The following is a 43,892-nucleotide window of genomic DNA, read 5'->3' as shown; positions in this document are numbered from 1 at the left end:
AGGGTGGGGTGGGGGTGGGGGAGGGGGTGACTGTCGGTAGGCTTGCTGCACATGAGCCTGCCGCGTCCTGTCCTCGTGGTCGACTTCGGTGCCCAGTACGCCCAGCTGATCGCGCGCCGGGTGCGTGAGGCCAGGGTCTACTCCGAGATCGTCCCGCACTCCATGCCCGTGGCCGAGATGCTGGCCAAGAACCCGGCCGCGATCATCCTGTCCGGCGGTCCGGCCAGCGTCTACGCGCCCGACGCCCCGCAGGTGGACGGCGGGCTGTTCACGGCGGGGGTGCCGGTCTTCGGCATCTGCTACGGCTTCCAGGCGATGGCGCAGGCCCTGGGCGGCACGGTGGCGCGCACCGGCAACCGGGAGTACGGCGGCACGCCGCTACGCCCCCGCCTGCTCGAACCGGGCGTACTGCTCCGTGACCTGCCGGCCGACCTTCCGGTCTGGATGAGCCACGGCGACTGTGTCACCGAGGCGCCGGAGGGCTTCACGGTGACCGCCGAGTCCGCCGGTGCACCGGTCGCCGCCTTCGAGGACGTGGCCGGTCGGCGGGCCGGTGTGCAGTTCCACCCCGAGGTGGGGCACACCGCGCACGGGCAGGAGATGCTGACCCGCTTCCTGTACGAGATCGCCGGGATCGAGCCCACCTGGACGCCTCAGAACATCATCGACGAGCAGGTGGCCCGCATCCGCGAGCAGGTCGGCGACAAGGAGGTCATCTGCGGCCTCAGCGGCGGGGTGGACTCTGCGGTCGCCGCCGCGCTTGTGCACAAGGCCGTCGGTGACCAGCTCACCTGCGTCTTCGTCGACCACGGTCTGCTGCGCGCCGGTGAGGCCGAGCAGGTGGAGAAGGACTACGTCGCGGCCACCGGCATCAAGCTCAAGGTGGTCGACGCGGCCGACCGGTTCCTCGGTGCGCTCGCCGGGGTGACCGACCCGGAGCAGAAGCGGAAGATCATCGGCCGGGAGTTCATCCGGGTCTTCGAGGCCGCCGCCCGGGAGATCGCCTCACACGGTGACGTGGAGTTCCTGGTGCAGGGCACCCTCTACCCGGACGTGGTCGAGTCCGGTGGCGGCACCGGCACCGCCAACATCAAGAGCCACCACAACGTCGGCGGGCTGCCCGAGGACCTGAAGTTCGCCCTGGTCGAGCCGCTGCGCACGCTGTTCAAGGACGAGGTCCGTACCCTCGGCCTGCAACTCGGCCTGCCCGAGGCGATGGTCTGGCGGCACCCGTTCCCCGGCCCCGGCCTGGCCATCCGGATCATCGGCGCGGTCGACCAGGAGCGTCTGGACGTGCTGCGCCGGGCCGACTTCATCGCCCGGCAGGAGCTGAGCGCCGCCGGTCTGGACCGCGACGTCTGGCAGTTCCCGGTGGTGCTGCTGGCCGACGTACGCAGCGTCGGCGTGCAGGGCGACGGGCGCAGCTACGGTCACCCCGTGGTGCTGCGCCCGGTCTCCAGCGAGGACGCCATGACCGCCGACTGGTCGCGCCTGCCCTACGACGTGATCGCCCGGATCTCCACCCGGATCACCAACGAGGTCGCCGAGGTGAACCGGGTGGTCCTGGACGTGACCAGCAAGCCGCCGGGCACCATCGAGTGGGAGTGACGCCGACTCAGGCCGGCGGCTGAGCAGCCGCCTCGGGCCTGGTCGGCGCGGTGCCCTCGGCGGTGGCGATCCGTACCGTCGGCGCGCTCTCCTGCGTCGCGTCCGGCGCGGTACCGGTCGCCGCCGCGACAGACGGCACGTGCTGCGCCACAGGCGGCACCGGCCCGTGCTGCGTGGCGGGCGGGACCGGGCCGTGCTGTGCGGCGTGCGGGACCGGCCCGTACTGCGTGGTCGGTGTGCCGGGTGGGGCGTAGGGCCACGCCGGGTGCGGGGCGGGTCCTGCCGGTCCGGCGTGCGGCGGACCGCCGGCCGGGCCCTGCGGCGGGACGCCCGTCGGGTGCGGCCAGGCCGGCGCGCTGGCCGGCTCCGCGGGCATCAGGAACCACATGATCGGGTACGCCAGTGCGGCGATCCCGCCGGTGAGCAGGGTGCCGACCGCGAAGACGACCCGGACCAGGGTCGGGTCGACGCCGAGGTAGCGGCCGACGCCGCTGGCCACCCCGGCGACCATCCGGTCGGTGGTCGGGCGGCGCAGTTGCTTGTACGGGGCGTGGGGTGTGGAAGTCATGTCTCCACGGTCCGCGTCTCGGGGCGCATCGACCTCGGTGACCGCCCGGATCAATACCCTGACTCGCGCCTCAGGGGTAAGTAGGAAGTCAGGAATCCGACTCTTTTCCGCGCCGTTAACGGGTCGCGGGGAGAATTTGGCTCCGTGACCACCATGCTGGAGCCGCTCCGCAGGATCGCGGCATACGCAGTCTGTACTGATTCGGTAGACCGAGTGTTGCTGGTTCGCGCATCGGAGCGCTCCGGCACCCCCGGTACGTGGTCTCTGCCCGGTGGGGCGGTCGACCACGGTGAGGACCCTCAGCACACCGTCGTCCGGGAGACCGCCGCCGAGACCGGGCTGTCGGTCTCCGTCGCGAGCCTTCAGGACGTCCTTGCCGACATGCGGGCGCTGCCCGAGCGCGGCATCACCATCCACACCGACCGGCTGGTCTACCAGGTCTCGGTCCGGGGTGGCTCGCTTACCGACCGGGTCGACCGGCCGACCGACCTGGCCCGCTGGTTCACCCGCGAGGAGGCCCGGCAACTGCCCCTGCGCTCGTTCACCGCGCGGGCCCTCGGGCTGCCCACTTCCTCGGCCGACATCGTGCCCGACGAGCCGCCGGAGTTCCCCTCCTTCTACGCGGTACCCGGTCCCGACGGCCTGCACCGGGCGCAGCGTTTCGCCGCGTACGCCGTGGTCACCGATCCGGACGGCCGGGTGCTGCTGACCCGGGTCTCCGACGGTTACCCGGGTGCCGGCTGCTGGCATCTGCCGGGCGGCGGCACCGACTACGGCGAGCAGCCGGGTGCCGCGTTGATCCGGGAACTGGTCGAGGAGACCGGGCAGACCGGGCGGCTGATCGGGCTGCTCGGTGTCGCCAGCCACCGGGACGCGGCCTCCCTGGGCCCGGAGGGTTACCCGATCGACTGGCACGGCGTACGTGCCTTCTACCGGGTGGTGGTCGACAAGCCGGCCCCGCCCACGGTCGCCGACGTCGGCGGCTCCACCTGTGAGGCCCGCTGGTTCGCCCGCGAGGAACTCGGTGCCCTGCCGACCGACCGCCTCACCGAGGTGACCGCCGAGGCCGTCCAGGCCGCCCGCCTCACCTGACCACCGCACACTCCGCGCCCGGCCGCGCGATCATGAAGTTATTGTCGGGGCACGCCCCCGACAGGTGGCGACAACTTCGTGATCGACGGCGGCCGGGCGGCCGGAGACGGTCGTGCAGGCGGGGGTCGGTGTGGAGCAGGTACGGCGGGTGGGGGCGTACGGCGTGCTGCGGGACCCCGACGGGCGGGTGCTGCTCGTGCGGGGGTCCGACCGGGCCGACTTTCCCGGCGTCTGGTCGCTGCCGGGCGGCGGCCTGGAGCATGCCGAGCATCCGGCGCGGGCGGTGCTGCGTGAGGTCGCCGAGGAGACCGGGCTCGCCGTCGAGGTGACCGGGCTGCGGGCGGTGGTCGCCGATGTGACGCCCTACCCCGACCTGGGGGTCGCCCTGCACACCGATCGGGTGCTGTTCGACGTGACGGCCGTGGGTGGCACGCTGCGCGGCGAGCGGGACGGCACCACCGATCTGGCGCGCTGGCTGCCGCCGGACGAGGTGGCCGGGTTGCCGCTGCTGCCGTTCACCGCCGAGGCGCTGGGCCTGCCGGTCGTGCCGCTGCCCTCCGGCGCGCTGCGTCGGCGGGAGCCGTTCGCCGCACCGGTTGCGGCTCGGCGGCAGCGCTTCGGGGCGTACGGGTTGGTGTCCGACCCGGCCGGGCGCGTGCTCCTGGCGTTGATCGCGGACGGTTACCCGGGCGCCGGGCAGTGGCATCTGCCCGGCGGCGGTACGGACCACGGTGAGCAGCCGGTCACCGCACTGCTACGCGAACTGGTCGAGGAATCCGGCCAACTGGGTCGGGTGACCGAACTCATCGGGGTGGACAACCTGCATAATCCGGCCGCGCTCGGGCCGGAGGGCTACCCCATCGACTGGCACGGCATCCGCGTCGTCTACCGGGTGCTGGTCGACCGCCCGACCGAGCCGGCGGTGACCGAGATGGCTGGCGGCTCCACCGCCCGTTCGGCCTGGTTCACCCCGGCCGAGCTGCGCGAACTTCCGTTGACGGAGATCGCCGCCGAGGCTGTCGCGACCGTCGGGTGAGCCGGATGGCCGACCGGGCCTCACCGGTCGCCCGGCGGCCCCGGAAGGCGATCTCCGGTACAGTCGGGAGAAGGGTCGAGGGAGGAAAACGGGCGATGAGGCCCTAGATGGGAATAACCGTGCGGTTCGCGTGGTTAGGGGAGATATAAGTACCGCCGGCAGCTATCGCCAATCCCCACTCGCCTATGCGATGGTGTACTCCGCAAAATGGGCTGCCGGGCCCGAACGGTCCGGCAACGAGACAGCCGGACACCCGCCCCGCACGGGCGGCCAGCTGATCCGGTGATGGAGGAAGCGTGCCGAGAGCCCCCTGGCGCCGGCGTCGTACGACTGACAGCCCGCGTCCCGCAGGGCGAAGCTGGACGGGCCCGCTGCGCCGCAGCGGCAGCCTGGCCCGTCAGGTCCTGCTGGTCCGCGTCGGCCGCCGCGATGGCGAGCTGCACGGCGCGACCGATGCCCTGCCCGAGCCCCGGTATTCGGATCGTCCCCGCCGTCGCTACGGCCTGCAGCGGTTCCACCGGACCCGGATCGAGACGATCGCCCCCGCGGCGATCGGGCCGGCTCCCCGTGTCGAAACCCCGGTGACGGACGACGCCACGGTCAGCGCCGCACCGCTGCTGCCCGGCGAGCGGACAATCGCCCGTCGGGTGAAGTTCGCCCTGGTCAACGCCTGCACCCTGGCCAGCCTGGTGCTCGGCATCAACGCGATCTTTATCGCCATGAACGGCGATGTACGGGTCGCCGCCCTGCTCCTCATCGCCTGCGTCGCCTTCGACGGACTCGACGGCGCGCTGGCCCGCAAGCTCGGCGTCTCCAGCCCGTTCGGCGCCCAGATGGACTCGCTGGCCGACATGTGCTCCTTCGGCCTCGCCGCGCCCGTGGTGGTCTACGCCTCGCTCGCCGGTGAGGTGCCGACGGCTGCCGCCGGAGTGGCCGCCGCGCTCGTCGCCGCCTGCGCCGCGATCCGGCTCGCCCGGTTCAACGTCTCGCCCCAGGACGGCCGCTTCTTCAGTGGCGTACCCACCACGATGGCGGCGGCCGTGCTCGCCCTGATGGTGGTGATCGGTCTGCCGGTGCCGGGCGCGGTGCAGATCGCCGGGGTGGCGCTGCTCGCCTTCACCATGGTCAGCAGCTTCCCGTACGCCAAGCTCGCCCGGTTGGTCAAGCTGCCGCCGTGGCTCTGGCTCGCTCCGGTGATCGGCGCGCTGATCGACGTGCGGCTCACCTTCGGCCTGATCGTGGTGGGCTACCTGATCAGCGGGCCGCTGCTCTGGCTGCACCAGCGTCGCACCATCTGATCTCCGTACCGACGAAAGGGCGCCGCGGTCGACCGCGGCGCCCTTTGTCGTTCGCTTCCGATCAGCGCCAGCGGGCGATGACGGTCGACCCGCCGACCACCTTGTCGCCCGGCCCGACCAGCGGGTCCGCGGCCTCGACGGGCAGGTAGACGTCGGTACGCGAGCCGAACCGGATCAGCCCGAACCGCTCGCCGCGTGCCAGCAGGGTGCCGATCGGCGCCCGCTGCACGATCCGCCGGGCGATCAGGCCGGTCCGCTGCGCCACCACCACCGTGCCGTGCGTGGTGTCCAGCACCGTGTACGCGGCCACGTTGTGCTCCGCGTCCGGCTTCATCGCGTTGACGAAGCCGCCGTCGGCGACGAAGTAGTCGACCACCTTGCCGGCCACCGGGGAACGGTTGACGTGCACGTCGAGCACCGACAGGAAGACCGCGATCCGCAGGAACTCGCCGTCGCCGAAGCGCTCGTCGTGCAGCCGCTGGACCGACAGGACCTTGCCGTCGGCAGCGGCGACCACCGCCGACGGGTCCTCCGGCACATCCCGCTCGGGGTCCCGGAAGAAGGCGGCCACCGGCGCGGCGGCCAGCGCGGGCACCAGCCACAGCTTGGACTTCGGCCGGGCCAGCCGGGTCAGCGCGGCCAACCCGACGGCGATGCCGGCGGCGGCCACGCCGTTGGAGTCGATGTGCATGCCGCGGGTCACCGGCACGCTCGACGGCCGGTAGGCCGGGGCGAGGCGCTCCGCCGCCGCCGCGTCCGTCGGGGTGAAACGGAGCCGGAACACGCGTACCGGCTCCGGGTTTCGCAGCACCAGGTCGACACCGACACCGTGCAGCGCGCCCTGGCGCTCCAACTCGGCGGCGGCACCGGCGGTCCGGCCGACGGCGGTGGCCACACTCAACACCGCGCCGTCGGCCAGGTACTTGGTAAGCGTCTCGACGGTCGCGCGCGCCTCCTCGGCGGTGCCGGCCAGCGCCTCACCGGCCACGACCACCGCGGCCGGCTCGGCTTCGGCGAGGCTGTCCACCACGCGGACCCGATCGGCGACCCAGCGTCCCTGGGCGCTGACGTGCTCACGCAGGGCCGTGGGGCTGACCGACTCGGCCGGCACCACGGTGAGGGTGTCGCCAGGCAGCAGCGCTTCGATGGCCGCGGCCAGCACCGCGGACTCCGGTGCCGCGCCGACCAGCAGCGCGGCCTTGGGGTCGTTGATCCGGGCGAGCTCGGCGACGAGGGTGCGGGCGGCACGCTCGCCGAGGCGGACCGGGCCGGACCGGCCGGCGGCACGCACGCCGGGGAACTGGGTCATCTGCAACGGGCTCCTGACGGGATAGAGGCGACTGACGCGAGATCACCGCCCGGCGGCGAGGTCGGCCCGGCCGCGAGCGGCCCGCGCGGACCGGCTGACCCGCGCGGGATGCCCCGCGACGTGGGCCGGCCGGCGATGGCGGGAGCACACCGGCCAGCATAGGCGGCCCACCGCCGCTGTCGCATGGTCAGGCAGCCGGGCCTCGCCGCCGCGGCAGGTCCGCGTCGTCGGCCAGATCGAGCGTACGGTCGTCATCGGTGCTCCGGTCCACATCGGTGCCCGTACCCGAGCCCTCGTGTCGCTGGGCGTCCGTCGCCTCGTGCCCGTCGGTACCGGCCGTGCCCGAGTCTTCGGTGCCCGGACCGGGCTGCTCCGGTTGGTTGGCCTGCTTGCTGGAACGCAGCGCGCCGACGAGACCGAGGAGACCGATCAGGATCAGCCCGCCGGCGAGGAACCAGCCCACCGGTGGCAGCACGAGGCCGACCACCTGGGCGAGCAGCCACCACGCGGCGAGCGCGACGAAGAGCAGCCCGAAGGCGAACGACACCAGGTCGGTGCGGTGTGCCCTCATCGGGTCACCTCCATCTTTCCGGCGTTCACGTGCAGGTTCAGGCGTAGCTTTCCGCCACCCGGCCCGTCCGGACCGAGATCGACGATCTCCCTGCGGTGGTTGTCCCGGCCCCAGCCGCGCTGCTCACCGAAGATGTCCGCGTCACCGGCGGTGACCTGGGTCACGGTCGTCACGTCCACGTTCGGGGGCACCAGCACGGTGGCTTCACCGAAGTTGATGACGACGGTGACCTCGGTGTCCAGCTGGCTGAAGTCGATCGCGCGCAGGTCGAGCACCGCGTCGTCGAAGCTCTGCTCGTACCGCAGCGCCAGTTCGCGGTGGTTGGTCGGGGCCCAGACGACCGCGCCGTCGATGCCACCGAGCCGGTTGTACGACTCGGCGACGGTCGCCACCGCGAGCGCCGCGGCGGTGACCAGGCCGAGCGCGATCAGCCAGCGGGCCCGACCGAACCAGGTACCCACCAGCAGGCCGAGACCGATCACGGCGAGCGCCGCCGCGAAGTAGGCCGAGGCGCCGATCCGGAAGACGTTCAGCAGGTCGAGCACGACCACCAGACCCAGCGCGACGAAGATCAGCGAGAACGTCACCGCGCCCAGGGCGGACCGCTCGCGTGGCTTCTTCGGCGGTTTGGGCGGCGCCTGCGGCGGTGGCGGTGCCATGGTCCGCCCGGCGTACGGGCCGTGCGGGGCGAACGGGGGACGGTACGTCGGCGGTAGCGGTGCGGGGGGCGGCGGACCCAGCGGTGCGCTCTGCGTGCTCGTCGTCGGCCAGGGCGGCGTGGGGGAGGGAGGCATGTTCGGTTCTCTCGGCGCTGCGGTGGAGGGCGTACCCGGCGGGGGGACCGGGCTGTAGGGCGGGACGTACGGCGGGATGTGGGTCCTGGTCTGGGTGCTGGCGGCGTACGCCGGTGAGTACACGCTGGGGGCGGGATAGCTGACCGGCGGGACCGGTGCACTCGGCGGTGTGGTCATCGGCGTCGGCTCGGGCTGCGGCTGGTGTTGCTGGCGGTTGAGCAGCAACGCCCCGCCGACCAGGATGGCCGCGCCGAGCAGCACCGCGCGGAACGCGTCGGTGACGATGTAGCCGAAGGCCACCGCGACCAGGACGCTGAGCACGATCACGGTGACCGGGGACATGCTGGACCTGCCCCGGCCCAGCATCGACTCGACCGGCGAGGCCGTGTCGCCCTCACCCGGGATGATCAACCAGCCGATGACGTAGATCAGGATGCCGACGCCACCGAAGAAGCCGAGCACCGCGAGCAGCACCCGCCAGAGCACCGGATCGGTGTTGGTGGCCCGGCCGATGGCGGCGCAGACGCCGGCCAGGTAGCGACCGTCGCGAGGACGGACGAGCCCGTACCGCGAGGTGAACCCCGCACCTCCGTGAGGTCCGCCGGCACCTCCGTACGATCCGCCGGCACCTCCATAGGGTCCCCCGGCACCGCCGGGAGGCGGTGGGGCGCTGGGCGAGCCGCCGCCAGGGGGCGGTGGGGTGCCGGGCGAGCCGCCACCGGGGGGTGGTGCGGTCTGGTCGTACCCGGGAGCGCTTGCCGGCCCGGGCCCGGCGGGCGCTGTGGGGGCGCTGGAGGCGGTCTGCGCGCTGGGCATCGGTGGGGTGCCCGGTGCTGCCGCGCCGTCCCCGGTCGCGCCCGCCGGTGCGGCGGCCGCGCCGGGCGACGCGGTCGGCGGTGTCGTGCCCGCGTCCGTCGGCTCCGGTCGGTTCGGCTGCGCAGCGTCGTCGGTCATGTCTTCGATCCTGCGCGGCCCGATGCCCGAACGACCTCAGGATGCGACCCTGACCCCACCCTGAGATCCTGCGGCCCGCAATCTCCGGGGCGTCCCCGTGGTCGACCGTTCGCCCTGCGTGTGACGATCAATCTGGGCCGCAACCCCAGCGTATCCGGCGCAGGTCCTGCCCAGGGAGTCCGTGATCAGTACCGTGAGTCAGCCACCCCGTCTCTACCGAGACCCGAAGGACCGCATGGCCGCCGGGGTGGCCGCTGGCATCGCCGAGCACCTCGGTGTTCCGGTGGTCCGGGTCCGGGTCGCCTTCATGGTGCTGCTCGGCCTGAGCGGTCTCGGTCTGCTGCTGTACGCCGCCTTCTGGGCCGTCGTCCCGCTGCGTCCCGGTGACACCGCGGCGCCACCGCGTCGGGACGTCACCCAGTTGCTGCCGTTCGTGGCGATCGGGCTGGGCGTACTGCTGATCCAGGTGTTGGTCTTCGACTCGGTCGGGGTGGCCGGCACGGCCGGCTGGCTGGTCGCGATCATCGCGGTCGGCGCCGGAGTGATATGGCACCAGTCCGGGCCGGAGCGGCGGCGTCAGTGGAACGAGTCGATGCCGGTGCCGTGGCTCAGCGCGGTGGTCGAGGAGAGCGACCGGCGGGCCTTCGTGCTCCGCTTCGTCGGTGGTGGGGTGCTGGTCGCGGTCGGCATCATCGGGGTCGCCGCCGTGTACTCCCCGGCCCAGAACCTCGATGCCGTGGTCAACGGGGTCATCTTCGCCCTGGTCGGGCTGGCCGGGGTGGGAGTGGTGGCCGCGCCGGTGCTCTGGCGGACCTGGAACCAGCTCCGGTCGGAGCGGGAGGGCCGCATCCGCGAGCAGGAGCGGGCCGAGCTGGCGGCCATGGTGCACGACCAGGTGCTGCACACCCTGGCGTTGATCCAGCGCAACGCTAGTGACGTCAAGATGGTGCAGCGGCTCGCCCGGGGCCAGGAGCGCTCGTTGCGCAACTGGCTCTACAAGCCCACCGCGTCGCCGACGGAACGCTTCGCGGCGGCGTTGGAGCAGGCGGCGGCCGAGGTCGAGGACACCTTCGCGATCACGGTCGAGGCGGTGGTGGTCGGCGACCGGGAGACCGACGAACGGGTGGGCGCGCTGGTCGCCGCCGCCCGCGAGGCGCTGGTGAACGCCGCTCGGCACGCCGGGGTGCAGACCGTCTCGCTGTACGCCGAGGTCGAACCCGAACAGGTCAGTGTCTTCGTACGGGATCGGGGTGCCGGGTTCGACCCGGATACCGTGGAGGATCACCGGCACGGGGTCCGAGGCTCGATCATCGGACGGATGAAGCGGCACGGCGGCCGGGCGGAGATCCGCTCCCGGCCGGGGGAGGGGACCGAGGTCCGGTTGATCTTGCCGATCGCCCGGGACTCGGCCACTGCGGAGAGGGACAGATGATGGCTGAGCAGTCGACGCGACCGGTGGAGCCGAACGACGCCGGAGCACAGCGGTTGCGGGTGTTTCTGGTCGACGACCACGCCATGTTCCGGGCCGGTGTCCGCGCTGAGCTGGGGGCACACGTCGAGGTGGTCGGCGAGGCGAGCACGGTGGCCGAGGCGGTCAGCCGGATCGCCGCCACCGAACCCGACGTCGTCCTGCTCGACGTACACATGCCGGACGGCGGCGGTCGGGCGGTGCTGGAGGCGATGCGGCGCAGCCACCCGCAGGTGCGTTTCCTGGCGCTCAGCGTCTCCGACGCCGCAGAGGACGTGATCGGGCTGATCCGGGCCGGTGCCCGGGGCTACGTGACCAAGACGATCTCCCCGGACGAGCTGGCCGCGGCGATCCGCCGGGTGGCCGACGGGGACGCGGTGTTCAGTCCACGGCTGGCCGGCTTCGTGCTGGACGCCTTCGCCGCCCGCCCGGACGCCCCGGTCGCGGATCCCGAGCTGGACCAGCTGACCAACCGCGAACGCGAGGTGCTGCGGCTGCTGGCCCGTGGGTACGCGTACAAGGAGATCGCCCGGGAGCTGTACATCTCGATCAAGACGGTGGAGACGCACGTCTCGAACGTGTTGCGCAAGCTCCAGATGTCCAACCGGTACGAGCTGTCCCGGTGGGCCGCGGACCGGCGACTCGTCTGACCGATCGGCGGGGTCGACGGGCCGGTCACCCGGCCCGTCTGCGCGCCGTGACGTCTGGTTGCGGCCTCCTACTTTCGGGTAGCCTCCCGCTACAAGTGGCCGGACTCACGTTCTGATTTCCCACCGTCACAGAGATCAATAACGCCCCCCTGCCAATCCCCCATTCGGGCGCGAAAAGCCGTTGACGGGCAGGTCATACCATGCATCTGGGGTGAAACGAATTCGCCTCCAGGCGGATGTCGGCACCGTCCCGGGCGGGTATCGGCTTGATAACACGCCTTCCGGCTTGGGCGCATTTGGTGTCACAGTGGCAGGCACCTCACAACCCCCTCGTGAGCCGAGCGCCCTGAGGAGGCACTCCCATGCGCGGGAAATTCCTGAAGGTGGCGGTCGCGGCGACCGCCACCGCCATGTTGGCCACTGCCTGCGGCGGCAGTAGCGACAACGACAATGACGACGCCGGCTCGACCGGCGGCACGTTGCGCGTCTACAACGCGGAGCCGGCGTTCCTGACGCCCTCCGGTGGTGACGACGAGCCGTCGCTGTACGTGATCCGTTCGCTCTTCCGTGGTCTGGTGAAGTACAACGCCCAGACCTCCGCGGTCGAGATGGACCTGGCCGAGTCGGTCGAGTCGGACGACCAGAAGCTCTGGACCATCAAGATCAAGAGCGGCTACACCTTCGACAACGGCGAGCCCGTCAACGCTGACGCCTTCATCCGTTCCTGGAACTTCGCGGCCTACAGCCCGAACACCCAGAACAACGGTTACTTCATGAAGCGGATCGCCGGCATCAAGGACGTCCAGTCCACCGACCCGGACGGCGACGGCCCGCAGAAGGCCCCGGAGCCGAAGGCCAAGGAGCTCTCCGGCCTCAAGAAGGTCGACGACCTGACCTTCACCGTCGAGCTGGAGGCTCCGTTCTCCGGCTTCCCGACCACCATCGGCTACCCGGGCTTCTTCCCGATGGCCGAGGCGTGCATCGCCGACATCGCGGCCTGCAACGAGAAGCCGATCGGTAACGGCCCGTACAAGATGGACGGCAGCTGGCAGCACAACGTTGCGATCAACGTGGTTCGCAGCGACACCTGGAAGGGTGAGCCCGGCAAGCCGGACCGTATCGAGTACAAGATCTTCGCCGACGTCGACGCCGGTTACGCCGCCTTCCAGGCCGGCGAGCTGGACGTGATGTACACCGTGCCGCCGGCCCGCTACAAGGAGGCCAAGGCCACCTACGGCGACCGCATGTACGAGCAGCCGGGTGACAGCTTCACCTACGTCGGCATGCCGCTGTACCAGGACAACTTCAAGGACAAGCGGATCCGTCAGGCGCTCTCGCTGTCGATCGACCGCCAGTCGATCATCGACGCCGTCTTCGACGGCCGGTTCACCCCGGCCACCGGCTTCGTCGCCCCGACCTTCGAGGGTGCCCGCACCGACGTCTGCAAGTACTGCACCAAGGACGTCGAGAAGGCCAAGCAGCTGCTCGCCGAGGCTGGCGGCTGGCCGGCCGGTGAGAAGCTGGTCCTGTGGGCCAACGCCGGCGCCGGTCACGAGGGGTGGCTGCAGGCCGTCGGTGACCAGATCAAGGACGCCCTGGGTATCGACTACGAGCTGAAGGTCAACCTGCAGTTCGCCGAGTACCTCGAGACCGCGGACCAGAAGAAGTTCACCGGTGGATTCCGGCTCGGCTGGGGCCCGGACTACCCGTTCATGGAGACCTTCCTCTACCCGCTCTACGGCACGGGTTCGGGCAGCAACAACTCGACCTACAGCAACCCCGCGTTCGACGCCGCGATGAAGGAGGGTGACTCGGCCGACTCGATCCAGGCCGCGATCCCGTCCTACCAGAAGGCGGAGGACCTGATCGGTGAGGACCTGCCGGTCATCCCGATGTGGTTCAACAAGGTTGGTGCCATCTACAGCGAGAACGTCGACCAGTTCGTCTGGAACGCCGTTTCCGACGCGGACTACGCAGCGACCTCTCTGAAGTAGAAGTGAGCTTCAGGCTCCTGACCCAGCCGTAATACGACGTGGCGGTAACGGTCACCTCACCAGGGTGATCGTTGCCGCCACGTCAGCGCCGAGAGGAGACCCCGAGATGGGGCGCTACGTCATTCGACGGTTGCTCCAGTTCATCCCCACCGTGCTGGGCACCATGTTCCTGCTTCACTACATCACCTCGCTGGCCATCCAGTTCAGCGGGAACCCGGTCCGGGCCATGTTCGGCGACCGGACCCCCTCCCCCGCCCAGTTGCAGGCGCTCACCGAGCGGCTCGGTTACGGTGACCCATGCCTGAGTCGCAAGGGTGATCCCTGCCTCTGGCGCGTAGCGGCGGACGGCAACGGCTGGCTGGGCACCAGCTTGGAGCCGGGTCTCTTCTTCGACCGCCTGGGCAACATCTTCTTCCGCTTCGACTTCGGCATCAACCTGCGTCAGCGTGAGGTCACGGACCTGGTGGCCGACGCCATCCCGTTCACTCTCAAGCTGCTGGTGATCGCGATCATCTTCGAGGCGGTCGTGGGTATCGCCGCTGGTGTGCTGGCCGGTCTGCGCGGCGGCAGCTTCCTCGACTACATGGTCAAGATCAGCACGGTCTTCATCATCTCGGTGCCGATCTTCGTGCTCGGCGTGGTGGTGCGGGAATTCGTCGGGGTCAAGTTCGGCAACGTCCTACGGGGCCAGGACTGGGTTCCCGATCTGATCTCTGCGGGTATCTTCACGCCCGGCTTCAAGGCCGACTATCCGTTCGCCAGCCTGATCATTCCCGGCATGGTGCTCGGCGCGGTGTCGCTGGCCACCACGGCCCGGCTCACCCGCACCAGCATCATGGAGAACATCCGGGCCGACTACGTCCGGACCGCCAAGGCCAAGGGCCTGACGAACAAGCGGGTCATCGGCGTGCACACGCTGCGCAACTCGCTGATCCCGGTGATCACCTTCCTCGGCGTCGACATCGGTGCGGCGATGGCGGGTGCGGTGGTCACCGAAACGATCTTCAACGTTCCCGGCATCGGTCGACTGGTGACGTTCTCCGCCCGGAGCGGCGAATCATCAGTCGTGGTCGGTGTGGTGACCATGCTGGTGCTTGTCGTTCTGATCGCCAACCTGCTGGTCGACCTGCTGTACGCCGTGCTCGACCCGAGGATCCGCTATGAGTGACCGAACCGTGGTGACGATGCGGAACGCGGGGCATCCGACCGACTCCGGCTGGAGCGAAACGAGGTGTGGACATGAGTGACCTGACGAGTGCGGGTGCGGCCGTCGGTGGCGCGCCGGTCGGGGGTGACGGCCCGACGACGGAGGCCACGACCGGCGGCGATGGCAAGGAGCGCAGCGCAAGCCTGTGGGCGGACGCCCGACGGCAGTTGGTCCGCGACCCGGTCTTCGTGATCGCTGCCCTCTACATTCTCGTGGTCGGCTCGATGGCAGCCTTCCCGAAGCTCTGGACCAGCCAGGACCCGCGTGCATGCAGCACCGACCGGTCCCGCATCGGGCCGAGCTGGGAGCACCCCTTCGGGTTCGACCTCCTCGGTTGCGACTACTACGCGCACGCCATCTACGGCGCCCGGCCGTCGATGGTGATCGCGGTGATGGCGACCTCCGCCATCGTGATCGTCGGCGGCCTGCTCGGTCTACTGGCCGGCTACTACGGTGGCTGGGTCGACACGATCATCTCCCGGGTGATGGACATCTTCTTCTCGCTGCCGTTCCTGCTCGGCGCGATCGTGTTCCTCACCGTGATCAAGCGGCAGAACATCTGGACCATCACGATGGTGCTGTTCCTGCTGGCCTGGCCGACCATCGCCCGGATCATCCGGGGCAGCGTGATCTCCTCGAAGGATCTGGACTACGTGCACGCGGCGAAGGCGGTGGGTGCCCGCAACTCGCGGCTGATGTTCCGGCACGTCCTGCCGAACGCGATCGCCCCGATGCTGGTGTACGCCACCATCGTGCTCGGTTCGTTCGTCGCCGCGGAGGCCACGCTCACCTTCCTCGGTGTCGGGCTCCAGCCGCCGGCCCAGTCGTGGGGCATCATGATCTCGGCCCACCAGGTCTACTTCCTGGAGGATCCGTGGCTGCTGCTCTTCCCCTGCGGCCTGCTGATCGGCACGGTGCTGTCCTTCATCCTCATGGGTGACGCCCTGCGTGACGCCCTCGACCCGAAGTTCCGGTGAGGCATGAGCACTGATGTGAACGTCAAGTTGGACGCGCTGCCGGGCCTGGACCCCAACGCGCTGCCACTGGAGGTCAAGAACCTCCAGGTGGAGTTCCGTACCCGTAACGGCATCGCACACGCGGTCAACGGGGTGAGCTTCGACGTGCGGGCCGGCGAGACCCGGGCGATCCTCGGCGAGTCGGGCTGCGGCAAGAGCGTGACCGCTCAGGCGATCATGGGCATCCTGGACAGCCCGCCCGGGTTCATCACCGGTGGAGAGATCCTCTACCGGGGTGTCGACCTGCTCAAGCTGCCCGAGGCGCAGCGCCGCAAGGTCCGCGCCAACCGGATCGCGATGATCTTCCAGGACGCGCTCTCCGCGCTGAACCCGGTCTTCACCGTCGGGTTCCAGCTCGCCGAGCTGTTCCGCAAGCATCGGGGCATGTCCCGCCAGGACGCCAAGGCCCGCGCCGTCGAGCTGCTCGACCTGGTCAAGATCCCGGCGGCGAAGCAGCGGGTGAACGACTACCCGCACCAGTTCTCCGGCGGCATGCGGCAGCGCGTCATGATCGCGATGGCGCTGGCGCTCGATCCCGAGGTGCTGATCGCCGACGAGCCGACCACCGCGCTGGACGTGACCGTGCAGGCCCAGATCATGGCCCTGCTGGCCGAGCTCCAGCAGGAGCGGAACATGGCCCTGGTGCTGATCACCCACGACATGGGTGTGGTCGCCGACGTGGCGGACCGGATCTCGGTCATGTACGCCGGTCGGGTCATCGAGGAAGCCGGCGTGAACGACGTCTACGCCAGCCCGGCCCACCCGTACACAAAGGGTCTGTTGGAGTCGATCCCGCGTCTGGACCTCAAGGGCCAGGAGCTCAGCGCCATCAAGGGCCTGCCCCCGGCGCTCACCAACATCCCGCCGGGCTGCGCCTTCAACCCCCGCTGCCGGTACGCACAGGACGTCTGCCGCCAGAACCCGGGGCCGCCGCTGTATCAGGTGACGCCGAGCCGTACGTCGGCCTGCCACTTCTGGAAGGAGGTCAAGGGCGATGAGTGACTACGTGCTGGAGACCCGTGACCTGGTGAAGCACTTCCCGCTGACCCAGGGGATCGTCTTCAAGAAGCAGATCGGCGCGGTGCGGGCCGTCGACGGCGTCAACCTGCAACTGCGCCGAGGGGAGACCCTCGGTGTCGTCGGCGAGTCCGGCTGCGGCAAGTCGACCCTGGCCCGGATGCTCGTCGGGTTGGAGACGCCGACCTCCGGTGACCTGTTCGTGCAGGGCCGCAACATGGCCAAGGTCGGTGCCGAGGAGCGGCGCCGGGGCCGGCGCAACATCCAGCTGGTGATGCAGGACCCGTACACCTCGCTGAACCCCCGGATGACCGTCGGTGACATCATCGGCGAGCCGTTCGAGGTGCACCCGGACGTGGTGCCCAAGGGGCAGCGGCGGCGGAAGGTGCAGGAGCTGCTGGAGCTGGTCGGTCTCAACCCCGAGCACATCAACAGGTACCCGCACCAGTTCTCCGGCGGTCAGCGGCAGCGCATCGGCATCGCCCGGGCCCTGGCGCTCAACCCGGAGATCATCCTCTGTGACGAGCCGGTGTCGGCGCTGGACGTCTCCATCCAGGCCCAGGTGATCAACCTGCTGGAGAAGCTCCAGAACGAGCTGGGTCTGTCGTACATCTTCATCGCCCACGACCTGTCGGTGGTCCGGCACATCGCCGACCGGGTCGCGGTGATGTACCTCGGCAAGATCGTCGAGATCGGCACCGAGGACGAGATCTACGAGACGCCCACGCATCCGTACACCCAGGCGCTGCTGTCGGCGGTGCCGGTGCCGGACCCGACGCTGCGTGGGCAGCGCGACCAGATCGTGCTGACCGGCGACGTGCCCTCGCCGGCCAACCCGCCGTCGGGTTGCCGGTTCCGCACCCGCTGCTGGAAGGCTCAGGACATCTGCGCCGAGCAGGAGCCGCTGTTGGAGGTTCGCGACAAGTCCGGCCACCCGAGTGCCTGCCACTTCGCCGAGGTACGCGACGTGGTGCACGCGACGGAGTAGCCGCACAGACGCCGTCGCCCCGACCATCCGTACGGGAGCGGCGGTAAGGGTAAGTGCCTCCTCAGTGATCCGGGGCGTCGGCCATCACCAGCGGCCGGCGTCCCGGATTCCTGTGTCCCGAGGAAGTTGCCCAGCGGGCGGCAGGTCAGAGCGGTCCACGGCCGGCGCGCAGCAGCAGCAGGGCGAGTTGGGTGCCGTCGGCGCCGAGGGCGCTGCGGAACCGCTCCAGGATCTCCTGCTCGCGGGAGAGCACCAGCCGGGTGCCGCCGGAGGCCATCCGGGTCGCGCCCACCTCGCGGGACAGCTCGGCCCGTTCCTGCCACAACTCGATGAGCGTCCGGTCGATCTCGTCGATCCGGGTCCGGATCTCGACGATCCGGGCCGCGGCCATCGGCTCCGTGGTTCCGGTACCCGGCTTCGCCGAGTCGGGTGTGCCGGCCGCCCCGGTGCGGTCGGAGGTCATGCCGGAACCGGCCGGGACGCCACTCTGTTCCATCACGTCTGACATCTTCGGGTACCTCTCAGAGTCTGGTGCCCGCTGCCCGGATCCCGGGACGAAAAAGCCCCGGGCTCCGTGAGCCCGGGGCTTTCGTAGGTCTGATTGATCAGGCGCGACCTACGGCAGCCGGACTCCCGGTGCCGTAGTAAAAGTAGAAGCGCTGATCGAACATGTCGTCGAGTATGCCGCCCGCGTCGGCCGGTGCGCAAGCGAACGGCCGTCACACGCTGCGACAACGCGGCTGTCAGCGGCCCGGTCCGGCGCGTGGGGAGCGCTGAGTCACCGCCAGGGCGGGCGGTGTCGGGCCGGCGGCATAGACTCGCCCTGCGATGCATCCTCTCTTCGACATCCCCGTGTCCTCGCCCGCGCCCGAGCAGCCGCCGCGCCGGGCCGCCGCGCCGGGCCGTCTCGACCCGTTGCAACTGGTGGAGGGCCTCAACGGTCCGCAACGGGACGCGGTCACGCACGCGGGATCGCCGCTGTTGATCGTCGCCGGCGCGGGCTCGGGCAAGACCCGGGTGCTGACCCACCGGATCGCCTACCTGCTCGCCGCCCGGGACGTGCATCCCGGCGAGATCATCGCGATCACCTTCACCAACAAGGCCGCCGGTGAGATGAAGGAGCGGGTGGCCAGACTGGTCGGGCCGCGCGCCCGGCTGATGTGGGTTTCCACCTTCCACTCGGCCTGCGTCCGGATCCTGCGGGCCGAGCACGAGCACGCCGGTCTGAAGTCGACCTTCTCGATCTACGATGCCGACGACTCCCGCCGGCTGATGCAGATGGTCACCCGTGAACTGGATCTCGACCCCAAGCGCTACCCCGCTCGGGGGCTGGCCGCCCAGGTCTCCAACCTGAAGAACGAGCTTGTCGATCCGGAAACCTTCGCCGCCCGCGCCTCCGGGCCCAACGAGCGGGCGCTGGCCGAGGCGTACACGCTCTATCAGCGGCGGCTGCGGGAGGCGCACGCCCTCGACTTCGACGACCTGATCATGACAACGGTGCATCTGCTCCAGTCGCATCCGCACGTCGCCGAGACCTACCGGCGTCGGTTCCGGCACGTCCTGGTCGACGAGTACCAGGACACCAACCACGCGCAGTACGTCCTGATCAAGGAGCTGGTCTCCGGCACCGAAGGGCTCGAACCGGCCGAGCTGTGTGTGGTCGGCGACGCGGACCAGTCGATCTACGCCTTCCGGGGCGCGACGATCCGCAACATCCTGGAGTTCGAGCGCGACTTTGCCGACGCCCGCACCATCCTGCTGGAGCAGAACTACCGCTCCACCCAGACCATCCTGAACGCCGCGAACGCGGTGATCGACCGCAACACCTCCCGCAAGCCGAAGCGGCTGTGGAGCGACGCCGGCACCGGTGAGCCGATCGTCGCGTACGTCGCCGACACCGAGCACGCCGAGGCGGACTGGGTGGCTCGGGAGATCGACCGGCTGGTCGACGACGGCGAGACCCGACCGGGCGACGTGGCGGTCTTCTACCGCACCAACGCCCAGTCCCGGGTCTTCGAGGAGGTGTTCATCCGGGTCGGCCTGCCGTACAAGGTCGTCGGCGGGGTGCGCTTCTACGAGCGCAAGGAGGTCCGGGACGCGCTGGCCTACCTGCGCGCCGTGGTCAACGACGACGACACGGTGAGCCTGCGTCGCATCCTCAACACCCCGCGCCGGGGCATCGGCGAGCGTGCCGAGGCGTGCGTGGAGGCGTTGGCCGGCCGGGACCGGATTTCGTTCGGTGCCGCGTTGCGCCGGGCCAAGGACGCGCCGGGCATCTCCAGTCGGGCGGCCAACGGCATCGCCGACTTCGTGGCGTTGCTCGACTCCGCACGGGAGTTGTCCGTCGACGGCACCCCGGAAGAGGTGCTGGAGGCGGTGCTGACCCGCTCGGGATACCTGACCGAGCTGGAGGAGAGCCTCGACCCGCAGGACGCCGGGCGGGTCGACAACCTCCAGGAACTCGTCAGCGTCGCCCGCGAGTACACCGAACGGATCGAGTCGACAGGCGAGGAGGGGGAGCGGGCCACCCTGGCCGGCTTCCTGGAGCAGGTCGCGTTGGTCGCCGACGCCGACCAGGTGCCGACCGACGACCCGGACCACCAGGGCGTGGTCACCCTGATGACCCTGCACACCGCCAAGGGCCTGGAGTTCCCGGTGGTCTTCCTGACCGGCCTGGAGGACGGCGTCTTCCCGCACCTGCGGTCGCTCGGCGACACCCGGGAGCTGGAGGAGGAGCGCCGGCTGGCGTACGTCGGCATCACCCGCGCCCGGCAGCGGCTCTACCTCTCCCGGGCGGTGACCCGGTCGGCCTGGGGGCAGCCGTCCTACAACCCGCCGTCGCGGTTCGTCGAGGAGCTGCCGCCGGAGCTGGTTCGCTGGGAGCGCACCGAGGGGTCGTACACCTCGTGGGGTGGCGGTGGCGGCGGCGTGGGCGGTCGCGCGGAGCGCACGCCCGGCGGGCGCGGCACCTTCGCCGGGGGTACGCCCCGGGCCGTGCAGTTGGCGCGCAAGCTCGGCGTGGACGGCAGCCGCCTGGCCACCGCGAGCGAGCTGCCGCAGGGGCCGAAGGTCGTCGCCGGGGACCGGGTCAACCACCAGCGGTACGGCCTGGGTCGGGTGGTCACCGTGGAGGGGCACGGCCCGAGCGCCCGGGCGCAGATCGACTTCGGTGACCAGACGCTCTGGCTGGTGCTGCGACACGCTCCCATCGACAAGCTCTGAGCCCGCCGACCGTCGCCGATCATTACCGGGCACCAGAGCCGCCCCGGCTGCGCTATCGTCGGAGCATGCACTCGTGCGCCTTCTCGATGAAGCCCTGGTTCCGCCGCTGACGGCGGCAGGGTTGACCGGCTCTTTCTGAGCGATCTCTGTTCCGCCGTCCTGGTGTTCCCGCCGGGCGGCGTCTTCGTGCTGCCCGGCTCCACGACGAGCCGAAGAGCAGACACATGAGCATGAGCAAGTTGCATCCCGCCGGCCAGCTGCCGGCAGGTCACCGGGCGCACGTACGGGCGGACGGCATCCGGGTGGTACGAGGTGGGCGGGTCGTGCTGTCCGATGTCAGCGTGACCGTTTCGGCCCGTTCCCGCCTGGCCATCGTCGGCGAGAACGGCCGGGGCAAGACGACGCTGCTGCACGTGCTGGCCGGGGTGGCCGCGCCCGATCAGGGCACGGTGGACCAGGCGGGCACGATCGGCCTGGCCGAGCAGGCCCTCCAGGCACGTGACGGCGAGACGGTCGGCACCCTCGTCGCGGCCGCGACCCGCGAGTCCCGCCGCGCGTTGCGGGCGCTCGACGACGCCACGGCGGCGCTGACCGAGGGGCTGGCCGGGGCGGAGGACGCCTACGCCGCCGCGCTCGACGCGGCCACCCGACTCGACGCCTGGGACGCCGAGCGGCGCGTCGACGTGGCACTGGCCGGGCTGGACGCCTGCACCGACCGGCAGCGCCCGCTGGCCACGCTATCGGTCGGTCAGCGTTACCGGGTCCGTCTGGCCTGCCTGTTGGGGGCCCGCTACGACCTGCTGATGCTTGACGAGCCGACCAACCACCTCGACGCCGGCGGGCTGGCGTTTCTCACCGGACGGTTGCGTGAACATCCGGGTGGGGTGGTGGTCGTGACGCACGACCGGGCGTTGCTGCGCGACGTGGCCGTGGAGTTCCTGGACCTCGACCCCAGCGAGGACGGCCGACCACGCCTGTTCGCCGGCGGGTACGCCGGTTGGCAGGAGGGGCGCCGTCGGGAGCGCGAACGCTGGGAACGGGAGTACGAGGCACAGCAGGTCGAGCATCAGCGGCTGGCCGAGGCGGTGAACGAGGCACAGCAACGGCTGAGCACCGGTTGGCGTCCGGAGAAGGGCCACGGCAAACACCAGCGCCAGTCCCGCGCCCCCGGTGTCGTCCAGGCGTTGCGGCGCCGGCAGGAGGACCTGGCGGCCCACCAGCTCACCGTGCCGCAGCCGCCGCTGCGACTGCGCTGGCCCGAACTCGGCACCCGGACGCGGTCACCGATCCTGCGCTGCACCGCCGTCACGGTGACCGGGCGGCTGCGCCGCGCCGTCACCCTCACCATCGACGGCGGGGACCGGCTGCTGGTGACCGGCCCCAACGGGGCGGGCAAGTCGACGCTGCTCGCGGTGCTGGCCGGGCAGCTCGAACCGTCCACCGGCGAAGTCCGTCACCTGCCGCAGGCCCGGGTCGCGCTGCTCGGGCAGGAGGTGCCGGACTGGCCGCCGGGGGTCCTCGCGCACGAGTTGTACGACCGGTACGTGGGTCGACTCCAGTCCGCGGGGCGGCTCGGCGACCGGGACCGGCTGCCGCTGACCGCGACGAACCTGCTCGACCGGGAGGCGCTGCGGACCCCGGTGGGGCGGATGTCCCAGGGGCAGCAACGCCGGTTGAACCTCGCGCTGCGCCTCGCCGAACGGCCGGACCTGCTGATCCTCGACGAGCCCACGAACCACCTGTCGGCACCGCTTGTCGACGAGTTGACCGCCGCCCTGCGGGAGACCTCGGCGGCCGTGGTCGTTGCCACCCATGACCGGCAGATGCTCGTCGACCTCGCCGACTGGCCCGTCCTGTCGCTCGCCGACCCGCCGGAGGCGCCTTGAGGCTCTATCCGTTCAGCAGGCCACGTTGATGCCGCGGGCTCGCAGGAACGGCGCCGGGTCGATCTGGTTCCACATCTGGCCCTGGTGCACCTCGAAGTGCAGGTGTGGACCGGTCGAGTCGCCGGTGGAGCCCTCCAGGCCGATGGTCTGCCCGGTGCTGACCTTCTCGCCCACGCTCACCCGGGCGGTGCTCAGGTGGGCGTAGTGGGTGAGGTAGCCGTTGCCGTGGTCGATGACGACGGAGATGCCGTAGCCGTCGCCGACGTCACCGGCCTTGGTGACGGTGCCGCCGAACGCGGCACGGACCGGAGTGCCGGCCGGCAACGCGAAGTCGATGCCGGCGTGCAGGGTGCCCCACCGGGGGCCGTAGCACGAGGTGATGGCGGCACCCGCCATCGGAATCACCCAGCCCGAGGTCGCGCCCTTGCTGGCCTTCGGTGTTGCGCTCCTGGTCGCCTTCGCCGTGGCCTTGGCGGACCCGGTGGCCTTCGGGCTGGGCTTGGCCGTCGGGCTGGCGCTGGCCGACGGGGTCGGCGTCGGGCTGTTCGTCGCGGTGGGGGCGACCGAGTCGCGGGCCGACCGGTCGGCCCGCGCGGCGGCGTCGGCCCGGGCGGCCTCGACCTCGGCCTGCGCGTCGAGCGAGACCGGGCTCGGTGTGGGTCGGCCGTCGCGGGTCGCCACGGCGACACCGCCGAGACCGACAAGCGCGACCGCGCCGATGACCAGGCCGCGGTCGCGCCAGCCGACCTGACGTCGGTGTCGCGCCGGAGCGTTGGGGATCTTCCGGTACGGGGTGGAGTTGTCGTCCTGCACGGGCGGACCTCACGGGATCGAAGTGGCACGTGACCTCGAAATCCTGGTGTCGATCCGCCGTGCGGTGGGTACCGGGGGTGGACGGGCCGGTGCGGCGCCGCCGGGTGGCTGTCCGCTTCTGTCCGACGCCGTGGTCGACTGTCCGGGTCCGCTGCGAGGCGGTGCTGTGGCATCCGCCACAGTCGCTGTTGTGAGCTGGGACACTTTGCTTGAGGAGCGCACAGACAAAACCGCCCGGATCATGCGATCCGGGCGGTTGTCAGGCCTCACTGGCGGTCAGGAGTCGGCTACCTCGCTGTAAATTGCCTCGACTTGCAGCTTGATGTCCACTCCGCGCTCCTGCAGCCACGGCACCGGGTCCAGAGGCTGGCCCTTGACATGGACCTCCAGGTGCAGGTGGGAGCCGTACGAGTGGCCGGTGTTGCCGACCAGGCCGAGCTGGTCGCCGGCCTTGACCTGCTGGCCCTCGCGGACGCTCAGGGCGGAGGAGTGGCCGTAGATGGCCTCACTGCCGTCGGCGTGCTGGACGATGACGGCGTAGCCGTAGCCGCCGAACCAGCCCGCCTTGGTGACCTTGCCCTCGTGGATGGCGACGTACGGGGTGCCCTCGGGCGCGACCAGGTCGATGCCGGTGTGCAGCTTGCCCCAGCGCATGCCGTACGGCGAGTTGAAGTCGTAGCCCTGCAGGGGGAGCAGCCAGACACCGGAGTCGGCGACGATCTCCGAGGCGCCCCGGCCGTCGCGGGATGCGCGCTCGGCGGCGTCGGCCCGGTCCGCCGCGCCCTGGCTGCTGATCGACGCCTGCTTGAGCTCGTCCAGCACCGACGGGTTGACGCTCTTGGCGTCCGGCAGGGCTCCCGCGCCCAGGGCCACCACACCGGCGCCGACGAAGGCGGTGGTGACGACCGCGGCGTAGCGGCTGCGTGGGGGGGTGGGTACGCGACGACGGCCGCGATATCTATCGGGCTCAGACGACAGGCGCTGGCGCACGCATACCCTCCGTTGTCGGGGTTCCGATGCGGCCCGGCCCGCACCCGGACCGAGGTCCGAGTGTGGCTGGTTCCGCGTCGTCACCCGTCCGTAGACCTGATGACAACCGTGGACACGGTAGCCAACCGTCAGGCGAGCCACAAGCCGGAGCGCCGAACTCGCTGCTCCATTCTGTCCCTTTCCGTCCCTGATTGTCAGTCCTTTGGGTCACGACAGGGTGCCCTGGTTATCGTCCGTTCGTCGCACACCGTGACCGATCGGCTGAGTCGTCCTCCTTGACTCGTCTGGCGTCGGTCATGGTGATTCGGGGGCGTGCCGATGTCGCCGAGATCCCGTGGGTGCGCGCCGTGGCCGCTGTGATGCTCGCCCCGGTTTCCCGGGTCCGCCCGCGCGGGTTACCGTTCGTTCAGGTGATTACCGCGGATGATTGCCGCGGAGCCGGTGAAAGGGATGCGCAGATGAGCTCTCGTGTTCGGGTCGTCGTCGCCAAGCCGGGCTTGGACGGCCACGATCGTGGCGCCAAGGTGGTGGCCCGCGCGTTGCGTGACGCCGGCATGGAGGTCATCTACACCGGCCTGCACCAGACCCCGGAACAGATCGTGGAGACCGCGATCCAGGAGGACGCGGACGCCGTCGGCCTGTCGGTGCTCTCCGGCGCGCACATGACGCTGTTCCGGCGGGTTATCGAACTGCTCGACGAGCGCGACGCCCGGGACATCGTGGTCTTCGGTGGCGGCATCATCCCGGACGCCGATCTGCCGGAGTTGACGCAGCTGGGTGTGGCCAAGATCTTCACCCCGGGCGCGACCACCCAGTCCATCGTGGAGTGGGTCCGGGAGAACGTCGCGCAGCCGGTGAGCTGAATCCCGGCCGACTGTCGCGCGCCGATCGGGTCATCACGGGCGTACTGCGGCCTGAGGGCAGACAGAGTGAGGGGCCGGACGCACCCCTCACACGTCCGGCCCCTCTATGCACGATGCCCCGCCGCCACCCCTCGACCGACAGGGCATCGGCCGCTTCGTGTCCTCGCGCCTTCCAGCGCGCCGACATCAGACTCAACGACGCCCTTCCGGCGGGGTTACGCACCATCGTCGAGATCCCTGTCCGAGCTGGCAGGATCGCTCGTTCGGGTGACCGTGCCGTCGGTCCTGACGGAGGCTGCGGGCGGCGTCTGCGACGGCTGTGGATTACCGCACACCGCGCACCCGCTCGGTTGCCCGCCGTGCCGTCATCGCTAGGCTGCGCCCAATGGCCTGTTTCAACTTCCACTGATGTCAGGCATCGCACTGTTTTCTTTCCATACGCTGGTGGCGGCGCGACGGTGCGCCGCAGAGACGGGACGGGACGCGCAATCGTGGACCTGTACGAATACCAGGGGCGGGACCTGTTCGAGCGGCACGGCCTGCCCGTGCTCGCCGGCGGCGTCGCTACGACCCCAGAGGAGGCCCGCGCGATCGCCGAACGCCTCGGCGGCCGGGTGGTCGTCAAGGCACAGGTGAAGGTCGGCGGCCGAGGCAAGGCCGGTGGCGTCAAGCTGGCCGAGGGCGCGGAGGAGACGGTGGCCCGCGCCACCGACATCCTCGGCATGGACATCAAGGGTCACACGGTCCACAAGGTCATGATCACGGTGACCGCCGACGTGGCCGAGGAGTACTACTTCTCGTACCTGCTCGACCGGGCGAACCGCACCTTCCTCTGCATCGCCAGCGTGGCCGGCGGCATGGACATCGAGCAGGTCGCCGCCGACACCCCGGAAAAGGTCGTCAAGGCCCCCATCGACGCGGTCAAGGGCGTCGACGAGGCCAAGGCGCGGGAGATCGTCGAGGCCGCCGGCTTCCCGGCCGAGGTCGCCGACCAGGTCGTCGAGACCGCGGTGGGCCTGTGGAAGGCGTTCGTCGCCGAGGACGCCACCCTGGTCGAGGTGAACCCGCTGGCCAAGACCAAGGACGGCAAGCTGCTGCTGCTGGACGCCAAGATCTCGCTCGACGAGAACGCCGGCTTCCGGCACCCGGATCACGAGGCCCTGGTCGACCAGGCCACCGTGGACCCGCTGGAGCAGGCCGCCAAGGAGAAGGACCTCAACTACGTCAAGCTCGACGGCGAGGTCGGCATCATCGGCAACGGCGCGGGTCTGGTCATGTCGACCCTCGACGTGGTCGCCTACGCGGGCGAGCGGCACGGCAACGTCAAGCCGGCCAACTTCCTCGACATCGGTGGCGGCGCGAGCGCCGCGGTGATGGCAAACGGTCTGGAGATCGTGCTCTCCGACCCGTCGGTCAAGAGCGTCTTCGTCAACGTCTTCGGCGGCATCACCGCCTGCGACGCGGTCGCCAACGGCATCGTCCAGGCGCTGGACCTGCTCAAGCAGCGTGGCGAGGAAGTCACCAAGCCGCTTGTCGTACGACTCGACGGCAACAACGCCGAGGCCGGTCGGGCGATCCTCGACGGCGCGAACAACCCGCTCATCGAGCGGGTCGACACCATGGACGGCGCGGCCGAGCGGGCCGCCGAGCTGGCGGCTGCGGGGGTCTGATCATGGCAATCTGGCTGACCAAGGACTCGAAGGTCATCGTCCAGGGGATGACCGGCTCCGAGGGTTCCAAGCACACCCGGCGGATGCTCGCCGCCGGCACCAACGTCGTCGGCGGCGTCAACCCGCGCAAGGCGGGCACCACCGTCGACTTCGACGGTGCCGAACTGCCGGTCTTCGCCAGCGTCGCGGACGCGATGAAGGAGACCGGCGCCGACGTCACCGTCATCTTCGTACCGCCGCAGTTCACCAAGGGCGCGGTCATCGAGGCGATCGACGCGGAGATCCCGCTGGCCGTGGTGATCACCGAGGGCGTACCGGTGCACGACACCGCCGCCTTCTGGGCGTACAACGTGGCCAAGGGGGAGCGGACCCGCATCATCGGGCCGAACTGCCCGGGCATCGCCTCGCCGGGCGCCTCCAACGCCGGCATCATCCCGGCCGACATCACCGGCGCCGGCCGGATCGGCCTGGTCAGCAAGAGCGGCACGCTGACCTACCAGATGATGTACGAGCTGCGCGACATCGGCTTCTCGACCTGCGTCGGCATCGGCGGTGACCCGATCATCGGGACCACGCACATCGACGCCCTGGCCGCCTTCGAGGCGGACCCGGACACCGACGCGATCGTGATGATCGGTGAGATCGGTGGTGACGCCGAGGAGCGGGCGGCCGAGTTCATCAAGGCCAACGTCACCAAGCCGGTGGTCGGCTACATCGCCGGCTTCACCGCCCCGCCCGGCAAGACCATGGGTCACGCCGGTGCGATCATCTCCGGCTCGGCGGGCACCGCCGACGCCAAGAAGGCCGCGCTGGAAGCGGTAGGCGTCAAGGTCGGCAAGACGCCGACCGAGACCGCCAAGCTGATGCGGGAGCTCATGTCCGGCCGCTGACCGGACCGCTGAACCGCGCTGAGGGGCTGACCGGCTGGTCGGCCCCTCAGCGGTTCCAGTACGGGTAGTTCCCGGTCGCCTGCAGGATCAGGCTCAGCACGATGTTGAGCACACCGAGGCCGATCGCCACGTAGCCCAGCACCGGAGACTGGTGGTAGCGCCGCGCATCGCGGATCGACAGCCAGCCGAAGACGATGCCGAGGATGCCGCAGCAGAGCAGGCCCGTCACGATGCCCAGCACACCCCAGAGCGTGGTGCGGTCCCGACCGGCCGGGCGCGAGGGCGGCGGCGGTGGTGGTGGATACGGAGTGGTCACGGCTTCCCTCCGGGCGCTAGCTGCCGCGACACGGATCACGGCTCCTTGCTGCCGAGGCTAGAGCAGTACCTGTGGCGTCACACGCGATAAGAGCAACTAGGTGTCCCGCCGGTGTGGTGTCGGTCAGCCGACCTGGGCGCGGCATGCCAGAGTAGAACCGATGTCTTTCGTCACCCCTGACCAGCCCCGGCGGGCCACCGAAGCCCGGGACGCCGGCAGTCGGCCGCCCGGTCGTGCCGGCCCGCCGCGCCGGGCACCGCTGCCCCGTGGCGGGCCTACCGGACGCAACCACGCGCCGCTGGTGGTCGCCGCCCTGGTGGCCGCCGGTGGCGCCGCCCTCACCTCCTGGCTGCCGGTGGCGCTCGTGCTCTGGTTGTTTCAGCTCAGTGAGGGTGCCGCCAGTCTGCTCGGCGCGGTGCGCGCGGGGACGGCAGGTTGGCTGCTCGGGCACGGGGTGCCGCTGGAGACCGCCACCGGGCCGTTGGGTCTGGCGCCGCTGGCGGTGACCGCCCTGGCGGTGTGGCGGTTGTCCCGGGCCGGGGTGCACGTCACCCGCGCCATCGGCGCCCGGGGCAGCCGATCACCGGGTCGCACCCTCGTCGCCGCGGTGGCCGTCGGCGTCGTGTACGCCCTGCTCGGTGTGCTGGCCGCGATGCTGGTCGGGGCCGGCGGGCTCGGCGTGTCGACGGTGCGGGCCGGGCTCACCTTCGGGGTGCTCGGCGTGCTCGCCGCCGGGGTCGGCGCGGCGCGCACCAGCCGACTGTCCGACCTGCTCGCCGCCCGTACGCCGAAGCCGCTGCGCGACGGTGCGCAGGCGGGGTTGGTGGCCGGGCTGGTGCTGCTCGGGGCGGGAGCGGCTGTGGCCGGGCTGGCCGTGGCGACCGGCGGCGGTGACGCGGCCGACCTGATCGGCGCCTACCGCACCGGGGTGGCCGGTCAGGCCGGCATCACGCTGGTGAGCCTGGCCTACGCGCCGAACGCCACCATCTGGTCTACCAGTTACCTGCTCGGCCCGGGCTTCGCCGTGGGCACCGACACGGCGGTGCGGACCAGTGAGGTCGCCGTCGGCGCGCTGCCGGCCCTGCCGTTGGTCGCCGGGTTGCCCGGTGGGCCGGTCGACGGCTTCTGGTCGGCCACCATCCTGGCGCTCCCAGCCCTGGTGGGGTTGGCCATCGGCGGGCTGCTCGCCCGCCGCCTGCTCCGAGCGGCTGCCGTCGAACGAGCACCGTTGGGCTGGGGTGCGCTGCTGGTTCCCGCCGTGCTGGCCGGGCCGGTGACAGGTCTGCTGATGGGTGCGGTCGCCGAGGCGTCCGGCGGGCCGCTCGGCGCGGGCCGGCTGGCCGAACTGGGCCCGGTCGGTTGGCAGGTGGCGCTCGCGTCGACCGTGGTCATCGGCGCGGGTGCGCTGCTCGGTGCCGCCGCCACCCGCTGGCTCACCCGGTTCGCCACCTGACGGCCTGCCGGCTGACCGGGCCGGACGGCGAACAGCGGCGATCCCGGGGGGACCGCCGCGTGTCGCAGGCATGGACGTGGACCGTTCAGTGGGCGGCGAGCCGTCGGGATTCGAGTACGGCGGCGAGGACGTAGGCGCCACCGCCGGCGAGAGCGAGGATCCAGTACGGCCCGGGTGCGCTGAGGAAGAGCGCGGCGGTGGAGACCACGGCGAGCCAACTGCCCAGCGCGTAGTGCAACACGTTGCGACGGACGGCGCCCTCGGCGAGATAGATCAGGCCGACGATGAACGCCGAACCGCTCGGCCAGAGGATGGTGTGCAGCTCGGGCATGTCGAGGGTGGTCGCCAGGCCGGTGATGACGAAGAACAGGCCGGTGAAGGCGGTGACCCAGGCGATGCCGAGGAGTTTGCCGGAGAGCAGCTCGGCTCGTCCGGCGTCGCGCTGGGCGCGGGTGGCGGCGACCGTGGCCGCGACACTGCCGGCCACGATGCCGGCGGCGAGCAGGGTCATGGGCAGCCATCCGGGCAGGTCGACCAGCGGGTCGGCACCGCTGGAGAGCGCTGCGGCTCCGTGCCCGAGCAGGTAGGCGACGGCGAAGCTGGCGTACGGGATCCGGTTGTCGACCCGGTCGACGGTGCTGGCGGTCCCGGCCACGGCGGGCGGGGCGATGGCGACGGCGGACATGTCTGGTACCTCCGGTAAGAGCGGATGTTCGGGGCGGGACGGGGGCAGCGGCGGCGGTCAGACGGCCGCCGGTCGCCGGGCGGTCGTGGCCGGGAGCCCGCCGAGCAGTGCGGCGGTCTCCCGTAGCGCCTCGTCGAGCGGCTGGTGGCGTAGACCGAAGGTGTCGGTGGCCGCGGTGGAGTCCATGACGAACGGCCTGTCGAACTGGTACGCCGTGGTCTGGAACTCGCGCAGCATCGCGGAGAGCAGGCCTGCGGCGCGGAAGACCGGGCCGGGGATGGTGGTGAGCTTCGGCGCGGGCGCACCGAGCACCTCGGTGAACCGGGTGGCGAGTTCGCGGATCGTCAGCGGTGCCGCGCTGGGCACATGCCAGGCGCGGTTCCACGCCCGCTGGTCGGTGGCCGCGATGATCAGCATCGCCGCCATGTCGTTGATCGAGGTCCAGGTGTGCGGTACGTCGAGCGGGCCGGGCACGAAGGCGCGGCGGCCGGCGAGCAGCGGCTTCCCGAGCAGGAAGCTGAAGATCGACTGCGCCTGGAGGTAGTCGCTGCCACGCACCTCGGTGACGGCGCGGATCCGCCCGGCACGCTGGGCGGCGAGGGCGGCACGCCACATGTCGGCCCGTACCTTCAGTTTCGGGTGGGTGGCGGCGAGCGGGGTGTTCTCGGTCATCGCGCCGGTGACCTCGCCGTACCCGTAGAGGCAGCCGGTGACGACCAGGGGTGCGCCGGAGCGCTCGGCCGCGGTGAGCAGCGCGTCGGCCAGGGGCGGCCAGTCGGTCAGCCAGCGGTGGTAGGCGGGGTTGAGGCAGTTGTAGATCGCCCTCGCGCCGTCGGCCAGCTCGCTGAGTCGATCGGCGTCGATCGCGTCGGCAGCGATCCGTTCGATCCGTGGGTGGTCCGGGCCCCGGCCGGAGCGGCTGACGATGCGGACCTGTTCGCCCTGCTCAGCGAGCTGTCGCGCGGTGGTCGAGCCGACCAAACCGGCGCCGACGATCAGGTGTGCGGATGTGGCCACGGGAGTCCCCTCTCGAAATGGAGAGCAGTGCTCTCCGTCGAGAGCTATGTTCTCCGATGCGAGCCCCTGTCGTCAAGAGCAGTGCTCTCGAATGTGTGCGACACTCACTGTCATGCCTGCTGCCAGCATCCGGGCTCGGGCCCGAGCCGAGATGATCAACGAGATAAAGGCGATCGCCCGCCGGCACCTCGCGGCGGAGGGGGCGAACCTGTCGTTGCGCGCGGTCGCCCGGGACATGGGGATGGTCTCCTCGGCGATCTACCGCTACTTCGCCAGCCGGGACGAGTTGCTCACCGCGTTGATCGTGGACGGCTACCACGCGCTCGGCGACGCGGTGGCGGCCGGCGACGCCGAGGTCACCGACCGCACCGACCTGCGTGGCCGGTGGCTCGCGGCCTGTCACGCCGTACGCCGCTGGGCGCTGGCCCATCCCGCCGAGTACGCCCTGCTCTTCGGTAGCCCGGTCCCCGGCTACGCCGCGCCGCAGGAGACCACCGTGGCAGCGGTCCGGACACCGACCGTCCTGATCGGGATTCTCGCCGACGGCTTCGCCAGCGGTGCCCTGAGCGACCCCGGTGACCTGCCCGGGCCGGTCCAGGGCGACCTGGCCGCCGTCCGCGACGGATTCTTCCCCGAAGTCCCCGAGGCGCTGCTCAGTCGCGGTGCCACCGGCTGGATGTGCTGCTTCGGCGTGGTGAGCTTCGAACTCTTCGGCCAGCTCGACGGGCTGATCCAGGCGCGGGAGGAGTACTTCGACCACCAGATGCGCCGGATGGCCGACCTGATCGGCCTGCCCGGGTAGTCGGGGGAGCCGGGGGAGTTGGGTAGCCCTCGGACCCGGGGGGAGTCGGGTGGCCGGCGGAGTCCGTCACGCCGGCCAGGTAAACGACCGAGGGGCGTTCCGGTCGTCCGGAACGCCCCTCGATGCGGGTGTGCTCAGGGCTGCGGCAGGCTGACGTTCACCACCAGCAGCACGATCTGGAGCAGGCCGAACAGTACGCCGATGCCACCGCAGATCAGACCGGTGAGCGCCTGTCCCGAGTTGTTGGCCAGGCCCTGGTCCGCCTTCTGCTTGCCCAGCCAGCCGGTGATCAGCGCGGCCGCGCCCAGCGGAATGCCGAGGTAGCAGCAGGACAGCGGAATCGACGCGATGCCGAGGATCATCGACAGCAGGCCGAGGGTGTTCTGTGGGCCGCTGGCACCGCCGAAGCCAGCCTGGGGGTACATCGGTGCGCCACCGTACTGCTGCTGCGCGGCGTACGGGTCGGCGTAGGGCTGACCGTACGGCTGGCCCGACACCTGCGGCTGGCCGTAGGCCGGTTGCCCGTAGGCGGGCTGCTGCCCGTAGGCCGGGGGCTGCCCGTACGCCGGGGGCTGGTTGGCCGGCGGCGGCGCGTACGGGTCGTAGGGTGCGGGCGAGACCGGCGGCGGCCCGGACGGCTGCTGACCGTACGGATCTGCCGGAGCGTTGTCGGCCGGCCCGTACGGGTCCGCCGGTGGGGCGTACGGATCCGCGGGCGGCGTGTACGGGTTGGCCGGCGGCGGAGCGTACGGGTTTGCCGGCGGCGGGGCGTACGGGTTGGCGGGCGGCGAAGAGGTCGGATCCCCGTACGGCGGCTGCTGGCCGTACGGGTCCTGACCGGGGTTACCGGGCTGCATCCGGAATCAGTAGCTCATCGCGGTGTTGCCGCTGAGCGCGCCGATCACGCTTCCGCCCACGCAGCACACCAGGACGATCGCGATCCAGGCGATGCCGACGATCAGGGCCCACTTGGACCACTTCTTCGACTCGGCCGCCGCGGCCTGCGCACCGGCGTAGTCGCCCTGCTGGAGCAGCGGGTTGACCTTCGAGGCGTTGATGATCGCGGGGATGGCCAGCGGCCAGAAGAGGAAGATTGCGACGATCGACATTGTCATGTTGTTGTCGACCTGCTGGGGTGGCTGAGAGGGGTATCCGGGCTGCATGTCGATGCGCTCCTCAGGTTGCTGTCGCTGGTGGGTGCGGGCCGGACGTGCGCCGGGCCCGAGCGACCGGCAGCGTACCTGGTCCACGCGAATTCGGCAGTCGCCGATCCGGTCCCGCCCAGCGTCCGGGCGTCGGTCGACGGCCCGATAGGGTGTGCCGGTGAACGAGCCCGCCCGTATCGTCGTGCTGATCTCCGGTTCCGGAAGCAACCTTCAGGCGCTGCTGGACGCGACCGCTGACCAGGCGTACGGGGCCCGGGTGGTCGCCGTGGGCGCGGACCGCGACGGCATCGCCGGGCTGGACCGGGCGGCCGCCGCGGGGGTGCCGACCTTCGTGGAGCGGGTCTCCGATCACCCGACCCGGGAACAGTGGGATGCGGCGCTCACCGCCCGGGTCGCCGAGCACCGGCCGGACCTGGTCATCTCGGCGGGCTTCCTGAAGTTGGTAGGCACGCATTTCCTCGCCGCCTTCGGCGACCGCTACCTCAACACGCACAACACCCTGCTGCCGGCGTTTCCCGGCATCCACGGCCCGCGTGACGCCCTCGCCTACGGCGTGAAGGTCACCGGGGCGACCCTCTTCTTCGTCGACGCCGGGATGGACACCGGCCCGATCGTCGCGCAGGTGGCGGTGCCCGTCCACGACGACGACGACGTCGACACGCTCACCGAGCGCATCAAGGAAGCCGAGCGGCAGCAACTCGTCGAGCAGGTGGGCCGGCTGGTCCGCGAGGGCTGGACGATAACCGGAAGAAAGGTCACAGTTCCGTGAGTTCCACTGAGGATGGGCGCCGCCCGATCCGGCGGGCACTGGTAAGCGTCTACGACAAGACCGGGCTGGTCGAGTTGGCCCAGTCGCTGCACGCCGCCGGGGTGGAGATCGTCTCCACCGGCAGCACCGCGTCGACGATCGCCGGTGCCGGCGTACCGGTGACCCCCGTGGAACAGGTGACCGGCTTCCCGGAGATCCTCGACGGCCGGGTGAAGACCCTGCACCCGAAGATCCACGGCGGGCTCCTCGCCGACCTGCGCAAGGACGCCCACGCCGCCGCGCTCGACGAGCACGGCATCGCCGGGATCGACCTGCTGGTGTCCAACCTGTACCCGTTCCAGGCCACCGTCGCCTCCGGGGCCAGCCAGGACGAGTGCGTCGAGCAGATCGACATCGGTGGTCCGGCGATGGTGCGGGCCGCCGCCAAGAACCACGCCTCGGTGGCGGTGGTGACCGACCCGGCCGCGTACCCGCTGCTGCTGGCCGCGCTCGGCGACGGTGGCTTCACCCTGGCGCAGCGCCGGGCGCTCGCCGCCCGCGCCTTCGCCGACATCGCCGAGTACGACGTGGCCGTGGCCGACTGGTTCGCCACCACCCTCGCCCCGTCCGCCGACGGCTGGCCGCAGTTCGCCGGGCAGGCGCTGCGTCGCCAGGCGGTGCTGCGCTACGGCGAGAACCCGCACCAGGGCGCGGCCGTCTACGCCGACCCGGCGAGCCCGGCCGGGCTGGCGCAGGCCGAGCAGCTGCACGGCAAGGAGATGTCCTACAACAACTACGTCGACGCCGACGCCGCCTGGCGGGCCGCGAACGACTTCGCCGACCAGCCGGCGGTGGCCATCATCAAGCACGCCAACCCGTGCGGCATCGCGGTCGGCTCGGACGTGGCCGACGCCCACCGCAAGGCACACGCCTGCGACCCGGTCTCCGCCTTCGGTGGGGTCATCGCGGTGAACCGGCCGGTCTCGGTCGAGTTGGCCGGGCAGATCGCCGAGATCTTCACCGAGGTCGTGGTGGCGCCCGGCTACGAGCCCGGCGCGGCCGAGGTGCTCCAGGCCAAGAAGAACATCCGGCTGCTGCGGGCGCCGGAGTTCCGTCCGCTGCCGGCCGAGTGGCGGCAGGTCACCGGCGGCGTACTTGTGCAGCAGCGCGACGCGATCGACGCCGACGGCGACGACCCGGCGACCTGGCGGCTGGCCACCGGTGAGGCGGCCGACGAGGCCACCCTGGCCGACCTGGCGTTCGCCTGGCGGGCGGTCCGCGCGGTGAAGAGCAACGCCATCCTGCTGGCCCGCGACGGCGCGACAGTCGGTGTGGGCATGGGTCAGGTCAACCGGGTCGACTCGGCCCGCCTGGCGGTCAGCCGGGCCGGTGCCGACCGGGCCGGCGGCGCGGTCGCCGCCTCGGACGCGTTCTTCCCGTTCGCCGACGGTCCGCAGATCCTCATCGACGCCGGCATCCGGGCCATCGTGCAGCCCGGCGGCTCGATCCGCGACGAAGAGGTGATCGCCGCCTGCAAGCAGGCCGGCGTCACCATGTACCTCACCGGCACCCGGCACTTCTTCCACTGAGCCAGCCGTTAACAAGGGCCCCTTCCTATACGCGAGGCGTTAGGAAGGGGCCCTTCCTTACTCCCGGAGGGCGGCGAAGTGGCAGGCGGAGGGGTGCGGGTCGGCGGCCCGCGGCACGGCCCGCGGGTCCTCCAGGGCGCAGATCTCCTGCGCCTTCCAGCAGCGGGTACGGAAGTGGCAGCCGCTCGGCGGATCGGCCGGGCTGGGCACGTCACCGGTCAGCCGGATGATGTCCCGGCGGTCCCGGGCCTCCGGGTCGGGCAGCGGCGCGGCGGAGAGCAGCGCCTGGGTGTACGGATGGGTGGCCCGCTCGTAGATCTGCTCCTCGGTGCCGATCTCCACGATCCGGCCGAGGTACATCACCGCGATCCGGTCGGAGATGTGCCGGACCACCGACAGGTCGTGGGCGATGAAGATGTACGACAACCCGAACTCGTCCTGGAGTTCCTCCAGCAGGTTGATCACCTGGGCCTGGATGGAGACGTCGAGGGCGGAGACCGGTTCGTCGCAGACGATCACCTCGGGTCGTAGCGCCAACGCCCGGGCGATGCCGATGCGCTGCCGCTGACCTCCGGAGAACTGGTGCGGGTAGCGGTTGATGTGTTCCGGGTTGAGCCCGACCACGTCGAGCAGTTCCTGGACCCGCTGCTGGCGGCTGCCCTTCGGTGCCGCCTCCGGGTGGATCTCGAACGGTTCGCCGATGATGTCGCCGACAGTCATCCGGGGGTTCAGCGAGGTGTACGGGTCCTGCATCACCATCTGCATGTTGCGCCGGATCCGACGCAACTCGCCTCCGGAGGCGGCGAACAGGTCACGCCCGGCCAGGGTGGCCCGCCCGGCGGTCGGGCGCTCCAGTCGCATCAGCAACCGGGCCAGGGTGGACTTGCCGCAGCCCGACTCGCCGACGATGCCCAGCGTCTCGCCCCGGCGCAGGTCGAAGCTGACCCCGTCGACCGCCTTGACCGCGCCGATCTTCCGTTTGAACAGCACCCCCTGGGTGATGGGGAAGTGCTTGACCACGTTGTCGACGTCGAGGATCGTCTCGCCCCGGATCTTGGCGGGGTCAGCCGGCGCGGTCATCGTGTACCTCCTGCGCGAAGTGGCACGCGCTGGTCCGGCCGTCGCCGAGGACCAGGTCGTGCGGCACCACGTCCACACAGACCTGCTGCACGTACGGGCAGCGGGGGTGGAAGGGGCAGCCGCTGGGGATGCGCATCAGGTTGGGCGGGAGCCCTCGGATGGTGGAGAGCTTCCCGCCGCGCTGGTCCAGGCGCGGGATCGACTCCAACAACCCCTTGGTGTACGGGTGGGCAGGCGCCCGGTACAGCGATCGGACGTCGGCGTGCTCGACGATGCGGCCCGCGTACATGACCGCGATCCGGTCCGCCACGTCGGCGACCACACCCAGGTCATGGGTGATCAGGATCAACGCCATGTTCAGGTCGCGCCGCAGGTCGGCGAGCAGATCCATGATCTGGGCCTGCACGGTGACGTCGAGGGCGGTGGTCGGCTCGTCGGCGATGAGCACCTTCGGCTCCATGGCCAGCGCCATGGCGATCATGACCCGCTGACGCATGCCCCCGGAGAACTGGTGCGGATAGTCGTCGAGCCGACTGGCCGCCCCCGGGATCTGCACCAGTTCCATCAGCTGCACCGCACGGCGGCGGGCGTCGGCCCGGGACATGCCGACTCGCTGGCGCAGCGTCTCGCCGATCTGCCAGCCCACCGGAAACACCGGGTTCAGCGCGGACAGCGCGTCCTGGAAGATCATCGCGATCTCCTTGCCGCGTACCTGCCGGCGCTGCTCCTCGGGCAGTTCCAGCAGGTCCCGACCCTGGTAGCAGATCTGTCCGGAGCGGATGTGGGCCGGCGGCGTGTCCAGGATGCCCATGATCGCCTGGGCGGTGACGGACTTGCCGGAGCCGGACTCGCCGAGCACGGCGAGCGTCTCGCCGGGGTCGAGGTGATAGCTGACCCCGTTGATCACCTTGGCCACCCCCTCGCCGGTACGGAACTCGATGTGCAGGTCCCGCACCTCCAGCAGGTGCCCACCGGGCGGGGTCGGCGAGGCCGGCGTCGGCGGTGAGGTCGGCGTTGGCATGGTCGGTCACCGCAGTTTCGGGTCGAAGGCGTCGCGGATCGCGTCGCCGAGCATGATGAACGCCAGCACGGTCAGGGCGAGGAAGGTCGACGGGACCAGCAGCGGGGTGGCCGACTCCCGCATGTGCACCCGACCGTTGTTGATGTCGATGCCCCAGGAGATGGTGGGTTCCTTCAGCCCGATGCCGAGGAACGACAGGGTCGCCTCGGCGGCGATGAACGAGCCGAGCGCGATGGTCAGCACCACGATCGCCGGGGCGAGCGCGTTCGGCAGGATGTGTCGCCACATGATCCGGCCGTTGCCGGCACCCAGCATCCGGGCCGCGGCCACGTAGTCCTGCTGCCGGGCGGTGATCACCGAGGACCGGACGACCCGGGCGGCGGTGGTCCAGCCGAGCACCGCCAGCACGAAGATGACCGAGCCGAGGCGTACCGTGGCGCTGTCGCTGGCCACCCGCTTGAGCAGCACGATCGCGGCCAGCAGCAGCGGGATGCCGAGCACGATGTCGACGATCCGGGAGAGCACCGCGTCGACCCAGCCGCCGAAGTAGCCGGCAAGCATCCCCACCACCAGCGCGATGATCCCGGTGAGCAGCGCCGACAGGGCGCCGACCAGCAGCGAGGCCCGCGCGCCGTAGACCGCCCTGGCGTACGTGTCACAGCCCTGGAAGTCGTACCCGAAGATGGCTCCGCCGCTCGGCGCGGCGTGCTGCCGCGACAGGATGCAGTCCGTCGGATCGTTGCGGGTGAACAGCCCGGGCGCGACGGCCATCGCGGTGACCAGCAGCACCAGCGCCAGGCTGATCCAGAAGATCGGCTTGCGGCGCAGGTCGCGCCAGGCGTCGCCGGCCAGACTGCGGGGCCGGCCCGGCTGTCCGACCCGTCCCGGCGTGCCGGGCTCGCCCGACACCCCCCGCCGCGCGGCCTGGTTCTCCGAGGACGCCACCGTCTCGAAGTCACTCATAGCGGATCCTCGGGTCGAGTACGGCGTACAGGATGTCCACCACCAGGTTGGAGACGAGGTAGACCACGACGAGAACGCTGACGATCCCCACCACAAGTGGACCGTCCTCGGTGCGGATGGCGCGGAAGAGGTTGAAGCCGACGCCCGGGATGTTGAACACGCCTTCGGTGATGATCGCGCCGCTCATCAGGTTGCCCAGTTCGACGCCGAGGAAGGTGATCACCGGGATCAGCGAGTTGCGCAGCACGTGCACGGTGACCACCCGCCGCCTCGGCAGGCCCTTCGACCGGGCGGTACGGACGTAGTCGGCCCGCAGGTTCTCCGCCACCGAGGTACGCGTCAGTCGCAGCGCGGTGGCCAGGGAGAGCGAGCCGAGCACGATGCCGGGCAGCAGCAGCGCGTAGAAGCTCGGGTCGGCGCCGGAGGTGGCCGGGAAGAGCTGCCACTTGACGCCCAGCAGGTACTGCGCGAGCGGGGCGAGCACGATGGTCGGGATGCCGAGCACCAGCAGCGTCAGCAGCAGCGTGGAGTTGTCGAAGATGCTGCCGCGCCGGATACCGGCGAGCACGCCCGCGGTGACCCCGAAGATGACGGCGACGGCGATGGCGATCAGCGCCAGCTTGATGGTGACCGGCCAGGCGTTGGCGAGGATCTCGCCGATCGGCCGGCCGGTGAGCGACTCGCCCAGGTCGCCCCGGAGCAGGTTCGACAGGTAGTCGAAGTAGCGGTAGAAGAAGCCGCCGAAGCCTGTCGCGTCGAGGTGGTACTTCTCGGTGAGGTACGCCCGCTGCGCGGCGGTGACCGGACGTTCGCCGGCCAGTGCCTGGATCGGGTCGCCCTGCCCGGCGAACATCAGGGCGTAGACGATCAGCGTGGTGCCGAAGAAGGCCACGACCATCTGGAGCAGCCGCCGCACGATGAAGCGGAACATACTTGGCAGTCTCCCTGAAAAAGGGCGAATGCCGTGGCGGGTCGGGTCATCGCGTGATGACCCGACCCGCCCGTTTGCGCTGTGTTACTTGACTACCTCGATCTTGACGAGGTCGACCCGGTCGAAGAGGTCCACCTCGACGTTCTTCACCTTCGTCGAGTGTCCGAAGTTGTTCTGGCCGAACCGCAGCGGCACGACCGGCATGTCCTGGGCCAGCAGGTCCTCGGCGGCCTGGTACTTCTTGATCGCCTCTTCCTCGCTCGGCGCGCTGACGCCCTCGGCGAGCAGCTTGTCGAACTCGGGGTTGCTGTAGCCGTAGTAGTTCGACGACCCGTTGCTGCTGTACAGCGGGCCCAGGTAGTTCTCCATGGACGGGTAGTCCATGATCCAGCCCATCCGGAACAGGCCCACGGGCTGCTTGGCCTTCACCTTGGTCAGCAGGTCGGCGAACTTCGGCTCGGCGTTGCCGACGCAGTCCACGCCCAGGTTGGCCTTGAGCTGGTTGCAGGTGGCGTCGATCCAGTCCTTGTGGCCACCGTCGCCGTTGTACGACAGGGTGATCTTCGACGGGCCACCGGCGGACTCGTACAGCTCCTTGGCCTTGGCCGGGTCGAACTCCCCGGCGGCGCCGACGGTGTTGTCCCGGTAACCGGCGACCACCGGCGAGACGAACGAGCGGGCCGGCTGCTGGGAGTCCTTGAAGATCGACTTGGTGATCTCGTCACGGTCGATCGCCATCGAGATGGCCTTGCGCACGTCCGGGTTGCTGAACTCCTCCTGGAAGGTGGGGAACGCCAGGAAGTGCAGCGACGAGGCCGGGCTCTGCAGGAACCGGTCACCCAGGTCGACGGCGGCCGTCGACAGGTTCTCGGTCGGGATGGTCTTGATCACGTCCAGGTTGTCCGACAGCACGTCCGCGTACGCGGCGGTCAGCTGCTGGTAGATCCGGAACTCGACGCCGGCCACCTTGGGCTGCTCGCCGGGGAAGGCGTCGTAACGCTCGACCTCGACCTTGGCGTCGTGCTGCCAGGTGCCCTTCATCTTGAACGGACCCTGACCGATCGGCGCCTGCTCGTACCCCTCGGCCAGTACGCCGGGCGCGGAGAAGGCGGCCTTCGGCAGCGGGTAGAAGGCGGTGTAGCCGAGGATCGACTTGAACTCGCTGTACGGCTGGGACAGCGTGACGGTGAAGGTGTGGTCGTCGACCTTCTTCAGCCCGCTGAGCGTGGTGGCCTTCGGGGTCTCGCCCTGGAGGTCGTCGAAGCCGGCGATCTTCTCGAAGAAGTAGCTGGAGTTCTGGCCGTTGGGGGCGTACGCGCCGTAGTTCCAGGCGTCGATGTAGCTGTCGGCGGTGACGTCCTCGCCGTTGTGGAAGGTGTAGCCGTCCTTGAGCTTCACGGTCCAGGTGGTGTTGTCCTCGGACGTGATCGACTCGGCCGCCACCTCGTACGGCTTGTGCGCCTCGTCGTAGTCAACAAGCGGGCTGAACAGGGCGGACAGCACCTGAGAGCCGCTCGTCTCGTTGGTGTTGGTCGGCACCAGGTGCTGCGGTTCGGCGATCTCGATCCGCACCGCCGCGTTGGGGTCACTCTCGCCGGATCCGCCGTTGCCGCCCGAGCCGCAGGCCACCAGGCCCAGGGTCACCGCGAGCGGGAGAGCGGTCCAGGCTGCGAGCCTACGAACACGCATCAAGCCTCCTCATCTCCTTACGCAGCGCAGTCAGGCCCGGCGTTGGGTGACTCTGCGCAACGAGTGGCAACGGTAGGTCGCGGGCTACGGGTCGACAACGTGCCGGTTGCTCCCCGGGACCCGTACGTTGTCGGACGGCTACGCTCGTGCTACACGCTTCCATCAGGTAAAAGCCGACATCAGGCGATAAAATCGTGCGAGGTATCGCCGGAACCCGGCGGCTCTGGCATCGAACGGTGGCCATCGATCGGGTCGTCGTGCTGAGGAGGTTCCGGCCCCGGTGTCCGGTCCGGGCGGGATATCTGCCGAGTCAGGTTACCTAGAGTGACGATGGGCACGTTGCTGAGCGTGATCACAGGCCTGGTGCGGGTGAGCTGGAGTGGTCCGCGCAAACCGGCCGCACGGGTCGTGAGACGATCGGAGGCGTGACGGCGACGCTTCTGGACGGCAAGGCGACCGCAGCCGAGATCAAGGACGAGCTGCGGGCACGGGTCAAGGCGCTGGCGGAGCGGGGCATCGTCCCCGGCCTCGGCACGGTGCTGGTCGGCAGCGACCCCGGCTCCCAGGCGTACGTCAACGGCAAGCACCGGGACTGCGCCGAGGTCGGCATCGCCTCGATCCGTCGGGAGTTGCCCGCCGACGCCACCCAGGCCCAGGTCGACGAGACGCTCGCCGAGCTGAACGCCGACCCGGCCTGCCATGGCTACATCGTCCAGCTGCCGCTGCCCGGGCACCTCGACACCCAGCGGGTGCTGGAGCTGATCGACCCGGACAAGGACGCCGACGGCCTGCACCCGGTCAACCTGGGCCGGCTGGTGCTCGGCTACGACGCGCCGCTGCCGTGCACCCCGCGCGGCATCGTGGAACTCCTGCGCCGGCACGACGTGCCGCTGCGGGGCGCCAAGGTCGCGGTGGTCGGCCGGGGCAACACCGTCGGGCGGCCGCTCGGCCTGCTGCTCACCCGGCGCAGCGAGAACGCCACGGTGACCCTGTGCCACACCGGCACCCTCGACCTCGCCGCGCACACCCGCGCCGCCGACATCGTGATCGTCGCCGCCGGCGTACCGGGCCTGCTCACCACCGACATGATCACGCCGGGTGCGGTGGTGGTCGACGTCGGCATCACCCGCGTGATCGGGTCGGACGGCAAGGGCCGCTACACCGGCGACGTGGACCCGGAGGTCGCCGAGGTGGCCGGCAAGCTCGTGCCGATGCCCGGCGGCGTCGGCCCGATGACCCGCGCCATGCTGCTCACCAACGTCGTCGAACGCGCCGAACGCGGCTGAGGTGTAAGGAAGGGCACCTTCTTAACGCCTCCGGTAGAGCAAGGGCCCCTTATTAACACCCGGAGCGGTGGAACGAAACCCCCGAGCTGCTCATAACCGTCCGCCCCTGGCCCGATCGGTGCCACCATGGCTGATACGGTCCGGAAAACCGACTGGTATCAGGGAGTGGGACGACCATGGGTAAGAAAGTCACTGTCGTCGGCGCCGGTTTCTACGGCTCCACCACCGCGCAGCGCCTGGCCGAGTACGACGTCTTCGACACCGTCGTGATCACCGACATCGTGGAGGGCAAGCCCGCGGGTCTCGCCCTGGACCTCAACCAGTCGCGGGCCATCGAGGGCTTCGAGACCAAGGTCGTGGGCGTCACCACCGGCCCGAACGGTGAGGGCTACGAGGCCATCGAGGGCTCCGACGTGGTGGTCATCACCGCCGGCCTGCCCCGCAAGCCGGGCATGAGCCGGATGGACCTGCTGGAGACCAACGCGAAGATCGTCCGCCAGGTCAGCGAGAACGTCGCCAAGTACGCCCCGAGCGCCGTGGTGATCGTCGTCTCCAACCCGCTTGACGAGATGACCGCGCTGGCCCAGCTCGCCACCCAGTTCCCGCACCAGCGGGTGCTCGGCCAGGCCGGCATGCTGGACACCGCGCGGTTCACCAACTTCGTGGCCGAGGCGCTGAACGTACCGGTGAAGACCGTCAAGACGCTGACCCTCGGCTCGCACGGCGACACCATGGTCCCCGTGCCGTCCAAGAGCACCGTCGACGGCAAGCCGCTGCGCGAGGCGATGCCCGCCGAGCAGATCGAGGAACTGGTCGTCAAGACCCGCAACGGTGGCGCCGAGGTCGTGGCGCTGCTCAAGACCGGCTCGGCGTACTACGCCCCGTCGGCCGCCGCCGCGCGCATGGCCAAGGCCGTCGCCGAGGACTCCGGCGAGGTCATGCCGGTCTGCGCCTGGGTCGACGGTGAGTACGGCATCTCCGGCGTCTACCTCGGCGTCGAGGCCGAGATCGGTGCCCAGGGCATCAAGCGGGTCGTCGAGACCGACCTCGACGCCGACGAGCTGGCCGCCCTCAACGAGGCCGCCGAGGCCGTCCGCGCCAAGCAGGCCGACGTAGCCAACATGTAACCCCCGGGGCACCGCCCCCAGCTGAGTTGATCAAGAGGTTTGCGTCTCGGGAAGCCCCTTCCCCAGACGCAAACCTCTTGATCGTCAGGGGGAAGTGGGGGTGGTGGGGGTGGTG

At 70.5% G+C, this 43,892-nt stretch carries 38 protein-coding genes and 1 pseudogene; 22 read left to right on the top strand and 17 right to left on the bottom strand.

What is annotated here, in order from left to right; genetic code table 11:
- The first annotated feature begins 51 nt into the window (after positions 1-51).
- Positions 52-1,608, top strand: coding sequence for a glutamine-hydrolyzing GMP synthase (guaA, locus tag C1A38_RS21825; protein WP_102659615.1), 1,557 nt, complete (start codon positions 52-54; stop codon positions 1,606-1,608).
- A gap of 286 nt (positions 1,609-1,894) precedes the next feature.
- On the opposite strand, the pseudogene C1A38_RS21820 reads toward guaA, so the two are convergent.
- Positions 1,895-2,176, bottom strand: a pseudogene (locus tag C1A38_RS21820) (PspC domain-containing protein); the annotation flags it as partial.
- 144 nt (positions 2,177-2,320) lie between these two features.
- Between C1A38_RS21820 and C1A38_RS21815 the strand changes: the two are divergent.
- From C1A38_RS21815 to C1A38_RS21805, 3 genes are all read left to right on the top strand, one after another.
- Entirely contained in the window at positions 2,321-3,268 is a 948-nt protein-coding gene (locus tag C1A38_RS21815; RefSeq protein WP_043721911.1) for an NUDIX hydrolase, read from the top strand.
- Positions 3,269-3,380: 112 nt separating this feature from the next.
- Positions 3,381-4,304, top strand: a complete 924-nt coding sequence (locus C1A38_RS21810; RefSeq protein ID WP_233196944.1) for an NUDIX hydrolase — start codon at positions 3,381-3,383, stop codon at positions 4,302-4,304.
- Positions 4,305-4,675: 371 nt separating this feature from the next.
- Positions 4,676-5,602, top strand: coding sequence for a CDP-alcohol phosphatidyltransferase family protein (locus C1A38_RS21805; RefSeq protein ID WP_102659620.1), 927 nt, complete (start codon positions 4,676-4,678; stop codon positions 5,600-5,602).
- Between the two features lie 61 nt (positions 5,603-5,663).
- Here C1A38_RS21805 and C1A38_RS21800 read toward each other — a convergent pair whose 3' ends face one another.
- The 3 genes from C1A38_RS21800 to C1A38_RS21790 all read right to left on the bottom strand — a co-directional run bounded on the left by C1A38_RS21800 (position 5,664) and on the right by C1A38_RS21790 (position 9,230).
- The gene (locus C1A38_RS21800) at positions 5,664-6,911 is read right to left on the bottom strand and encodes a phosphatidylserine decarboxylase (protein ID WP_102659614.1); all 1,248 of its coding nucleotides are present in this window, start codon (positions 6,909-6,911) and stop codon (positions 5,664-5,666) included.
- Between the two features lie 187 nt (positions 6,912-7,098).
- Positions 7,099-7,482 (bottom strand): hypothetical protein, encoded by a 384-nt coding sequence (locus C1A38_RS32640; protein ID WP_102659613.1) that lies wholly within the window; start codon positions 7,480-7,482, stop codon positions 7,099-7,101.
- Positions 7,479-9,230 (bottom strand): PspC domain-containing protein, encoded by a 1,752-nt coding sequence (locus C1A38_RS21790; RefSeq protein ID WP_102659612.1) that lies wholly within the window; start codon positions 9,228-9,230, stop codon positions 7,479-7,481. The genes C1A38_RS32640 and C1A38_RS21790 overlap by 4 nt, the downstream gene beginning before the upstream one ends.
- 193 nt (positions 9,231-9,423) lie before the next feature.
- Here C1A38_RS21790 and C1A38_RS21785 point away from each other — a divergent pair, with 193 nt between their 5' ends.
- The 7 genes from C1A38_RS21785 to C1A38_RS21755 all read left to right on the top strand — a co-directional run bounded on the left by C1A38_RS21785 (position 9,424) and on the right by C1A38_RS21755 (position 17,570).
- Entirely contained in the window at positions 9,424-10,662 is a 1,239-nt protein-coding gene (locus tag C1A38_RS21785) for a PspC domain-containing protein (protein WP_373306898.1), read from the top strand.
- Positions 10,662-11,348 carry a response regulator gene (locus C1A38_RS21780; RefSeq protein WP_102659619.1) on the top strand — a complete coding sequence of 229 codons (687 nt, stop codon included), beginning with the start codon at positions 10,662-10,664 and terminating at the stop codon, positions 11,346-11,348. Before C1A38_RS21785 ends, C1A38_RS21780 begins: the two co-directional genes overlap by 1 nt.
- Positions 11,349-11,710: 362 nt before the next feature.
- Positions 11,711-13,342, top strand: a complete 1,632-nt coding sequence (locus C1A38_RS21775; RefSeq protein ID WP_102659610.1) for a peptide ABC transporter substrate-binding protein — start codon at positions 11,711-11,713, stop codon at positions 13,340-13,342.
- A 106-nt stretch (positions 13,343-13,448) separates the two neighbouring features.
- Positions 13,449-14,510: an ABC transporter permease gene (locus C1A38_RS21770; RefSeq protein WP_102659609.1), complete on the top strand. Its 1,062-nt coding sequence runs from the start codon at positions 13,449-13,451 to the stop codon at positions 14,508-14,510.
- A 71-nt stretch (positions 14,511-14,581) separates the two neighbouring features.
- The gene (locus C1A38_RS21765; protein WP_102659608.1) at positions 14,582-15,526 is read left to right on the top strand and encodes an ABC transporter permease; all 945 of its coding nucleotides are present in this window, start codon (positions 14,582-14,584) and stop codon (positions 15,524-15,526) included.
- Between the two features lie 3 nt (positions 15,527-15,529).
- Positions 15,530-16,567, top strand: a complete 1,038-nt coding sequence (locus tag C1A38_RS21760; RefSeq protein ID WP_102659607.1) for an ABC transporter ATP-binding protein — start codon at positions 15,530-15,532, stop codon at positions 16,565-16,567.
- Positions 16,560-17,570, top strand: a complete 1,011-nt coding sequence (locus C1A38_RS21755) for an ABC transporter ATP-binding protein (protein WP_102659606.1) — start codon at positions 16,560-16,562, stop codon at positions 17,568-17,570. The genes C1A38_RS21760 and C1A38_RS21755 overlap by 8 nt, the downstream gene beginning before the upstream one ends.
- Before the next feature lie 145 nt (positions 17,571-17,715).
- Here the strand turns inward: C1A38_RS21755 and C1A38_RS21750 are convergent, their stop codons facing one another.
- A complete protein-coding gene (locus C1A38_RS21750) occupies positions 17,716-18,066 on the bottom strand; it encodes a chorismate mutase (RefSeq protein WP_373306897.1) in 351 nt (116 codons plus the stop codon).
- 332 nt (positions 18,067-18,398) lie between these two features.
- On the opposite strand from C1A38_RS21750, the gene pcrA reads away from it, so the two are divergent.
- Entirely contained in the window at positions 18,399-20,792 is a 2,394-nt protein-coding gene (pcrA, locus tag C1A38_RS21745; RefSeq protein WP_102659605.1) for a DNA helicase PcrA, read from the top strand.
- Positions 20,793-21,016: 224 nt separating this feature from the next.
- Complete coding sequence (locus C1A38_RS21740) at positions 21,017-22,678, top strand: ATP-binding cassette domain-containing protein (protein WP_233196943.1); 1,662 nt, start codon at positions 21,017-21,019, stop codon at positions 22,676-22,678.
- Positions 22,679-22,690: 12 nt separating this feature from the next.
- Here C1A38_RS21740 and C1A38_RS21735 read toward each other — a convergent pair whose 3' ends face one another.
- Together C1A38_RS21735 and C1A38_RS21730 are read right to left on the bottom strand one after the other, a co-directional pair.
- Positions 22,691-23,491 carry a M23 family metallopeptidase gene (locus C1A38_RS21735; RefSeq protein WP_102659604.1) on the bottom strand — a complete coding sequence of 267 codons (801 nt, stop codon included), beginning with the start codon at positions 23,489-23,491 and terminating at the stop codon, positions 22,691-22,693.
- A 276-nt stretch (positions 23,492-23,767) separates the two neighbouring features.
- Positions 23,768-24,481 (bottom strand): M23 family metallopeptidase, encoded by a 714-nt coding sequence (locus C1A38_RS21730; protein ID WP_013735844.1) that lies wholly within the window; start codon positions 24,479-24,481, stop codon positions 23,768-23,770.
- Between the two features lie 458 nt (positions 24,482-24,939).
- On the opposite strand from C1A38_RS21730, the gene icmB reads away from it, so the two are divergent.
- From icmB to sucD, 3 genes are all read left to right on the top strand, one after another.
- Complete coding sequence (icmB, locus tag C1A38_RS21725; RefSeq protein ID WP_102659603.1) at positions 24,940-25,344, top strand: coenzyme B12-dependent isobutyryl CoA mutase small subunit; 405 nt, start codon at positions 24,940-24,942, stop codon at positions 25,342-25,344.
- Between the two features lie 491 nt (positions 25,345-25,835).
- The gene (sucC, locus tag C1A38_RS21720) at positions 25,836-27,014 is read left to right on the top strand and encodes an ADP-forming succinate--CoA ligase subunit beta (protein WP_102659602.1); all 1,179 of its coding nucleotides are present in this window, start codon (positions 25,836-25,838) and stop codon (positions 27,012-27,014) included.
- 2 nt (positions 27,015-27,016) lie between these two features.
- Positions 27,017-27,904 (top strand): succinate--CoA ligase subunit alpha, encoded by an 888-nt coding sequence (gene sucD / locus C1A38_RS21715; RefSeq protein ID WP_102659601.1) that lies wholly within the window; start codon positions 27,017-27,019, stop codon positions 27,902-27,904.
- 46 nt (positions 27,905-27,950) lie between these two features.
- Here the strand turns inward: sucD and C1A38_RS21710 are convergent, their stop codons facing one another.
- The gene (locus C1A38_RS21710; RefSeq protein ID WP_013735840.1) at positions 27,951-28,220 is read right to left on the bottom strand and encodes a hypothetical protein; all 270 of its coding nucleotides are present in this window, start codon (positions 28,218-28,220) and stop codon (positions 27,951-27,953) included.
- 160 nt (positions 28,221-28,380) lie between these two features.
- Between C1A38_RS21710 and C1A38_RS21705 the strand changes: the two genes are divergently transcribed.
- On the top strand, positions 28,381-29,673 hold the full coding sequence (locus tag C1A38_RS21705; protein ID WP_102659600.1) for a cell division protein PerM: 1,293 nt from the start codon (positions 28,381-28,383) through the stop codon (positions 29,671-29,673).
- An 85-nt stretch (positions 29,674-29,758) separates the two neighbouring features.
- Here the strand turns inward: C1A38_RS21705 and C1A38_RS21700 are convergent, their stop codons facing one another.
- Both C1A38_RS21700 and C1A38_RS21695 read right to left on the bottom strand, forming a co-directional pair.
- A complete protein-coding gene (locus C1A38_RS21700) occupies positions 29,759-30,358 on the bottom strand; it encodes an ABC transporter permease (protein ID WP_102659599.1) in 600 nt (199 codons plus the stop codon).
- A gap of 57 nt (positions 30,359-30,415) precedes the next feature.
- Positions 30,416-31,375: an NAD-dependent epimerase/dehydratase family protein gene (locus C1A38_RS21695; RefSeq protein ID WP_102659598.1), complete on the bottom strand. Its 960-nt coding sequence runs from the start codon at positions 31,373-31,375 to the stop codon at positions 30,416-30,418.
- A 112-nt stretch (positions 31,376-31,487) separates the two neighbouring features.
- Between C1A38_RS21695 and C1A38_RS21690 the strand changes: the two genes are divergently transcribed.
- The gene (locus tag C1A38_RS21690) at positions 31,488-32,177 is read left to right on the top strand and encodes a TetR/AcrR family transcriptional regulator (RefSeq protein WP_102659597.1); all 690 of its coding nucleotides are present in this window, start codon (positions 31,488-31,490) and stop codon (positions 32,175-32,177) included.
- A 134-nt stretch (positions 32,178-32,311) separates the two neighbouring features.
- Here the strand turns inward: C1A38_RS21690 and C1A38_RS21685 are convergent, their stop codons facing one another.
- A complete protein-coding gene (locus C1A38_RS21685) occupies positions 32,312-33,034 on the bottom strand; it encodes a DUF4190 domain-containing protein (protein WP_102659596.1) in 723 nt (240 codons plus the stop codon).
- A 6-nt stretch (positions 33,035-33,040) separates the two neighbouring features.
- The gene (locus tag C1A38_RS21680; RefSeq protein WP_233196942.1) at positions 33,041-33,286 is read right to left on the bottom strand and encodes a CD225/dispanin family protein; all 246 of its coding nucleotides are present in this window, start codon (positions 33,284-33,286) and stop codon (positions 33,041-33,043) included.
- Between the two features lie 208 nt (positions 33,287-33,494).
- Between C1A38_RS21680 and purN the strand changes: the two genes are divergently transcribed.
- On the top strand, positions 33,495-34,112 hold the full coding sequence (gene purN, locus C1A38_RS21675) for a phosphoribosylglycinamide formyltransferase (protein ID WP_102659595.1): 618 nt from the start codon (positions 33,495-33,497) through the stop codon (positions 34,110-34,112).
- Positions 34,109-35,680, top strand: a complete 1,572-nt coding sequence (gene purH, locus C1A38_RS21670; protein ID WP_102659594.1) for a bifunctional phosphoribosylaminoimidazolecarboxamide formyltransferase/IMP cyclohydrolase — start codon at positions 34,109-34,111, stop codon at positions 35,678-35,680. Before purN ends, purH begins: the two co-directional genes overlap by 4 nt.
- A 57-nt stretch (positions 35,681-35,737) precedes the next feature.
- Here purH and C1A38_RS21665 read toward each other — a convergent pair whose 3' ends face one another.
- The 5 genes from C1A38_RS21665 to C1A38_RS21645 form a co-directional block, all read right to left on the bottom strand.
- Positions 35,738-36,760 (bottom strand): ABC transporter ATP-binding protein, encoded by a 1,023-nt coding sequence (locus C1A38_RS21665; protein ID WP_102659593.1) that lies wholly within the window; start codon positions 36,758-36,760, stop codon positions 35,738-35,740.
- The gene (locus tag C1A38_RS21660) at positions 36,744-37,781 is read right to left on the bottom strand and encodes an ABC transporter ATP-binding protein (protein WP_102659592.1); all 1,038 of its coding nucleotides are present in this window, start codon (positions 37,779-37,781) and stop codon (positions 36,744-36,746) included. The genes C1A38_RS21665 and C1A38_RS21660 overlap by 17 nt, the downstream gene beginning before the upstream one ends.
- Before the next feature lie 6 nt (positions 37,782-37,787).
- Entirely contained in the window at positions 37,788-38,744 is a 957-nt protein-coding gene (locus C1A38_RS21655; protein ID WP_102659591.1) for an ABC transporter permease, read from the bottom strand.
- Positions 38,737-39,675: an ABC transporter permease gene (locus tag C1A38_RS21650; RefSeq protein WP_102659590.1), complete on the bottom strand. Its 939-nt coding sequence runs from the start codon at positions 39,673-39,675 to the stop codon at positions 38,737-38,739. The genes C1A38_RS21655 and C1A38_RS21650 overlap by 8 nt, the downstream gene beginning before the upstream one ends.
- Positions 39,676-39,759: 84 nt before the next feature.
- Complete coding sequence (locus C1A38_RS21645; RefSeq protein WP_102659589.1) at positions 39,760-41,364, bottom strand: peptide ABC transporter substrate-binding protein; 1,605 nt, start codon at positions 41,362-41,364, stop codon at positions 39,760-39,762.
- Between the two features lie 425 nt (positions 41,365-41,789).
- Here C1A38_RS21645 and C1A38_RS21640 point away from each other — a divergent pair, with 425 nt between their 5' ends.
- Together C1A38_RS21640 and C1A38_RS21635 are read left to right on the top strand one after the other, a co-directional pair.
- A complete protein-coding gene (locus C1A38_RS21640; RefSeq protein ID WP_013735826.1) occupies positions 41,790-42,650 on the top strand; it encodes a bifunctional methylenetetrahydrofolate dehydrogenase/methenyltetrahydrofolate cyclohydrolase in 861 nt (286 codons plus the stop codon).
- A 176-nt stretch (positions 42,651-42,826) separates the two neighbouring features.
- A complete protein-coding gene (locus C1A38_RS21635; RefSeq protein ID WP_102659588.1) occupies positions 42,827-43,777 on the top strand; it encodes a malate dehydrogenase in 951 nt (316 codons plus the stop codon).
- Positions 43,778-43,892: the final 115 nt, after the last annotated feature.

The sequence above is a fragment of the Verrucosispora sp. ts21 genome (assembly GCF_002879555.1).
Classification (GTDB): Bacteria; Actinomycetota; Actinomycetes; order Mycobacteriales; family Micromonosporaceae; genus Micromonospora; species Micromonospora gifhornensis.
The sequence above is the reverse complement of the archived record's forward strand: the minus strand, read 5'-3'. Positions and strand labels throughout refer to the sequence as shown.

Bases quoted from the DNA above. Each gene is read 5' to 3' on its own strand.
- guaA (WP_102659615.1), top strand. From the start codon at position 52: ATGAGCCTGCCGCGTCCTGTCCTCGTGGTCGACTTCGGTGCCCAGTAC.
- C1A38_RS21800 (WP_102659614.1), bottom strand. From the start codon at position 6,911: ATGACCCAGTTCCCCGGCGTGCGTGCCGCCGGCCGGTCCGGCCCGGTC.
- C1A38_RS32640 (WP_102659613.1), bottom strand. From the start codon at position 7,482: ATGAGGGCACACCGCACCGACCTGGTGTCGTTCGCCTTCGGGCTGCTC.
- C1A38_RS21790 (WP_102659612.1), bottom strand. From the start codon at position 9,230: ATGACCGACGACGCTGCGCAGCCGAACCGACCGGAGCCGACGGACGCG.
- C1A38_RS21780 (WP_102659619.1), top strand. From the start codon at position 10,662: ATGGCTGAGCAGTCGACGCGACCGGTGGAGCCGAACGACGCCGGAGCA.
- C1A38_RS21775 (WP_102659610.1), top strand. From the start codon at position 11,711: ATGCGCGGGAAATTCCTGAAGGTGGCGGTCGCGGCGACCGCCACCGCC.
- C1A38_RS21770 (WP_102659609.1), top strand. From the start codon at position 13,449: ATGGGGCGCTACGTCATTCGACGGTTGCTCCAGTTCATCCCCACCGTG.
- C1A38_RS21765 (WP_102659608.1), top strand. From the start codon at position 14,582: ATGAGTGACCTGACGAGTGCGGGTGCGGCCGTCGGTGGCGCGCCGGTC.
- C1A38_RS21760 (WP_102659607.1), top strand. From the start codon at position 15,530: ATGAGCACTGATGTGAACGTCAAGTTGGACGCGCTGCCGGGCCTGGAC.
- C1A38_RS21755 (WP_102659606.1), top strand. From the start codon at position 16,560: ATGAGTGACTACGTGCTGGAGACCCGTGACCTGGTGAAGCACTTCCCG.
- C1A38_RS21750 (WP_373306897.1), bottom strand. From the start codon at position 18,066: ATGGAACAGAGTGGCGTCCCGGCCGGTTCCGGCATGACCTCCGACCGC.
- pcrA (WP_102659605.1), top strand. From the start codon at position 18,399: ATGCATCCTCTCTTCGACATCCCCGTGTCCTCGCCCGCGCCCGAGCAG.
- C1A38_RS21740 (WP_233196943.1), top strand. From the start codon at position 21,017: ATGAGCATGAGCAAGTTGCATCCCGCCGGCCAGCTGCCGGCAGGTCAC.
- icmB (WP_102659603.1), top strand. From the start codon at position 24,940: ATGAGCTCTCGTGTTCGGGTCGTCGTCGCCAAGCCGGGCTTGGACGGC.
- sucD (WP_102659601.1), top strand. From the start codon at position 27,017: ATGGCAATCTGGCTGACCAAGGACTCGAAGGTCATCGTCCAGGGGATG.
- C1A38_RS21705 (WP_102659600.1), top strand. From the start codon at position 28,381: ATGTCTTTCGTCACCCCTGACCAGCCCCGGCGGGCCACCGAAGCCCGG.
- C1A38_RS21700 (WP_102659599.1), bottom strand. From the start codon at position 30,358: ATGTCCGCCGTCGCCATCGCCCCGCCCGCCGTGGCCGGGACCGCCAGC.
- C1A38_RS21690 (WP_102659597.1), top strand. From the start codon at position 31,488: ATGCCTGCTGCCAGCATCCGGGCTCGGGCCCGAGCCGAGATGATCAAC.
- C1A38_RS21685 (WP_102659596.1), bottom strand. From the start codon at position 33,034: ATGCAGCCCGGTAACCCCGGTCAGGACCCGTACGGCCAGCAGCCGCCG.
- C1A38_RS21680 (WP_233196942.1), bottom strand. From the start codon at position 33,286: ATGTCGATCGTCGCAATCTTCCTCTTCTGGCCGCTGGCCATCCCCGCG.
- C1A38_RS21665 (WP_102659593.1), bottom strand. From the start codon at position 36,760: ATGACCGCGCCGGCTGACCCCGCCAAGATCCGGGGCGAGACGATCCTC.
- C1A38_RS21660 (WP_102659592.1), bottom strand. From the start codon at position 37,781: ATGCCAACGCCGACCTCACCGCCGACGCCGGCCTCGCCGACCCCGCCC.
- C1A38_RS21655 (WP_102659591.1), bottom strand. From the start codon at position 38,744: ATGAGTGACTTCGAGACGGTGGCGTCCTCGGAGAACCAGGCCGCGCGG.
- C1A38_RS21650 (WP_102659590.1), bottom strand. From the start codon at position 39,675: ATGTTCCGCTTCATCGTGCGGCGGCTGCTCCAGATGGTCGTGGCCTTC.
- C1A38_RS21645 (WP_102659589.1), bottom strand. From the start codon at position 41,364: ATGCGTGTTCGTAGGCTCGCAGCCTGGACCGCTCTCCCGCTCGCGGTG.
- C1A38_RS21635 (WP_102659588.1), top strand. From the start codon at position 42,827: ATGGGTAAGAAAGTCACTGTCGTCGGCGCCGGTTTCTACGGCTCCACC.